A 56065-nucleotide genomic window follows, 5' to 3' on the forward strand; every position below is an offset into this window, starting at 1 on the left:
GGGTTAAGGTGTTCGCGCAATGCCTTGATAGTCCCACCTTTACCCGCTGCATCGCGTCCTTCTAGGATAACAATGATTTTTTTATTGTATTTTTTTACCCAATTTTGCAATTTGATAAGCTCAATTTGCAATTTTACGATTTCTTTTTCGTAAAATTTTTTATTTAATTTGCCTTTCCCGTTATAGACTTCTCCGGGTTTTTCGTCCTCTGGACGCACAACTAAAACTTTACTCATATTTACCTCCAAAATAAGCTTTAAAATAGCTAAAATATTTTACCATTAAAGCATTAAAAATTACAAGTAAGAAAAGGCAAGATTTTGAATATTTTATTTTGTATAGGTAGAAATTACCGCGATTTTAGTCCTTTAAATCACAGCGCACAAAGGTTCGCAAAAGAGCATTTTGGGGCGATTCATCAAATGAGTTTTTGGGATTCTCTCTCATCATCAAACCGCAATTACGAAATGTTGTTAGAATCTTTAAAATTTAGTATTCAACAAGCTTCAAATTTGCTAATTCTTGCCTCTTATCAAGATTTTGATGATTTGCTAGAGGTGATGAAAAACAATATGGGCGTGGAATCTCGCGCGAAGAATCTTGTGAGCCAAAGCAGGATTGAATTGACACACCAAACACAAAATAAAATTTGCAAGATTGCGCTAGTAGATTTGCAGAGAGTTTTTGCCGATAAAATGGAATCGCAAATGCACCTAAAGCCTTGCGCGGATTCCAAAATAAGCGTGGAATCGCCAATGAGAGCGGAATCTTATGTGACACCATTGCAAGGCGTGGCGCAAAATCAAATGTTTTTGTATCTTTTGGGGCTAGATGGTTCAAGCGCACAGGCATTGCTTGGCGGAATCGCAAGAGATTTTGAAGTGGATTTGGAGGTTTTAAATGCGGATTCTAATTTGGAGATTCTAACGGCTTCAAGTGAGGATTATTCGGCATTATGTGAGTTTGCAAAAGTCGTTCAAGCCACCTTTGTAGATAAAGTTTTTGCGAGTTTTAATCTCGCCCAAAGTGTGATTGAAATGCTTACACAAAAAGGGCTAAAAATCACGACTGCGGAGAGTTGCACAGGTGGGCTAATCGCGTATTATTTGACGAAAGAGAGTGGAGCAAGTGCGGTGTTTGATGGTGGTGTGATTAGTTATGCTAATGCTATTAAGGAGGCTTGGCTTGAAGTCGGGAGTGAGGATTTGGAAGATTTTGGGGCAGTGAGTGAAGTCGTGGTGCGCGGTATGTTGGAAGGAGCATTGAAACTCTCTGGGGCAGATTTTGCCCTTGCGACAAGTGGAATCGCAGGACCAAGCGGAGGAAGTGCAACAAAGCCTGTGGGAATGGTTTTTGTTGGTGCAAAGAGCAGAAAAGGCGCGGAGATTATTGAATGTTTGCATTTTAAGGGCGATAGAAATTTTATCCAAGAACAAGCAACGCTTTATGCCTATTTGCTTTTTTTGCGAATTTTTTTGATAGACTATTGACTTTATAAAAAAATCTCTATATAATTCCATTTCCTTATTTTTTGACCCGCTAGCTCAGTTGGTAGAGCAATTCCCTTTTAAGGAATGGGCCGTTGGTTCGAATCCAACGCGGGTCACCACGATAAATAAAAGTGGCTCCTTCATCTAACGGTTAGGATACCACCCTTTCACGGTGGCTACAGGGGTTCGAATCCCCTAGGAGTCACCACTTTTATTTAGTCTTTCCCTAAATGGTCGCTTAGCTCAGTTGGTAGAGCGCCACCCTTACAAGGTGGATGTCATAAGTTCGAGTCTTATAGCGACCACCACTTATTATGTTGGAGCGGTAGTTCAGTTGGTTAGAATACCTGCCTGTCACGCAGGGGGTCGCGGGTTCGAGCCCCGTCCGCTCCGCCACTTCCTTTTAAAAGTCCATTTTTATATTTCATTAGGCTTTGAAACATTGATGCGCATCAATAAACTTCATCGCGCATTAACATTTAGGATTCCGCCCATTTCCTCACTCCTGCACAATCTATGATTCTATAGCAATGTATAACCAAACCAGCTTAAAGTTTGACAAATATCTTACCTCAAAAGTAAGAAGTCAAAGCTTAGAATCGCGCTTTGGATTCTGTTGCAAATATTTCTAAAGCTAAAGAAAATCGCAACGCGCTTTTTAGGATTCCTAGCAACAGCTAAAGAGACAAAGTCTAAAATTTGCATTGCACTTGTGATGAATCCCGCGCATTCCCACAAAAACAAGGAGCGGAATCTTGAGCGGATTTGCGTTTATTTAATCTTTTTATACTTTCACCATACTTCCGCGCACTGCTTTAAAGCATATTTTCAAGAAAAAATCTAAGCTTTGCTAGAAATCATCAAGCCTCTTATAAAGGACTTTGGCGTTGTTTGTAAAAGTGCTTTTAGAGAAATTGTGGCAGAGGGTTGGCAAATGCACATTTAAGAATTGGCACAAGATTTGCTTATAAATTTGCATTACAGGGAGTAGAAATTTGTTAGGAAACAAGCAAAAGGCAAATAATGCTTATTTTGGATTCTTTCCCAAACCTCCAATCTTACAAATCCCAACTTTACGCGAATCCAACCCATAATCTCTCGCAAAAATCACCAAACTTTTATCCCTCTAAAGATTCCTTTGAATCCCTTGCAATGACACAAAATCCGAGCAAAATAACAGAAAATAATCCTCTTATGGATTGGTTTTTACAAACGCTATTTATCCCGCATTCTTCTTTGAATCCAACAATCACCAACCAAACAAAGGCTTTAAAGGATTCAGAAATTAGCGCAAACCTGCTCACTAGCGCACTCTCAAATAAAAGGAATCCCCTTAGCTCAAATCTCCAAATTACGCATTTTGACGATGAAAAAATATTGCAAGAAATTGCCAAATTGGCTTTGGGTTATTATCGGGATTGGCGCGAGGATTTGGCAGATAGGGAATCGCAAATTTATCAAGGATTTGCAAACACGATTGAAGCGCGATTCAAATCAAAAGTGCATTGTAAAATCACCCAACAAGAAGCAGAGGAATCCCAAAAATTTATTTTTGAACAAATGGACGCAATGGTGCAGAATCTCTATCAAGAAAATCCCGAAATATTCTTAACATTTGGCAATCCCCAAACCAACAACCCAAAGAATCCAAACAACGAAAAACTTTCAATCCTTTTGTGCGAATATGGTGCGAGAGTGGAATCCCAACTCCTAGAAAATCAGTTTGCGACTTATCTTGCAGGGATTCCGATGAAGATAAAGGATTCCGCGCAAAATGGGCAAATAGAGACAGAAATTTTAAGACAAATAGAAGAAAGAATTAATCTTTATAGAATCCACAAAATGAAAACTTGCGGATATGGGTTTTTTGCGTATACTTTAGAGAACCTCCCGCAAGAAACGCAAGAAAGAATCACAGAGGCAATCACACAAGTGTTATTGTTTTATGCCCAACCCAATATAATGGAGGTTAGCAATTACAAAATTTCGTGGAATCCCTATGAGAGTATTTGCGATTCTTATCTGACAATAGACACTCTTTTCTCCCCTGCAAACCGCGCGGAGATTGGGATTACATTTCAGATTTTAATTGTATTTCCAACCAAATTTTAAAACGAGCCAAATTTAAAAACAAGTTGGAATCCAAAATCCCTTAGGAGATTTTTTCAATACGGCTAGTTTCTCCGACAAGCTTTAGATTCTGCCCATGAAAGTCAAGGGATTTTTGCATTTGGTAGCTACAAGTTGTTGCAATGCTACTTTGCATACCCTCATCATTACCTGCCGCCCTTTCATAAACCTGCAAGACAACTTGCATAGTATTATTATCCAAAACCTCTTCCCTATAAGCATACACGAAGTTTTGTGTGATGAGTGTAAAGCCACGAATATCAGGGGTTTCCTTATCAAAATATTCTTGATAAACCATTCCATTATCTAGCGTGATTTTTCCGCTCTCCTTGCCGATTTGGAGATTCCAATAGCTTTGAATTACATTGGCGTGCTTGAAGATTAGGTTCTGTTCTCTTTCGTTTAGTTCTGTTTCGAACTCCGAAAAAACGAGTTAATCCAAACGAGCGCGTCATTTGCTGCTGCTTTAAAGTTTGCTGCACTTTTGCCGACTGCTTGTGCGCGGTCTAAAAACAAATCACTTTTTGTTCTATGGTATGGGGTAGGAGACAAGCAAGTAATTCTGCCTTATTGGTCAAATCGCCTTTAAGCGTTTGCATTGTGGAATCAAAATGGACAAATTGCTCTTTGAGATTGAGCAAAAAATGCAATTTAGAATCACTAGGGTCTTGGATTGTCGCATAGAGCTCCTCTAGTTTTTCACTCATTGGCTCACTTAACGCGGAAATGCTATGCGGATAGCTAAGAGGATTTAGCTCATCTTGGGAGAGTGTGGCTTGTGAAATGGGCTTTAAAAACTCTGTTTTATGCGTCCATGCGAGGGATTTTAAATCTTCTGTTGGCGTTTGGGATTCCACACCTAAGACGAGCGATAAATCGGGTGTTATTTCGTTTAACGCAATCAGAGATTCTGCGTCTTTTTGCGTTGGGTTTTGGTTGAGTGCGAGAAGCATATCAAAATCGCTTTGAGGATTAGAATCTGATTGAAAAGCATTGCTAGAAGTGTAATTTTGGGTTGTAGAAGCTACGAAATTGGAGCTTCGGGACAAGAAATTTTGAGATAAAAACATAGGAATTCCTTTAGTTCTAGCTTTTAAGAATAAAGCAAAAAAGATTCCAAAATGCCATTATAGAATCCTAACCTACAATACTTACTCTTTGGGATTCTCTATTGCATTAAGAATCACGTAATGCGTAAGCTTTGAATTTCTCGCCCCTTTCTTTGTAAGAGCTAAATTGGTCTAAACTCGCTGCTGCTGGGGAGAGAAGTGCTATCGTGTTGGTGGAATCTTGAGAGGTTTGGGAGCTTTGCACTTTGGAATCTAAAAGATTCTTGTTTGCAAAAACTTCTTGAATCTTTTTCACAGCAACTTCTAGCGTATAACAAGCATTACAAGGAGTGTTGCTTGTTTTTGCGAGATTGCAGAGTTTATCGGTATTGCTTCCAATGGCAAAAATCTCTATTTTGCATTGCGCAATCAGTTTAAAAAGAGGCGTTAAATCTGCGCCTTTGTCGTCCCCTCCAAGAATCAACAAGATTTGCGAGTTTTGGTAACGCTTAATCGCTTCCATTGTCGCGTCAAGATTTGTTCCTTTGCTATCATCTACCCAAAGATTCCCGCATTTATCATAAAATTCTTCAATTTTGTGTGCGCCGATTTTAAAAGCGTTTAAGAGTGCGTAATCTTGGGTAGAAAATAGAATCTCACACGCACTCATTGCAAGGGCTGCGTCTAACAAAAAGGGTTCTTTGAAACGAATAGAATCCAAATCTAGGTGAAAAATCTCCGCTAAGTCTTTGGAATCTTGATAAAAGATGAGATTCGCCCTAGATTGTTGGACAAATTCGTGCGATTCTAAGTTTTTTGGGAGAATCGCAACTTCTTTCTCGCGCAAAGAAAGAATCGGCTTGAGTTTGTCAGAAATATAATTTGCATAGCTTTCATGCCAACTAATATGGTCTTGCGTGATAGGCAAAAGCAAATACAAAATAGGCTTGGCGATTTGCGTGTAATGCAGTGTAAAAGAGCTTGTTTCTAGTATCCAAAGGGGAGATTTTGGGTCAAGTTTCTCTAGAGGAGTGCCGATATTTCCTCCGCTTTGTGCGCCGCGGGATTGCAATAAATGCGTGAGGATTTGCGTGGTTGTGGTTTTGCCATTTGTGCCACTAATCCACACAGAGGGCGGCATTTTGGATTGGAATGCGAAAAAATCATATTCACTTAAGAATAGCGTTTGTTTATGCGTTTCCATAAAGCAATAAACGGCTTGAATCATTGCATTATGAGGCGGAATCCCTGGGCTTGTAACAATCAAGGATTCTGGATTGTTTGCCAAAACTTCATTAATATGCGCACTTGGAAGCAAGGAGTTACCCAAAGAATCCTTGCTTTCTTGTTCAAAACTATCATCTAATACAATGCAAGGCGCAAATTTCTCTGCGATTGCGCGATTCGTCCCACCAAATCCTAAAAGTATCAACATAAGAATCCTTTATCGTATTTTCAAGCTTAAAAGTGCGATGAGGTTGCTCATTAGCGCGACAATCCAGAATCGGACGATGATTTTACTCTCGTTTAAGCCTTTTTCTTCAAAATGATGATGCAAAGGAGCCATTAAAAAAATCTTTTTGCCGCGTGTTTTGTAGCTTCCGATTTGCAAAATAACCGAAAGTGCCTCTACAACGAAAATAAAGCCAATTAAAAAAAGCAAAATTTCGTTTTTGGATACAATCGCCATATAGGCAATGAATCCGCCCAAACTTAAACTCCCGCTATCTCCCATAAAGACTTGCGCGGGGTGGCAATTATACCAAAGGAATCCAATGAGTGCGCCAATGAGTGCGGAGGAGAGAATCACGAGTTCTCCGCTATCTAAGACTTTAGGATACAAGAGGTATGCGCTCAATCCCGAATGTCCTGCGACATAAACAAAAGCTGTCAAGGAAGTAAGTGCATAGATAGAGGGAATCGCAACTAGTCCATCTAAGCCATCTGTGAGATTAACCGCGTTGCTTGTAGCGACAAAGACAAGCGTCCAAAATGCGATAGAAACGAAGCTCCAATCAAAAAGCGGATTCTTAAAAAAAGGTAAATAAAATTCTGAATTTAGCCCGATGAAATAAAGTCCAATGGACAAAATCAAGCTAATAAGAATCTGCAATAAAAATTTGGTTTTTGCACCCATTCCAGCATTTTTGCGTTGCATTACCTTAGAATAATCATCGCTGATTCCAAGCATTGCAAAGCCTAGCAGAGTAAGAATCCCAAGCAAAATATAGATGTGATTGAGCTTCGCACAAAGCAAAGTAGCCAACAAAGTTGTGCTAACAAAGACGATACCACCCATTGTGGGGGTATTTACCTTTTGTTGATGATTTTTAGGAGCAAACTTAGAGATAGGTTGGTTTGCGTGTTTGTTTCTCGCCCATAAAATATAATAAGGCATTATAAAAATGGTCAGAAAAAACGCGACAAAAAACGCGACAGCAGAACGCACGGTGATGTATTGGAACAAATTAATATCCCAAAAAGAATAGAGATAATACAACATAAGCCAAACTTACTAAATGAAATTTTAGGAAAAAATTGGGTAGGATTCTACCCAAAATAACTTTAAAAATGGGAAAATCTAAATGAAAGCTGTTTTGGTCATCACAGATGGAATCGGATATAGTCAAAAGCAAGAATACAACGCGTTTTTTGCCGCAAATAAGCCAACTTATGATAGGCTGTTTCAAGAAGTGCCTTTTGGAATGATTCATACCTATGGCTTGTCTGTTGGTTTGCCAGAGGGGCAAATGGGAAATTCTGAAGTGGGGCATATGAGCCTAGGAAGCGGAAGAATCCTCTATCAAGACCTTGTGAAAATCAACAAGGCAATAGAAGAAGGAACTTTGATGTCTAATCCCGCCTTGGATTCTCTTGTGGGAGTCAAGCGTGTGCATTTGGTTGGGTTGCTAAGTGATGGAGGGGTGCATTCACATATTGACCATATCTTGGCACTTGCTTTAGGATTGGAATCCCAATATGAAGTTTTATTGCATTTAATTACCGATGGACGCGATGTGCCGCCTAAGAGCGCACCGAAGTTTGTCGCAGAGGTAGAATCGCAAATAAAGGGCAAAAGGATTCGTATTGTAAGTCTTAGCGGACGCTATTACGCAATGGATAGGGACAATCGTTGGGAGCGCGTGGAGAGAGCTTATAATGTGATTGCCTTAGGAGAAAATGCCCAAAGCATTAGCCCACAAGAATATTTACAAAATCAATTTGCCAAAGAAATTTTTGATGAATTTATAGAACCTGCGAGTTTTGGGGATTCTGCAAATAATGGAATCCAACGCCAAGACGGCTTGATTTTTGTAAATTTTAGAAGCGATAGAGCAAGAGAAATCGTCCGTGCTTTGGGTGAGGCAGAATTTAGCGGTTTTGCGCGCAAACAATTTACTAAGATTCCGCTTGTTACGATGACGCCTTATGATAAAACCTTTTCTTTTCCGATTCTTTTCCCAAAAGAAAGTGTGCAAAACACTTTAGCCGAAGTGATTTCAAGGCATAATCTGCGACAATTTCACACTGCAGAGACTGAAAAATACGCGCATGTAACTTTCTTTTTTAATGGCGGGATTGAAGAGCCTTATCCTAACGAAACGCGACTTTTGGTGCCTTCACCAAAAGTTGCCACCTATGATTTGCAGCCTCAAATGAGTGCCAAAGAAGTAGGGGACGCGGTTTTAATGGCAATGGAGGAGGGCTATGATTTTGTCGTGGTGAATTTCGCTAATGGCGATATGGTGGGACATACTGGTAACTTTGAAGCAGCAATCAAAGCAGTAGAAGCAGTAGATAGTGAGCTTGGAAGGATCTATACAAAGGCAAAAGAAAAGAACTATGGGCTAATCATTACAAGCGATCATGGGAATTGCGAAGAAATGAAAAACGAGAAAGGCGAACCGCTTACGAACCACACTATCGGTGATGTATGGTGCTTTGTCGCGGCAAATGGGGTAGAAAAAGTGCAAAATGGCGGGTTAAACAATATCGCGCCGAGCATTTTAAAACTTATGGGAATTGCGATTCCAGATGAAATGGATAAACCACTTTTTTAGAGGAATTATTGCGCATTTAAACAAAAATATAAAAAATAATCGTATAATTGTAAGCAATTTTCAACTTATTTCAAGGGTTAAGAATGACACAAGAGGAATTGGATTCACTGCTAGGTAGCGATATGGACGATGTTGCGCAAGGACAAGAACAAGAAAACACAGAGGAAAGCGCAAGTGAGGATTTGGGTGAGGATTCCATAGCTCAAGCAGACCCAACTATCAAAAGTGAAGCAAAAGCACATGATTTTTCTATCGAACAAGATGTAAGTTGGCCCCCACCTCCGCCAACAGCAGAGCATAAAGTGGTGCATCAACTAGATGATGTTACGCGGGATTCTGAAATCAAAGCAACAGAAATGTTTGATAAGCTAGAGAAAATCAACAACCTAGACGCAGACATTGAAGATGCTTTTGGAGAGATTCAGCAGTTTATTGATTCCCAAGAGGAATTACTCCAAAAGCTTCACGCTAAATTTCCGGATTTTCATACTTTCAACGAGCAGTTAGAAGCTGCAGCGAAAGTGAAATCCAATGTGCAAAAAGTTTCGGATTCCTTGCAAGAGATTGCAAACATTTCACTAGACGCAATGGAAGCCATGCAATATCAAGACATTCATCGTCAAAAAATTGAACGCGTTATCAACATTATGCGCGCCCTTGCAAGATATATGAGTTCTCTCTTTGAAGGCAAGATTGACGATAATAAACGCGTAAGCTCCGCGGTGCATATCCAAGGAGACAAAACCGAAAATGTTGTAAATGAAAGCGATATTGAAGCTTTGATTGCGAATTTTGGCAAGTAGTTTATGCAAGAGCATAATCCAACCCCCTCCAAGATTCCAGAGCTTCTTTGTCCTGCGGGTAACCTCAAAAAGCTAAAAATCGCCCTAGAATATGGGGCGGACGCGGTTTATGGCGGAGTGAGTCATTTTTCACTGCGGAATCGCTCGGGCAAGGAATTTGATTTTGAATCCTTTAAAGAGGGCGTGGAAATCACGCACGAGCGCGGTAAAAAGATTTATGTAACTATTAATGGATTCCCCTTTAATTCACAATTAAAATTGCTAGAATCGCATATTGAAAAAATGGCAAGTCTAAATCCTGACGCTTTTATTGTCTCAACGCCGGGAGTGATTAGGCTCTCAAGTCAGATTGCGCCACAGATTCCGATTCATCTCTCCACACAAGCAAATGTATTGAATATCTTGGACGCGCAAGTGTTTTATGAGCTTGGAGTGAAGCGCATTATCGCCGCTAGAGAGTTGAGCTTAAAAGATGCGGTGGAGATTAAAAAAGCCTTGCCAGATTTAGAGTTGGAAATCTTTGTGCATGGTTCTATGTGCTTTGCATTTTCGGGACGATGTTTAATTTCCGCGTTGCAAAATGGACGCGTGCCAAATCGTGGAAGTTGCGCGAATGATTGTCGGTTTGATTATGAATACTATGTGCGCAATCCCGATAATGGTGTGATGATGCGTTTAGTGGAAGAAGAGGGGATTGGCACACATATTTTTAATGCTAAGGATTTGAATCTGATAGAACATTTGCCTTTGATTTTGGAGAGTGGAGCGATAGATTCTTTGAAAATTGAAGGGCGCACGAAATCTAGCTATTATGCGGGTATTACTGCATTTGCTTATAAAACCGCTTTGCAAGATTATGCGCGAGGTGAATTTAAAGGCGAGAAATATATGCAGGAGCTAGAAACGCTCAAGAATCGCGGGTTTAGCGATGGTTATTTGGTGCATCGTCCTTTTGAGAAAAACAACACGCAAAACCACCTAACCGCCATTAGCGAGGGGAGTTATCAAGTCAATGCGGAAGTGGGCGAAGAGGGCAAAACTGCGCTTTGCAGGCACACGATTCGCCCCGGAGAACCAAAAGAAATCGTGAGTGCGCATTGGGATAGCATTCGGGTTGGGAAAAACGAAATTGGCGAGATTTTTGAAGAAAAGGGCAAAAAATACCTGCGACTTTTTAAGATTCTGCTAGAGAATGGCAAGGAGCTAGAATCTATCCATAGCGGCAATGAAAACGCGTTTGTCTTGCCCTTTGCCTTGCCGCCTTTTAGCTTTTTGCGCCAAAGGATTTAGGGAATCCTTTGTGCGTTTTGGCAATTATATTTTAAGCTTTAATATCCTGCAAAATTGCACTTAAAATATCAATCGTTTTTGATTTTCGCACTTCAAATTGTGCTTGACTTTCATATTCTCCATTGCTTAAATTTCCGCTTTTTACTCTGTTATTTTGCAGTGCAAAGATGGTTTCATTAAGCAACTCTTGAACTTTTTGTGCGTCTGATTCTAGGCTAGTTTCCTTGCGCACTTGGTTAAAGATTGCCTTGTCTAGCTTAGAGACATCACGGATTCCTTGCAGATTCATCGCTTTTTCTATGTCATTGCCAAACTTCGCTGCAAGAGCAAGGATTCGTGTCTCTCTGTCTAGTGTAGGGGTAGAATCCTCTTTGTTTTGCTTTTCTTTTTCCCATTGTTCTAATTTCTCTGCTGTTGGTGCTACCATACCTAGAAATTCACCAAAAGTTTTAGAATCCTCTCGGGGTTGTGTTGCTTTGGCTTGATTGGATTGATTTTTATACAATGATAAATCTTGATAATTTTGTGTATTGATTTGCATGGGAATCCTTACTTAATATAAATACTTGTGCTCATTGTGGGACCTACATTGAGGGAGCGGACAGTATAAGTGAATGTGCCATTAGAATTGCTTGGTTTTGAGATGTCCCAGACTTCTAACCAGCCATAAACGACATTGCTATTATTAACTGCACCCTCGCATTCTATCATTGTTACTTGATTCCCTGCGAAAGTCGCACTATCTGTGCTTCTACCCCCATAGCCCACTACGCCTGTGATAACTTCAAATGGATTGCCTCCGTGATTAATAATTGTTTCTGTTTGGGCATCACTAGAAATCGTTTCACAATCATAGCCTGTTTGTTCTTTCATAGAAGCTGAACATACTGCTATAACATAAACTTCGCTTACGGGTGGAGCTGCTGCTTTTGAGGCTTCATTGTTTTTGTTTGCCTCATAAGCTTTTTTCATTCTCTCTAATGCTTTGTCAAGTTCTCCACTTTGGATTCTTTCTTTTAATAGCGAATTAGATTCTACATAGAAATTCATTCCATTTCTTGTAATCTTTTCTTTACCCTCTGTGGTGTAGTTTTCCGCACCAAATGCGATTCCATAGCTTAAAACACTTGCTAGAGCAAGACTAAAGATTCTTTTTGTCATTTTAGCTCCTTAAAATTAAGATATATAAATCTTCAAGCAAAAAGTATTCCTTGTATATGGTTTGGATTTTGGTTTTGATTAGATGATAGATTGCTTCGCAAGTTAAAAATGCTTAAACTTGCACAAAGGCGCATAATTTTGCTTTTGAAATCCCATTTGAGAGCTTTTATTTAGCTAAATTTAAATAATTTTTTAGTATTATATGTGCCTTTTATTTTATCAAAACTCACACACGCTAATCCTAGTTTAGGTTGCGCATTTGCGTTTAAGGAGCGTGGAGGGAAAACCAAAACTACAAATAGGAGAACACTATGGTAACAATGAAAGACCTTTTGGAATGTGGTGTGCATTTTGGACACCAAACAAGACGCTGGAATCCGAAAATGAAAAAATACATTTTTGGTGTGCGCAAGAATATTCATATCATTGATTTGCAAAAAACTTTGCGCTATTTCCGCTACACTTACAATATCGTGCGTGATGCAGCAGCAGAGGGCAAAGTGGTGATGTTTGTTGGCACGAAAAAACAAGCAAGCGAGACGCTTAAGCAATACGCAGATAGCATTAATGCACCTTATGTAAATTATCGTTGGTTGGGTGGAATGTTAACAAACTTCGCAACGATTAAAAAATCCATTCGCAAACTTGAAATTATTGAGGAAATGGAATCTAGCGGACAAATTGACTTGCTAACCAAAAAAGAAAAGCTAATGATTTCTCGCAAAAAAGAGAAATTAACGCGTTATTTAGGTGGTGTGCGCCATCTCAAAAAAGCTCCTGATATGATTTTTGTGATTGACGCGGCGAAAGAAAAAATCGCTGTGGCAGAAGCTAGAAGACTTGGAATCCCGGTTGTCGCGCCATTGGATACAAACTGCGACCCAGATATGGTGGATTATCCGATTCCGGGAAATGATGATGCAATTCGCTCTATTCAATTATTCTGCAAAGAAATTGCGGAGGCTATCACTGAAGGACGCGCGATTGCAGGGGGTGAAGCACCAGAGGCACAGGCGATAGAACCTGCGAGTGAAGAAGAAAAGCAAGAGGTGATTGATGAAGCGATGAGCGAAGAAGATTTCGCAAAAAGCGCAGAGTAAGGAGAAATTATGGCAGAAATTAGTGCGCAACTCGTAAAACAACTTCGCGAAATGACTGACGCGGGAATGATGGACTGCAAAAAAGCTCTTGTAGAAGTGGGAGGCGATTTAGACAAAGCCGTAGAATATTTGAGAGAAAAAGGACTTAGCAAAGCGGCTAAAAAAGCAGACAGAGTTGCTGCGGAGGGAAGTATCGCGATTAAAGTATCTCCTGATTTCAAAAAAGTAAGTATGGCAGAAATTAACTCCGAAACAGACTTTGTTGCTAAAAATGATGGATTCAAAGAACTAAGCGCAAAAACCATTGCGATGGTGCAAGATTCTAATGTTTCAAGCGTGGAGGAGCTAAATACTCTAAACTTTGAAGGTTCAAGCTTTGAAGAATATCTAAAGTCTCAAATCGCAAAAATCGGCGAAAATATCGTTGTGAGAAGAATCGCAAAAGTCGAAGCCAAAGGTAGTGGAATCGTCAATGCTTATGTGCATTCCAATGGGCGCGTAGGTGTAATTATCGCGCTTAAATGCCAAAATGAAGCAAATGCAAGTAAATTGGCAGATTTTACCAAAAACCTTTGTATGCACGCTGCAGCAATGAAACCCCAAGTGATTAGCTACCATTCGTTTGATTTGGATTTCATCAAAAGTGAAAAAACCGCTATCATCGCCGAGCTTGAAAAAGAAAACGAAGAATTAAAGCGACTTGGTAAGCCTCTGCACAAGATTCCTCAATACATTAGCCAACTAGAACTAACTGATGAGATTCTTAAAAAACAAGAAGAATCCCTCAAAGAAGAGCTAAAAGCACAAGGCAAACCCGAAGCGATTTGGGATAAAATTTTGCCCGGTCAATTAGAGCGATTCAAAGCGGATTCTACGATTTTAGATCAACGCTTGACTTTGCTTGGACAATTTTTTGTAATGGACGACAAGAAGACGATTGCGCAAGTTTTGGCAGATAAATCCAAAGAACTCAATGATGTGATTGAAGTAGTGGAATATGTGCGTTTTGAACTCGGCGAGGGAATCACAAAACAGGCAGCTAGTTTTGCCGATGAAGTTGCAGCGCAACTAGGATAATAAAGGTCTGTCCTTGCCCTCTTTGGTGGCTGAAAATCTTAGCTTTAGTTATGATTCGCCCATTTTAGAAGATGTAACACTCCAGCTAAATGCGGGTGAAACGCTTTCTATTATGGGGGTTAGCGGAAGCGGCAAAAGCACACTTCTGCACATTTTATCTAGTTTTTTAAAACCGCAGAAAGGTTCAGTAAAGCTTCTAGGCAAAGATATTTATCAACTCCCCCAAGCAGAACTTCTTGCGCTTCGGCGTGATCAAATCGGAATTATTTTCCAATCCCATTATTTGTTTTTAGGATTCAGTGCAGAAGAAAATTTAGAAGTTGCTTCATTGTTAAGCGGTCAAGAAATTGATCACGAGCTATTAAGCTTGTTTGGCATTTTGGAAGTTTTGCCGCTTAACATTGGTTCATTAAGTGGCGGACAACAGCAGCGTTTATCTATCGCAAGGATTCTTACAAAAAAACCCAAAATCATTTTTGCCGATGAACCAACAGGTAACTTAGATAGAGAAACAGCCTTTAGCGTAATGGAACTTTTGTTTGATTATGTGAATCTCACGCAATCTTCGCTCGTTTTTGTTACACACGACCCGATTCTCGCCCATAAGGCGTTGTATGCTTATCGTTTGGAACACACCTCTCTCAAGCCACTTTGATAAGTCTCATGGATTGGTGGCTTTTTTGCTTTCAACTCTTCACAAGTGTTAATCTATGGAAATTTTGGCTTACTTAACTGAAGGTAATGTTGCGAATTTTTTGCTTTTGCTTTTGCGTTTTGCGGGGATTATCGCGTTTTTTCCATTCTTTGAAAATCAGATGATTAACGCCTCTCTTAAAGGCGCGTTGATTTTTTGGTTAACGATTGTGTTTATTCCGCTTTTAGATGTTGTGCCTCCTGCAAATTGGACGATTTTGCGTTTTATTGTCGCAGGACTTTCGGAGATTATGCTTGGATTCCTCGCTTCTATGGCACTTCAAATTGTGTTTGGTATGATTTCTTTTGGCGGGGAAATGATGTCTTTTGCTATGGGATTAACTATTGCCAATGCTTACGATCCTATCACGGGTGCGCAAAAGCCAATCGTAGGGCAGTTGCTCACGCTTCTTGCTTTGCTGATTGTTTTAGGATTGGATTACCATCATTTGTTTTTTTATTTTGTGAGTGATAGCATTGAGAAGATTCCGCTTGGAGGCTTTATGTTTAGCCAAAATTACATTGAATACATTGTGAAATCTTTTGCAAATCTCTTTGTGATTGGGCTTACGATGTCTTTTCCAATCATCGCGCTGATTCTGCTTTCTGATATTATTTTTGGTATGATTATGAAAGCCCACCCGCAGTTTAACTTACTTGCGATTGGATTCCCTGTTAAGATTTCTGTTGCTTTTGCGGTATTGATTGTGATTGTCCCTGCGATTATGATTCATTTCAAGCGCGAGTTTTTAAGTGCGTTTGATGCACTCACGATTCTTTTTCAGCTTAAATAAATCTCACTAATTGTGCTAATAAATAAAACCAAAACGCGCTTTTTAACCAATCAAAGAATTGCGTGATAGTGCGCATTGCCGCAGGATTCTTAGGAATCCAAAAGTCAATATTTTTTTATCTTTTTTTAAAATTTTAAGTAATAAAATCCGCAATCAAAATTCTGTAAGGAATCTGTATGCAAAAACAAAGGATTTCCCCTTATCAAGGCTTCGCAAAAACAAGATTGATTGTTATTTTGGCTTTTATGTCTAGCCTTGCACCCCTTTCTACGGATATGTATTTACCAGCACTTGGAGAAGTGCAAGTGAGCTTTTCCACCACTCCTTTTTATACACAACTCTCACTTGCCGCATTTTTCGTAGCTTTTGCTTTTGGACAACTACTCTATGGACCGCTTAGTGATATTTATGGCAGGAAAAAGCCTCTTTATGTCGGAATCATACTTTTTATCGTGGCAAGTATTGCGTGTGTGAGTTTTGATTCGGTGCATAGTTTTATTTTTTGGCGTTTCTTGCAAGCACTTGGTGGGTGTGCTGGTGTGGTGATTGCTCGGGCGATTATTAATGACAACTTTGAGCTTAAAGAAGCTGCGAGTGCGTTTGCTTTGATGATGATTGTTTCATCACTTGCGCCGATGTTAGCTCCGGTGCTCGGCAGTTTTTTGCTTGATTTTTTCTCGTGGAAAAGTATTTTTACTACGCTTTTTGCGCTTGGGATTCTGCTTTTGGTGATGATTGTTTTTGGAGTTAAAGAGCAAAAGCCACAATTTGTGCAGAAACCAAATCTCACAACAATGCTTTGCAATTATGTAGAGATTTCAAAAGACCGCAGATTCCGCATTTATGTGTTATCTACAAGTTGTGTTATGGCGACGATTTTTGCTTATATTACAGGTTCGTCATTTCTCTTTCGCGAATATTTTGATTTGAGCGAGAAAGCCTATGGAATCCTCTTTGGCATCAATGCTCTAAGTTCTATGATTTTTGCAAACATTAATGCAAGGATTGTGCGCAAAGTCTCGCCTTATGCGATATTGCCTTATGCGTTTGTAACAATGTTTGGAATCGCAATAGCATTGATTGTGGTGGGGTGGTTTGATTGGGGGTTCTTGCCTTTTGAGATTCTTTTGTTTTTGATGTTTGGGGCAAATGGATTTATCATTCCCAACACCACAACTCTTGCAATGGCGCGTTTCAAACAAGCTTCCGGAAGTGCTTCTGCGATTTTAGGTATGGTGCAGTTTGCGATTGCTGGGGCGATTTCCTTTTTTGTTGGCGCAGTAGAAGCCAACACGCCCTTTCCTTTGGCGTTAATCATCGCTTGTTGTTTGCTTTTTGCGTGCGGAATCTATTTTAGTTTAAATGCGCGAGAAGTGCGTAGATATAAGCAAAAGTTCTTTGATATTGGGAAGAAATAATGGCTTTGTGTTTTGGCAAAAGCACAAGGAGATTTCTGCTATGGAATCTAAAGCGTGCAAATCACGCGTTTAGGATTCCTTAGCGATATATTCTGCAATCGTTTGTTTAATGGCTGGATTGATTTGCATTTCTAAATGCAAGAGGGACAAAGGCAAACCAAACTCTTCGAGCTTTGTCGCGTCCTTTTGTGTAACAAGCAAGGAAGTCGCTTCAAGGCGCGTGTATTCTTCTAGGATTTTGGATTTGTCAAAAAAGCAATGGTCATTTAAGATGATTTTGCCTACAACATCAGGCAAATAGTCGTTTAATCGTGAGGGATTCGCGATTGCGGTGAGAAGCAGCATTCTTTTAGTTGGCGAGAGGAGTTGCACTTTGCGTTCATAATCCACGCCCTCACGCGCTAGAATATCTGCATTTTTATAGGCGCGTTTATGTTCGCGATACCCACCACTTGGGATACAAAAGCTAAAATAGGGTTCAAGTTTGGGGCGAAGTAGAATGTTTAGCTTTTTGAAGTTAAAGCGAAATCCATCATCAAGAAAAATAACTTTAGCCCCTAATTCTTTGGCTTTGATAATAGCTTTTTGGCGATTTTCGCTGACGATTACACTAGCATTTGGGAGATTTTTTGCCAACATTATCGCTTCATCACCCGCATTTTGCACATTGGTTTGAATCTCTCCGCGAATGCTTACGATTTGCAAACCTTTACTTTTTCTCCCGTATCCGCGCAAAATCACGCAAGAATCTTGATAGTCTTTAGCAATCTCTAAAATAAAAGGCGATTTGCCACTGCCGCCTAATACAAGATTGCCCACGCTAATAATAGGAATCCCAAAGTCCAAAAACCGCGCAAATTTTCGTTTGTAAGTTGCAACGATGCAATAAACAAAACTAAAAGGCAAAAGGCAAAAGGCAAGAATCTTTTGTGGCGCACTAGGGGCGAAAAAATATTGTTCAATCTTACGCATTAAACACGCTCACTTGCAAGGCGTAAGACTTGTTTGCAAACATAATCTATATCTTCTTTTTGCATCGCACTATAAATGGGCAAACTTAGAATTTGTTGATAGTTTTTAAGTGAGATAGGGAAGTCGCTGATTTTGTATTTATATTTGTTTTTGTAGTAGCTTAGCAAATGCAAAGGCACGAAATGCAGTGCGCTTTCAATCCCGCAAACTTTAAGCTCACGCGCGAAATGGTCGCGATTCTTATCTACTTTGATAATAAAATGAAAAAAGATATGCTCACGCAGAATCTTTGGCATAAAAAGATGTGGAGCGTCTTGTAGGGCGTTGATATAATGCTTGGCAATCTCTTGACGCCTTTTGATAATATAATCAATGCGTTTGAGTTGGCTTAGACAAAGCGCAGTATCTAAAAAGCTAATATTGTATTTGTTGCCAATACCTACAACATCATAGAGATATTGAGGGCGTGTGCTAGTAACGCGCTCACTTACGATTCCATGATAGCGCAACAACATTGCAGCAGAAGCAAGTTCGTCATCTTGCGTGGTGAGCATTCCTGCTTGTGCCACAGGATTTGAAGAATCCAGCACAATGCTAAAAATACTTGCAAAGCAACGATGAGAGCCTATTTTCAAGCCATTTTGCGTTAATCCTAATGCCATTGTAGCGTCTTCAATAAGTTTGATATTGTAGCTTTTAGCGAGTTCATAAAAGGAATCTATTTCACAAGCTTGTCCTGCGGTATGGCTGATGATGATTGCGCGTAGCTTTTTGTTGCCGATTCTTTCAAGAGTTTCTTTGCACTTTTGCAAGGAAATCAAAAAGGTATCTTCTTCAATATCTACAAAAATCGGTTCAGCGTCAAAATGGCGAATCATCTCCGGAAAGCTAGGGTGGCAATTCACGGGACATAGGATTTTATCCCCTCGCTTTAAATCCATTGCAAATAGGCATAAATGAAAGGCAGCAGTGCCACTAACTGCAGAAACTGCGTGTTTAACGCCAATGTAGTTTTTAAATTCTTCTTCAAGCTCCAAAACGATATTGTGGCTTGGATTCTCTAATACATTGAGGATTGCGTCTTTTTCGGCTTCGGTAATATCGGGGATAAAATAGGGGATATTTCGCATAAGATTCCTTTAAATTTGTGCAATTTGTGGCATTTTGCGTTTAAATTCAAAACGAGCAATTCGGCTTTGGACAAGCTTTAACGCCTCTTTTGATAGGTTTTGTTGTAGGATTTCATTCTCGTTTGCGCCTTTTTCTAGAAGTTGCATAATCTTGTCTAAGACCGCATAAGAGAATCCCAACTCTTTTTCATCGCTTTGCCCCTCGTATAAATCCGCGCTCGGTGCTTTTTCTATGATGCTTTTTGGAATCCCTAGAAGATGTGCGAGTTCGTAAATTTCGGTTTTGTAGAGATTTCCAATCGGGTTAATAGCACTTGCTAAATCGCCAAAAATCGTGCCATAACCAAGCATGATTTCGCTTTTGTTGCTCGTGCCAATAACTAGCGCATGGTTGGCAAACGCATAGTCATAGAGGCAAACCATTCGCAATCTCGCACAGAGATTCCCCAAGCGCAAAGGATTAGAATCCAATCCTTGCAAAGTCGCTTCAAAAGCACTTTGTAGTTGGTTAAGCGGGAGGATTTGATAGGAGATTCCAAAAGATTTGCATAATTCTAGCGCGTGTGTTAAACTCGTTTGGGAGGATTGTTTGGAGGGCATCAAAAGTGCCTGATGGCTTTTGGGAAAGGCAAGCTGACAAAGACGCGCAACCACTGCAGAATCAATGCCGCCACTTAATCCAAGCACGACGGATTCAAACCCTCTTGCTTGAACTTCTGTCGTAATAAATCGGACAAGGTTTTGCTTGATAGCTTCAAAATCTTTCATTGAAGAATCGCCTTTATTATGGATAAAATTACATTGAAATAAAAAATTAAATAAAAAATTTCAATAAAACTTATATTATAACCAAATTTTTAGCTATAATATAAGTTCTAATATTGTTTAAGGAGAAAATATGAAAAAAGTTCTTGCGCTTTCACTCGTTTTGAGCGGCTCACTTTTCGCGGCAAATAATTTGTTCGAAATTACTCCACAAGTTGGAGGCACTTTCCATATTGATAATGACCGCTATAAAGATAGTGCGGATTTGAGTTATGGTTTGAAATTCGCTAGTCGTGTAGCTCCAAGTGTGCTTGTAGAGCTTGGTTATGACAGAGCAGATACTGCAAAAGGCAGTGAGCCTAGGCAATCTACCGATATTAATCGCTACTATGTGAATCTCGTTAAAGAATTTGAAGTATGGGATAAAACCGATATTTATATCTTGGGAGGTTTTGGATATGAGGATTTGCGTCATAATTTCCAAAATATGGACGATGACTTCTTCGGACAATATGGTGTAGGATTGCGTCACGAACTCGCAGAATACCTCCATCTTAAGACAGAAGTAAGACATTTGGCTAGTTTTGATGGACGCAGTGATGTGATTGCAATGGTTGGATTTAGTATCCCATTTGGCACTTATACACAGCCTGAGCCAGAGCCAACACCTGCATCTGCACCGGCACTTTCTCACATTCACCAATTCTCTGTGCAATTCCCATTTGATTCTACTAACATTGCGCCAGAATACAACGCAGAGATTGCAGATTTTGCAGAATATATGAAACAAAATCCAAATCAAACTGCAATTATCAATGGACATACAGATTCAACAGGAAGCGCAGTTTATAATCAAAAATTATCTGAACGCAGAGCTACTGCTGTGAAAGAAAAAATCATTGAAGAGGGCGTTGCTCCAGAAAGATTAGAATCTAAGGGTTATGGCGCAACACAACCTGTTGCAACAAATGCAACATCAGAGGGCAGAAAGCAAAACCGAAGAGTTGAGGCAGAAGTTTATACAAAATAAAACTTAAAGGTTTAGGGATTTGAGACCAATCATAAAGCATGATGTTGCCATTTACGCGCCTGATGTATGTTTGGAAATGAAAGAAGCCAAAGAAATTTGTGGCGTCCTCATTTCCAATAGTGCGACGATTCGTTCTCTCGCGCTGAAGGCGGTTTATTTTTCATTCGAGCATATTACTCGTTTTGATGAGGGAGCTACGATTCTTATCGCTAAAGCTCTACTTGCAATGCAAAACAAAGTAAGTATTGCAGTGGCATTTGTTGGCTATAATGACGCTCAATTTCCCAAGCTAAAGTCTCTTTTCCCTAACAAAAGTTTGCCGCTTTTCCGCACAGAATATATGGCGAATCTTTTGCTTGGGCTTAAAACTCCCCCTTTGAACCAGCGTATCATTTACTATGATAGTGATGGTATGATGCAGACATTGATTTCCCAAGAACTTGCCGCTAAGGGCTATGAGATTATTTGTGTGAATAGCGGCGAAGAGTTTATGGATAAGCGGCGTCAATACCTTGATAAAGCAATCTATCTCTACGATATTTACTTTGATGTAACCAACAACTTTATACCTATTACAATTAACAATGGAATTGTAATCTACACTCTTTATAAAAAAGTGGATAAAAATATTTCACTTTTCTTTAATATTCAAGCGCACAATTCACGCTTAAGAGAGGGTTATAAGGTTTTCATTTTTGATGCAAGCGATACAAAAGACTTCAATCTCGCAGTGATTGATTTTATTATGTCTTTGGCATTGAATAATACGAAATTTGGAGCTTGTATCGCAATTTGTGGATTGAAAACCCCTTTGGATTCTAGTAGGCAAGAGTTATGCGCTCGTAGTAATATTTTGTTTTTTGATAGTGTGGATAAGTGCAAGAATGACGCAAAAATTAAAGAACTTGCAAAAGCACATCAAGCTTCCCAGCAAAAGAGTGGGGGGCTTACTAAGCATTTAGTCGCGCAATTACCGGTGTTTATTAATGCTGCAATCGAAACGCTCTCTTCTCTTACAGGCGGAGAGGCAAAACGCACAGATTATAAAGTAACCAAATACAACAAAAGTAACGAAGCGGATATTATGGCGGCGATGATTACCTTTGAAGGCGATGTGAATGGGCTTGTAGCTTTGTGCTTTAGCAAAGGGCTCGTCAAAGAAGCTTCTATGATGTTGTTGGGAGAAGAATCTCAAAGCGATGAAGAATTGCTAGATGTGATTTCGGAATTTACCAACATTATCGCAGGTCGCTCCAAAGCTGTTTTGGCTGAAAATAGCGTCTCTATTGGTATTTCATTGCCAAAAGCCTTTAAAAACGAAGATGAAATCTATAAGGTGCTTACAGGCAAACAAGGTGTGCAAATCAACCTACTTTTGAATAATAAATCTTTGATTCTATTTTTGGCGCATTAGTGATTGCTTTTTGTGGTTTTAAATTCTGCGCTAAGCTAACTTTCCCGATTTGCCTTACAGGAATCTCATGGGGTATTTTGTGTTGTTTCTTGCTGTTGTAAATGTGGGTTTTTGTGGCAATCCATAATGTTGGGTTTTAAAAATTCACCCACTGCGTCATTACGAGAATTCGCTAGGCTTTGTCGCAATCCGTAATCCAAGATTGTGCTTCTTTAAGTTGGCGGATAGCTTTAGGGTTGCTTGTCATTGTGTGACTCCTTTTTGGGCGGAATTTTAGCATAATCCATTCCCAAATACCGCTCCAATATCACAAGTGCAGCCAAAGAATCCAAAGTCCCATCTCTGCTGTGCGCTCTTTTGCGCATTTTTTTGTCCTCTAGTTGTTGCAATGCTTCAAAGGAGCTAAAACTTTCGTCTAGAAAAAGAATCGGAAGATCTTTTGGAATCTCTAGCAAATTCACAAAATGCCTAATTCTGCGCTGCATTTCCAGAATCGGATTGTCTGCTGCCTGTGCTATGTTGGGATTGTCTGCTAATGGGATGTGCGTGTTAGAATCCAAATTCAAACTAGAATCTGTAATCGGAATTCCAACAAGCAACAAATCCGCTTTGGATTCTATGATGAGTTGGCTGACTTCTTTTGCTGCTTGATTGCGGCTTTTGCGTAAAATTGGGGATATTGGCAGCGCGATATTTTGGATTGCCTTTGCGATTCCGATTCTCTTTAGTCCAATGTCCAAAGCTAAGATGATTTGCGGTGTTTTCAAGCTTTCTCCTATCCTACAAACAGCGCAATCTCATCGCCTAGAAAATAGTCTTGTGCATAAATTTTCTCCCCTTTTTTAAGGACTTTTTTGGAATCTAGCAAAAGCGCGAGATTTTTTTTGTTTGGAATTTTGCTTTCTTGCACTCCCACACAAGAGCGAAATCCCAAAAATAAATGCTCCAAAAGCTCATCTTCTAGGCTTAAAATCTCTGTTTGTTCTTCAAATTTTTCTAGGAATCTTTCAAGGCTTTTAGGCATTGTCGTGCGTATCTTATCAATGCACCCCACAGCACCCGCCCCAATGCCCAAATACGCTTTGCCGCTCCAATAGTTGAGATTATGTAAAGAGGGTTTGAAAGACGGCTTGGATTTGGCATAATTGCTCACTTCATATTGGCGGAATCCTGTGTCGTTTAAATACGCACAGACAAAATGCCCAATGCTTAAAAATCCCCCAAATTCTTCATTGGATTCCATGCTGTATTCCTTGTTGGAATCTTTGGGGAAAATGCTTCCAAATTTTTCTTTTTGTTTGTCAAAGAATCGGCTTTCTTCTTCAATGCTTAAGTGGTAAGCTGAAATGTGTTGAATAGGCAAGGAGGTGGCGCGTTGAAGTTCGGATTCTATGAGCTTTGGGCTACATAAAGGAGTGCCATAGATTAAGTCCACATTAAGATTCTCTAGCCCGACTTTAAACGCTAAATCAAGGGCATTATAGATAGAATCTTCTTTGTGGTCGCGCTCTAAAAATGCGAGTTTTTCGCTATCAAAGCTCTGCACTCCCAAACTCAAACGATTGACGCCAAAACTTTTAAGCGAGGAAAGCCATTCTAGGTTTAGCGTGTTTGGGTTTGCCTCTATGGTGATTTCAGCGTCAGATTGCAGATAGGGATAAATCTCTGCAAATACCGCCTCGTAGGCTTTTGCTTCAACAATGCTTGGCGTTCCGCCTCCAATATAAACAGAAGTGATTGTGAGATTCTTATATTGTTGGAGAAGAAGTTTGAATTTATAGGTGATATAGTGGGCTAAAGTCTCCATATAAATGGCTTGTAAATGGTTTTGGTTGGTTTTGGAATTAAATGCGCAATATCCGCATTTGCTATGGCAAAATGGAATATGCAGATAAAGAGAGGTGGCAAGGGATTTGTTTTGGGATTCCACAATCTAATCTTGTTATAAAAGTTGTTCAATCCTATCTTTTTTGGGAGCGATTTCGGTGATTTGGATTCCGAAGTTTCCATCTACGATGACGACTTCGCCTTTGGCGATTACTTTATCATCTACAAGCACTTCTAGCGGGTCGTTGGCGAGTTGGTTAAGCTCCACAACGCTTCCAATATCCATAGCAATCACATCTTTAAGAAGCATTTTTTTCTGCCCGATTCTAACTTTAACCTGCAAACGCACATCTAAAAGCATCGCCATATTTTTCATTTCTGAATTGTTCAACTCTACTTTTTGTGCGTTTCCGCCGCCATTTGTAGCTTCTCCGCTTGGAGCGGATTCTTCTTGTGCGGCAGCGGGATTGAAATGCTTTTCAAACGCGTCAGAAAAGGCAAAGTATAAATAATCTTGGATAGAATTGATATGAAACGAAAAAGTATAGAATCCGCTGTAATTGCCAAGCCCTAAATCCCCATCGGCTAGAAAGTTGATATTGCTAAGAGTGAAGCTAAGCTTGGGGAGCTCTTTTTGTCCGCCAAGAGAAGTGGAGATTGCCCCGAAAATATTGGAAGCAATTTCTTTGGTTGCGTCCAAATCGTCCGCCGTCATTGTATCTTGACTTTCTCCCTCGCCTCCTAGCATCATATCTGCAAGTGCGGTGGCGACTTTAGGGGAAATAAAAAGCGCAAGTGTTGCCCCATCATCAGTGTTAATATCAATCTTTGCCATTGGAGGCTTGATAGAATCGCTTTTGCCATCTTGTGCTTCTATATGGCTGACTTCTGGCGCACTTCCGAGCAAACCTTCAATCGTCGCACCTGTTTCTTGAATAATGAGTTTTAAAAAGTCATTTAACATATTTACTCCTAATCTTCTTCAATTTCGTTTGCTCTGGATTTGCGTTGCGCTTCAAGCATTTCAAGAATTTCTTTGACTTGGTCTTTTTCGGTTTTTATCATTTCTTTGACTTCAATCGTTTTGCGATAGCGGTGCAAACCAATCCCTGCGAGGAATTTCTCACGCCCATCTACATTGATAATCACGGTATCATCAGCAGGTCTATCTAAGCGCACAATATCGCCCACTTCCAAATCCAAGATTTCGTGCATATTGAGCTTTGTTTCGCCAAGCATTGCCGCGACATTGACTTTTGCACCTCCTAAAAGTGCTTGAAGTTCTTTGTTTCTTGATTTTTTTGAGCTTGTTTCGCTTAGCATAATATCCCGACTTGCCAATCTTGAAAGCACGGATTCTAACGAAATAACAGGATAGCAAAGGTTCATCATACCGCTACTATGCCCGATGATAATCTCCATAACCACCATAATAACAATTTCGTTTTGTGCAACGATTTGCACGACATTAGGGCTAGATTCCTTGACATCTACCGTCGGGAAAATCTCTGTAACAGGTCCCCACGCGTCTTTTAGATTCTGCATCATTTGTCGCAGAATCGTATCTAGTAAGTTCAGTTCAATATCACTAAATTCACGCGTGGATTCGTAAGGGTCGCCTTTGCCACCAAGCAATCTATCAATCATCGGGAAAGCAATGCTTGGGTTAATCTCCAAAACGCCCGTGCCATCAAGCGGTTTCATAGAGAAAACATTGAAGCTTGTAGGGCTTGGCAAACTCATCAAAAATTCACCATAAGTCATTTGATCCACGCTGTGGAGCTGAATCTCTACAATGGAGCGCATAATTGCAGAGATTTGCGAAGATAATGCACGCGCCATTTTGTCGTGGATTCCACGAAATGCACGCAACTGCTCCTTGCTGACGCGGTTAGGACGCTTGAAATCATAAAGCGTGATTTGGTGTTGTTGGACAACCGCGGGTTTTTCCGCTACTTCGGTGCTTTCTGCGCCATCGTCATCTACGACTTCTAAGAGCGCATCAATTTCTTCTTGACTTAATATATCAGCCATCTAGTCCCCTTTGCTCAAGGTATTGTCGGATTTTACGAATCACTGCTTTGTGGAGTTGGGAAACTCTTGATTCTGTAATCTCCATCACCTCACTAATTTCCTTAAAGCTCAATTCTTCAAAATAATAAAGCTGAATCACAAGCTGTTCGTTTTGGGTTGCTTGTCCCAAAATCTGTTCTATGATTCCAACTAACTCTTCTTTTTCTATAATCTCTAAAGTTGCCTCGTTTTCTGTCCCTAATTGGTCTTCTAAGGGCATCACGCCATAAATCTCACCCGCAATTCTTGCCTCTTTGATTTTCTCTTCGCTCTCATTTAAGATTTTGCTTAAGTAAGCATTATCGGGTTCTTCTTGGTGTTCGTTATAATAAGCCGCAATCTCCTTGTCAATGCGTTTGATGAGTGTGCGGGTTTGACGCGAAATGCTATCAAGACTGCGCAAATAATCTATCATCGCTCCATGCACACGAGGTTTAGCATATCCCCAAAAGGAATCATTCATCTTGCTATCGTATCTACGCGCTAGTTTGATGAGTTCCTCTGTGCCAATGGATACCAAATCCGCAAAATCCACAGAAGAAGGCAATCGTTCTTTAAGGCGAAATGCCATTGCTTTCAGTGCTGGGAGATAATCTAAAGCAAGAGAATCTTGAGATTGCTTTAATGCGGCTTGGTATCCATTAGAAGTCGTCAGCATAGCTATTCTTTTCCACCTCTATTTTTTTATTTTTACTCGTTCTTGCTTCCTCCTCTTCGTCTTCACGCATTGTTTTTTCCATCGTGCGTAAGAATCCACGAATCTTATTAGTGATTTTTTCGCGTTTATCAAATTCTTCAATGTATTCTTCTAACAAATCATTATAAGCAGGTCGCTTGATTGTATGTTCTTGATTGCCCAAAAATCGCACAAATAGTGAAATACTCACTAAGGTAATCAGATAGAATCCTATCGTAGAGATAAGCGTCCCTGCCACAATCATTTCAGGGTCGTCAAATTTCAAAAAGGATAATAAGAGTCCGATAAAAAATCCATTTACAATCGCAAAACTTAGAAAATTATCCATTTTTAAAGACATTTTGTTTCCTTACATTTCTCAAAAATGACCCAAAATCTTTTTTAAGAATTTACCAAATCTTTTATCTTCTTGCACTAGCACATTCCGTTCCATTTTTTTAGCAAGTTTCCGCGCAATCTCTTCAATCTCCATAGAGGGCGCAGAATTTGGCTCTTCCTTGACAAAGATTCCGCGATTCTTGCTGTAATGATTAATCAGAGTGGTTTTCGTGAGTTCCCCAATACATTCAAGCTGAATGTTGTGGATATTAGCTTGTGCGATTTTTTGCACTTTTTGGAAAATCATTTGCGCTTCTGAATGGTTTTTTGTCATATTAATTAGCATAAAGATTCGTTCTTTGAAATTTGCCGCGAGTTTGATTGTTGCATACGCATCTGTGATTGCCGCAGGGTCTGGAATCGTAATCACAATGGCTTCATCGCTATTTTTTAAGAAAGTTTGCGTGTATTCGCCAATCCCTGCGCCCGTATCTATAATGACAAAATCCAAACTATCCAAAAATGCAGAATCTTCAATCAAAGATTCAAACATAAATTCGCTTTTGTAGCGAAAAATATCTGTCCCCGAATCGCCGGGTATCAAATAGAGATTCCGCTCTATGGGCATAATAATATCTCTAAGTTTAGCTTGGTTTTTTAAGACATGCAAAAGATTCTTCTCGCAACGCACACCAAACATAATATCTAGGTTTGCAAGTCCAATATCGGCATCAAAGATTCCGACTTTGAATCCTAGCTGCCAAAGTTTATAGGCAAGATTCGCGCTAAAGGTGGATTTCCCAACGCCTCCTTTGCCGCTTGTAATAGTGATAAATTTGGTATTAGAAGTTTTTGGGGTTTCTAAAAGCAATTCCAAATTTGCCGCTTGATTCTTCATTTTAGCCCTTAATCAATCCATCAAGTAGGCAATCAATTAGAAAATCACTCGTTGCGACATTTAAATCATTAGGCACTTCTTGTCCAACAGAGAAGTAGCTGACAGGCTTTTTGGTATCGTAAATGAGTGAGAAAATGTTGCCATAACTATGCGTTTCATCAAGTTTAGTAAAAAGCAAAGTATCAATGCCTAGCGTGGAGAAAGTATGATAAATGTCTTTTAAATCCTCGTATTTTGTGGTGGCACTCATTACCAAACTCACATCAATTTTTGTATTTGGGTCTGCATTAACAAAGCTTTTAAGGGATTCTAACTTTGCTCTATCGTGTTGTGAGCTACCCACCGTGTCAATCAAAATATAATCACAATATTTCAAAGAATCCAAAGCATTGACAAACTCTTCTGTATCCACCACGGTATCAATGCTTAGTTTCATCTTTTTGGCATAAAACATTAGTTGATCTACTGCGCCGATTCTATAAGTATCCAAAGTGATGATTCCAACTTTGTAGTTTTTGTTCAAAAGCCTTGAATAACGCGCGGCGAGTTTGGCTAAAGTCGTGGTTTTCCCTACGCCTGTGGGACCCACTAACATCATAATGTTCTTAGAATTACTGCTTAGATTCTCTGCTCTTGCGTAAACCATTTTGCGCAACACTTCCCTAAAATATCGCTTGATAAGCACCGAATTTTCACGCATTTTAATTGGCATTAACTCCAAAGTGAGCTGCATAATTTTCTCTAAATGCTCTTTTGCCATACCACTTGCTTTGGTGATTCTGTAAATCTCTGCAAATTCGTGCGGGATAATCAAGCCATCGCGTTTAGGTCCGCGCTCTTCCCAAAACATATTTTGAATCAATTTGAGCTTATCATTTAGCCTATCAATTTCCCCGCGAATCAGTCGCAAATCATTGTTTTCGGAGCTTGGAGAATCTTTCTTTTTGGTTTCGCTTTGGGATTCTTTATCCTTTGCCTTTGTTTGCGACTCTTCTTTGAGTTTTGTGGAATCTTGGGGCTTTATAGAATCTTGGATAGGATTGGATTCCTTTGTTATTTGTGGTATAGGATAGGACGATTTGGGCGGTATCTTTGTAGAAACTCCGGCAATTTGTGAGATTTGGCGCACGGCATCAGAGAGTTGCAACGAAACATCTTCAGGAAGCGTGTTTTGTAAATTTTGTGCCATACGCTTTTTTTCTAATTCTTTTTGCGCAATCAATTCCAAGCGGTCTGCGATATTGTTGCTTTTTGCAGTTAGTGTTTCGTTTTTTTGTTTTTCTTGCTCGGCTTTTGCCTTTGCTTCTTTTAAATCTTCCTCACTAATGGCAACAGAGATTTCATACATTCCATCACTTAGTTTTTTTTGTGAGATGATTGAAAACTCATCGCCAAGCTCTTGCTTCGCTTCTGCTAAGGCTAAAGCCGAGCTTTCTCCTGTGTAAGTAAATAGCTTCATATTTTCCTCTCTAATAATGGAATCTTAACACTTTCTCTAAAGCTCCAACTAATGTGTGGAATCTGCAAATGCTCCAATCGCAAAGTTTTGTTTTTGAATCCAATAATATCAATATCCAACGAGCGCGGTGCATTTTTAAAAGGGCGTTTGCGATTCCTCCCAAAAATGCGTTCCAAATAGGCGCATAAACTCCAAAACTCCACATAGCCAAGCTTTGTTTCTACCCATAAAATCGCGTTATAAAAATCCGCTTGTGCGGTGTAGCCAAAAGCAGGATTTTTGAAAATAGACGAAAAAGAAATTATAGCATTTTTAGTTTTCAACCTAAAGACAAGTTTCCAAAATGTTACCAAACATTCACCACAATTCGCCCCGATTCCTAAAATCACATAGTTTTTAAGCTTTTGATAGGCTTTAAATTCTCTGTAAGGATTAGGACTGCGCACAGCGCAAAAGCGCTGAATCCTAGAAGAGGGCGCGAAATGTTTAGGCTTACAAAGTTGCGTTGCCAAAGGAGGAACTGCATGGGTAAAAAGCGTAGAATCCGCATTGATTTTTGTTTTTTTGTAAGTTTTGATTCCAAAATAATGCGAAGAGGCTTTTAAGCCTTTGCTTTCTTGGTTTGGCGATTCTCGTTTGGGGTGCAGATTAAGAGGTTGCATATTTTAGATTCCAAGCACACGCGCACCGCTTTTTTCTAGCACTACCAAATCTTCAATGCGCACACCATAATGGTTAGGGATATAGATTCCCGGTTCGATAGAAAATACCATACCTTCTTCCAAGATTGTTTTTGAACGCGGTGAAATAACAGGCAATTCGTGAATATCTAATCCGATTCCATGTCCCAAAGAATGCACGAAATACTCGCCAAATCCAGCCTTTTCAATCACATTCCGCGCCAAAGCGTCCGCTTCAGAAGCAAGCATTCCGGGTTTGACTTTGGCAATCGCATATTCTTGCGCCTTTCGCACGACATCATAGATTTTTTGCAATTTCGCGTCTTTAAATTTCTGTTGTTTTTTGAAATTCAAGCCATTTTTACCAAAGCTCCCCGTGCGTGTCATATCAGAGCAATAGCGTTGGTATTTTAGCCCTGCGTCAAAAAGCAGTAAATCTCCCTTTTGGAGCTTAAGAGATGAGGGGAGGGCGTGGGGTTTGGCTGCGTTTTGGTTGATTCCAACGATTGGATTGAAGCTTAAATCAAAGCTTCCTTTGTGGGTTAGGAATCCTTGTGCTTTGAAATGCAAATACAATTCTTCGCGTTCTTCGCCCTTTTTGCTAAGGAAATCTGCAAACTTCGCAAAGGCTTGAAAATTAAGCTTTTGGGAATGGTGGAGGAGTTCAATTTCTTGCGGAGTTTTGAGGATTCGCTTTTGCTGATGGAAGTTTGGTTTTGGTAAGAAGTTGATTTTGAGATTGTTTTTGAGCTTTTCAAAGGCAAAAACCGAAAATTCTTGCGGATTATATACAAGAGTAGAATTTTCGTGTTTTTTAAGAATCGTGCGTGCGGTGCGGATAAGGTCGCGCGAGATAAGAATCTCTACTTTGTATTTGTCGTGCTTGATAGATTCTTCCGCTTCGGTTTTATAACGCCCATCAGTGATAAAGAATCCATATTTATCAAACGCGATAAATAGGGCATTATCACAACTATAACCCACTTCAAAATAAAGGGCATTTTCATCTTTGATGATAAAGTTTTCCAATTTGCCCTCCTTGCCAATAGCGGTTAAGCTTGTTGAGGCTGTGCGCCTTGCTGTGCAGCAGCTTGTTGTTTGCGTGCTTCTTTGATGGCATTAAGTTCGGTTAGAATCTGAACTAAGCCTTGCAATGCCAAATGATAGCCCATAGGACCAAACCCTGCGACAACACCCGCGCAAACTGCGGCAGTTAGGCTTTTATGTCGGAAATCTTCTCTTGCGTGAATGTTGCTAATATGCACTTCAATAGTTGGGAGATTCACCGCAGAAATCGCATCACGAATCGCGACAGAAGTATGTGAATAAGCGGCAGGATTGATGATGATTCCGTCATATTGTCCTAAGCATTCTTGGATTTTATCCACAATCTCGCCTTCAAAATTGCTTTGGAAAAAATCCACTTCCAAGCCGATTTGTTCTGCGTGTTGTTTGATGTTTTGGTGGATTGTTTCAAGCTTCGCCGGACCATAAATGCGCGGGTCTCGGATTCCTAACATATTAAGGTTTGGACCTTGAATAATCATTGCTTTCATTGTTGCTCCTTTTAAAATTTTTAAATTATAGCAAAAAAGATTCTAAATGCAAGAATTTTGCACTCTTTAAATGTAAAAAAATCATAAATTTAAGTGCAGATTCCGCTATAATTAATAAAACTTTTTGATTTTAAGGATTCTTAAATGAAAATTGCGCTGATTTGCGATTCTTTGTTGTTGGATAGAAGTTTGGAAATGTATCTTAAAGAGCATTTGACAAGCTATAAACTTTGTGATTTTGTCGTGGCAACACAAAAGGTAGAATCCCAAAAACCCGTGTTTTTGATTGGTGATTTTGAAGGTGCGAATCTCAAGATTCCTTTTACAAGGGAAATCTTGTTGCAAGAGTTAGAGGCTTTTGATGGGCAAGTGAGAGGAAAGGCGATTCAAGAATCCCAAAACGAAGAATCAAGGATTCCGCTTGGAATGCAAGAACAAGGCAGAAACGAGGGGTTTATCAAAGAAACCAATCTTGCAAGTGCGAGTTTTGATACTTTTGAGATTTCAAAAAATCAAGAAATCTTTGCTCCTAAAGAATCGCTAGAATCGTCTTTTGTAAAGGATTTGCCAGAGAGTGCATTCTCTACAAATTCTCTTACAAATCCTGCAAATAATTTTGAATCCTCTAAGTGCGAAGATTCGGCGTTGAATGCGAAGATTGAAGCAATTTTGCGCCGCTTTGCAAAGGAGATTGAAGCCGAAGTTCTCGCGCACTATAAGGATAAAAATGCCTAAACACCATAAAGAGAATCCAAAACGAGATTCTACAGCTAAGCCTCTCCAATCCACGCTTAAAGTTTTAGGTGGAATCTACAAAGGGCGCAAATTGCAAATGGCTTCGTTGCAAACTACGCGTTCTTCTAAGGCGATTTTAAAAGAATCTTTTTTTAACACGCTAGGATTCCAACTTTTTGGGGCGAATTTTGTGGAATTTTTTGCCGGAAGTGGGAGTATTGGGATTGAAGCATTAAGTCGTGGGGCAAAAAGCGCGTTGTTTTTTGAGCGAAGTAGCGCAGCTTGTGAAATCTTGCAGATGAATTTGCAAACCATTTGCCAAAATGACGAAAGTTATCGGGTGGTCTTGGGTGATACTTTTGAGTGTTATCGCACCGCCTTAAAAGACTTGCAAGTCCGAAGTATTGCCTATCTTGACCCTCCGTTTCCGCGTGAGGATTCGCAGATTTATCCCAAATGCTTTCAGATGGTAGAGGATTTGGATAGGGATTGCTTCGCTCTTGTAGTGATAGAACACATTTCTTCTTTGGAGATTCCGCAAAATATTGGTGATTTTGTCTTGGTGAAAACGCGAAAATTTGGCAGAAGTTCGTTGAGTTATTTTGAATAAAGGGGCAAGAATGAGAATCAAAGATTTAGAGATTTTTTTGGATTTATTAAAAACCAAAAGTCCCACGCAGAGTGCCGAGCGATTCTCCATTAGTCAGCCCAATGTTTCTATGGTGATTAAGCGATTGGAAAAACTCGCTGGATTTACGCTATTTGAGCGCATTGGGAAGAAGCTAATACCTACATCTAGGGCATTGTTTTTAGGTGGAATGTGGCTTGAGGTTGTGCAAAGCTATTATGCAAGTCTTAAAAGCTTGGAGAGCGCGAGTTTGCAGGAGTTTGTGGGAGAGTTGAATTGTGTCGCTACGCCTACGATTAGTGAGCATTTTTTGCCAAAAATTCTTTTTGGATTCGCGAAAACCTATGAGGGAGTGAAGCTGAATCTAAAAACGCTTAGTGTGCAAGAATGTTTTGAATCTATTAAAAATGGCAAGGCGGATTTGGCTTTGTTAGAGGGAGAAATCTCGCCCCAATATGCGAAATCCCAAAAACTCTCCATAGAAATGTTTTATACAGATTCTTTGGTTGTGGCGAGTAATGATTTTATCCTTGCTTCAAGGGCTAGGAATCTTGAAAGTTTGCTAGATAAGGATTGGGTTTTAAGAGAATGTGATTTGCCGCAATGTCAGCAATTTTTAAACGCGGTGGCAGAAAGAGGCGTTGAGATTCCAATTTTGCTTGAATTAAGCTCGATGGAGGCGATTAAGGAGTTGGTGCTACATCAAGGTGCGCTTTCTGTGTTTCCACAAATCGCTATCAAAGAGGAATTAGAAAACAAGTCTTTGTTTGCGATTCCAATTAAAAATCTCGCATTAGAACAGCATTTTTATGCGCTAAAGCGCGAAAATCAGCCACATAATGAAATCTTAGTTAAGCTTGAGGAATCTATTTTGGATTGGAGCAAACTATGAGGATTTTATCTAATAATTGCATTGGAGCATTTTTGTATAAAGATTATGGAATGCCCTATAAGACGCCCTTAGCAATGTTACAGGTTGCCCCTAGTGATTTTGTGAAACTTTGTTTGGATTTTGATAATTATCTTGATAGTGGGTTAGAGAGCGCAGAATCTAGCGATGAAGAGGTGATAGTCAAATGGGTGCAAGTTGGAGGAAGTGCTGCAAATATTAAATTTCCAGTAGGAAAGATTGGTGGTGAGATTGTCTTATTTTTCCAACATTCTAAAACTTTTGAACATGCAAAAGAGGCATGGAATCGCAGAAAAGAGAGATACCAAAAAGACAAAAGTCAAATTTATGTGATTTTAAATCTAATGGGATATGCTCGGTTTATGTCAAATAAAGAAGCAAGAGAAAGAGTGATTGGGGAGTTTTTAAAACTTCCTTTTGGGCAAAAGATTCTCTTGCACACAAATGCGGAAGTGGCTATGACATATAACAAGCAAAAAGAAATTATATATGTTGGTGAAATACAAAATTCTTGGTTTAAGTTTATGGGTGAAAATCCTCGTAATCGTAAAAATTATCATAGGTTTGATTTTGATAAATGGCTAAAATTTCCAAAGGCTAAAGAGCAAAAAGCAGAGTTGAATCCTAAAAACAAGATTACCTCAAAAGACAATACTCTTAATGCACTCGACCAACAAGCCATTGCTTTAGAATCTCTCACACCTGAAAAGCAAAAGCATATCAATGAGCTAGATAATGCCAAAATAAGAATCCATAATCATTTAGCTTACAAACTAGGAGTTGCTATGATTCTAAATTCCAAAAGTCTATGGGGATATATCAGAATGCCCTATGTGTTGAGTTACATAAAAGAATCTCATAAAATAGAACAACAAAAATATCAAGAAAAAATAGCAAAGAATCCTAGCTTAAAACTTCCAAAGTTAGAATTTTATCCAGACTATCAAGAAGCTTTGAAAATAAAAAATCACCTCTCTTATAAATTAGGAGAAGCTTTGATTGAAGCTAGTAATGTGCGGGGGGGGGGGGCGAATATTTGCTTATTTGCGATTCTTCCAAGAAGTGCGTGAGTTAAATAAAAAGTTGAAAAAGAATCGGCGAGATTCCAAGTCATAAACTTCAAGTGTAGGTTTGTTGCTATGCAACGCACACTCTATCTTCCATTTTATTTATCTCTTGCAATAATATCATAATGGATTTGGAATGATGGGTTGTCATTGCGAGCGCAGAGAAGAAATCCATAATCTAATATCTCGCCGATAGTTTTTAAATTCCATTGCAATGTTTTGATTATTTGGCATTTAGATTGCTCCACACATTTTAGTTATTTGCAATGGAAAAGTGGATTTTACGCAATAAAGTTTAATTGTCAAGGAATAAAAATGTCAAATGGAATCCATACAACAGCAAACAGGATTCTTAATGTAATGCAGAATCTAAATTTAGCGTTTTGGGATTAGCCAAAGAAACAAATCCTCCCCAAATTGCATACTATGAAGGAAATGGAAAGATTCTTGAAGTCGCATAGTTAGCGTATTATCGGCATTGAAGCTTGGATTTAAGATAATGAGAAGCATATCAATGTAAGGCTGCATATTTTTAAAAAGCCCCGCTCCGCCCTCGCAAAGAACAAAGCCCAAATTGGAAGATTCTAAGGATTCTGCGAATTTCAAGGTTTTCAAAGGCTTTTGGGATTCTAAAGATTCTAGCGAGTTTAATGCTTTTTGGGATTTCGCGTTGGGCGCACTAGAGAGCAAAAAATCCAAAGTGTGCAAAATCCGCACTTCTCTATTTGGTATCCCAAATAATGGCGCGTCTTTGGGGAAGTTTTGATTGCGTGTCAAAATCAACACATGAGGTGCGCGTTTGGAATCTAAAGTCGCAAAGCGCGAATCAAGTGTAGGTTTATCTAGTCGCACACTTTTGCCTGAAATGAGCAAATAATTTGCTTTGGTGCGGTAATTGTGCATTTGGCTTTGCGCAGGTTTGGAGCTGATTTGTCCGCCATTGATACTGCCATCAAGCCGACAAGCGTATTTATAAAGCACGAATTTCCCGCGCTTTTGCAAGGATTCAAAAGGAATCAGCAAATCTTTAGCGTGTTGCGCAATAGGTTGTAGGCTTGTGATTTCCCAAGCTTTAGTGGTTTGGATTCCATGGGATTCAAGCTCTTGCACTCCGCCTTTGGCGGTGGGATTGAAATCCTTTGCTCCAATCACAATGCGTTTGGGCTTAAGTAGATTCAAAAGCGCGGCACATGAGGGAGTTTTACCGCATTTTTGGCTACTGCAAGGTTCTAAGGAAACATAGATTGTAGAATCGTAAAAGAGATTTTTGGCGTTTTTTGCAAGGTATTGGTGGATTTGCGCGGAATCCTCCAAAGCAAGGATTGCATCGTCTTTGCTTAAAATAGCATAGGCTTTTTGGAGGGCAAGGACTTCCGCGTGGGGCTTCCCGCACTCTTTGTGGGATTCTAGGCTTAAAATCGCACCATTGCCATCAAGCACGAGCGCACTAACTGCCGGATTGGGAAGTGTTAGAAGTTGATTTTGCCAAGCGTTTTGGAGGCAAAGATTGAGATAAAATTCATCAAGAGGGTTTAGGTGCAAGTTTTACCATTCAAAATAAGTTTGGGCTTTTTTGATAGAATCAAGCGGAATGCTTTGCTTTGTGTTTTTATCTTCTAGCACGATAGAATCCGCGCCGACTTCTAAAAGTTTGCCTTTCCACTCTTTTTTATCGGTTGTTTTGATTTTCACGCATTCGCCAATTGCGCCTTGATAGTGCGTTGGCTTCTTAAGTGTGCGTTCAATGCCCGGTGAGCTAACTTCCAAAAAATACTTTTCAGAGTTTGGCATTTCAACATCTAGCAAGGGAGAAAGCGCAAGGCTGACTTCTTGGCAATCTTCAAGCGTAACACTAAGGGGAGTTTGAGAATCTTTAGAACCCTGCGATTTGGGCTTTGTGATACAAATCCTCAAGATTTGATTGTCATTTTCTTTGACGCTTACAATATCATAGAGTTCTAGCCCGAAGCTTTCTATTAAGCGTTGGATTTGATTTTCTAAAGTTGGCGTCAGGGTCATTTAGGATTCCTTTTGTTTGGTTTCACGCTCTTTTTGAAGTGTATCAAAGATTCTATCTAGGCGGTTTTCTTGCTCCAAAGTTTCATCAAAGCTGAACTTAAAATCCGGACAACGAAACCAACCTGTTTCTTCTAAGCAATATTCTTTTAGGATTCCGTGCGCTTTTTTAAGTTGGGAGAGGATTTCGGTTTTTTCTTTTTTGGTTGCAAAAGGAGCGTTTAAGGAAACTTCTGCAGAATACTTGCCACGCGAACACTTTACATCTACGACATTTAGAGAGTTTAAGCGCGTATCGCTAAGGTTGGCTAATGCGCTAGGGAGAATCTCTTTTAGCAAAGATTGTGTGCGGGCAAGTTTAATGTCTTGCATTAAAGCGTCCTTTGCTTTTCTACTTCTTTGTAGGTTTCAAAGACATCGCCGACTTGAATTTCGTTGTAATCCTCTAGCATAATTCCACATTCAAAGCCTTTTGCAACTTCGCGCACATCGTCTTTGAATCGCTTAAGTGAGCTGATATTGCCCTGATGAATCACTACGCCGTTGCGAATCAAGCGCACTTTGATGCCTCTTTGAATCACGCCATCAGTTACGAAGCAACCCGCGATTGTCCCGACTTTGGCAATGCTGAAAGTCTCGCGCACTTCTGCTTGTCCCGTGTTTTCTTCTTCCATAATGGGCGAAAGTAATCCACCAAGCAAGGCTTTAATATCATCAAGAAGCGCGTAAATAATGGAATAAGTCTTGATTTGGATTCCAAGCTCTTTTGCCTTGTTTTTTACGCTTCCTGTGGGGCGCACATTGAATCCCAAAATCACGCAATTCGCACTCGCACCTGCAAGGGCTAAATCACTCTCTGTAATGCCCCCTACGCCTTTGTGTAGGATATTGACTTTGACTTCTTCGTTTTGGAGTTTTTCTAAACTTCCGCGAATCGCCTCTAGGCTACCTTGTGTGTCGGCTTTGATAATAACGGGCAAACTTTTAAGCTGTCCAAGTGCAACCATAGAACTTAGCTCATCAAAAGAAACTTTAGTAGAGTGTGAAAGCTCTTTTTGGCGTAAATGCGCCGCGCGTTTTTGCGCGTAATCTCTCGCGATATTGTCGTTTTCTACTGCGAGTAAAACAGAACCAGCTGGAGGCACTTCGTTTAGCCCGGTAATTACTCCCACGCCTGAAGGTGTGATTTGGGTAATGGATTTGCCCAAATCATCGCTAATAGCGCGGACACGCCCAAATGCAGTATCTGCGATAATGCTATCCCCGACATGCAAAGTTCCGTTTTGGACAATCAAGGTCGCCACAGGTCCTTTGCCCTTTTCAAGACTGCTTTCAATCACCACAGCACGGGCGGATTTGTTAGGATTTGCTTTGAGTTCCAAAATCTCTGCTTGTAGCAAAATCGTTTCAAGCAAAGTATCAATCCCTTCGCCACTTTTGGCAGAAATATGCACAAACTCATATTCTCCGCCCCATTCTAATGGGGTGAATCCAAGCTCCGCCGCTTCGGCTTTAAGCTTGTCGGGATTCGCTTCGGGCTTGTCAATTTTATTAACTGCGATGATAATAGGCGCATTAGCGGCTTTGGCGTGGTTTAATGCTTCAATTGTTTGAGGTTTGACGCCATCATCTGCGGCAATTACGATGATTGCAATATCTGTTACCTGCGCTCCTCGCGCACGCATTTCGCTAAACGCCTCGTGTCCGGGAGTGTCAATAAAGGTAATTTGCTTGCCATTTTTGTTAATCGTGTAAGCCCCGATATGTTGGGTGATTCCTCCGGCTTCTCCATGCGCAATTTTGGTGTTTCTAATGTAATCTAGCAAGGAGGTTTTACCATGATCTACATGCCCCATAATCGTTACCACAGGCGCACGCACAATCAAGTCTTTTTCATTATCACTTTGTTCTTCTAGTTGTGTATAGTCTAGCTCTTCTGCGTTATTAATCAGCTCTATTTGGATTCCAAATTCTTCGGCTAGAATTTCAATCGCATCTTTTTCCAAAAAGTCATTTTTGGTTACCATCATACCAAGGCTAAAAAGCACTTTTATGACCTCGCTTGTGTTCCTTCCGACTTTTTCGGCAAACTCATAGGCGCGAATTTCCTCTGGAATCTTCACAATGCCACTAATGGTTTCTTGCACTTTTTGCACTTTGGGAGCTTTTTTGCGACTGAATCTGCGCGTGCTTCCTTGCTCCATAAAAGGATTGTGCCTTTGAATCTTAATGCGCTCTGTCGTGGCTTTGCGCTCGTTGTCTTCTTCTTCCATATTGCGCTCATCTTGCACACTAAGGTCAAAGAGGATAATGTCTTCTTCCTCGTCATCATCGTGTGAGCTATAAAACTCTCTATTGTCTAGCAAGTCTATTTTTTGTTGCCCTAGATTCTTACTTGTGTGGGTATTGGGTTTTTCTTTTTTCTTTTTTCTGTCTTTGTTGCGCCCGAGATTGTCGTCTAAATTGCCGAGCAAATCTTGCAAAGTGCGCGGGGATTCCTTATGGGTTTCTGTTTTGCTTATCTCACTTGGAGATTCTTTCACATCGCGTTTTTTGACGATTCTTAAGCCTGTGCGTCTAAGGGCTGGGTTTTCTTGTAGTGTTGGAGATTGTGGTTTGCTTTCAATCTTGTCGGATTTTGTTTTTGGAGATTCTGCGTTGGCTGGTGTTTGGGTCTCTGCAATCGCTTCTTGAAATGACTCCTCTGTGCTAATGGGTTCTTCAAGCAGGTCTTGAAACTCTTGAATGACTTTTTGGACATCTTGTTGGATTTCTTCTTGAGTTTCTTGGCCAGATTCTAAAGCGTTTTTAGCGGAATCTTTTTTGACTTTTGCAGTCGTTTTGGGGGCTTCTTTTGGAGCAGATTTAGAAGATTTACTTGTAGTCTTTGTAGCGGAAGATTTTGGTTTTTTTTGTGTTTCTTCTTGAGCTTTTTTTTGTGTTTTGCTCTTGGAATCTTGCACGGGTTTGTCAGAAGACTTTTTGGCTTTTGCGCTTTCTTTGGCTGTTTTTGGCTTAGATTCTGCGATAGGTTTTATGCCAGATAAGATATAGTTGTAAAGCATTTCGGCTTGTTCTGCGCTAACGCTACTTGAAGCGGCTTTGGATTCAAAACCTAATTCTTGGGCTTTTTGTAAAACTTCTTTGCTAGTTTTGCCTAGTTCTTTAGCAATCTCGCTAATACGGATTTTATCCATATAGAAAAATCTCCTTTAATGCAAATTTAATCATTTCTTTGTGTTTTTTATCTAATTTACAAATTCTTGCAATGCAATCACTCGCTTTAGGCTTTTCTTTGCAGTTAGGGCAAAGATAAAAACTCCTCCCTACGCCACAGAAGCGAACCAACACAGAATCCTTATATTGCAAACGGATTAATTGTGCTTGTGGAAAGCGGTCCCGACAAACGATACACATTCTCATTGGATTAGACATAAAAACTCTGATTATAGCAATCTAAAGCTTAAATTCATCATCAAAAACAACGCCAAAATTATCAAAATTCAATGTTAGAATCTTGAGTTTTGGAAATTTTTGACTTAGGGTTTTGTGCAATCGCGCACTATCGTCTTGATAGCATAGATTAAAAAAAGTCGAGCCACTACCCGATAGAGTGCTCATTAGCGCACCACAATTTAGGGCGCATTTTTGCACTTCAAAGAGTAGAGGGATTTGCTTCATACGATAATATTGGTGGAATCTATCCATACTTGCTTCGCGAAAAAGTTCAAAACGCCCCGTGATAAACGCACTTGCAAGGACGCTTGCGTGGGAGAGATTAAACACAGCGTCTTTTTGGTTGTATTTTTTAGGTAAAGTTTGGCGCGATAAATGGGTGGAAATGGATTGATTTGGAATCACAACAACAGCTTGAATAGAATCGGGCAGGGGCGTATGGATAAAGCGCACTTCTTTGTTGTGGTTTGTGAGCATACAAACATCAAATCCTCCCATACAAGCTGGAGTGATATTATCCGGGTGGGATTCGTAATGTAACGCGAGATTAAGAATCTTTTGCCGTTCCAAAGGCAACCCTGCGACTTTAAAAGCAGCACTGATTGCCCCAATAATCACAGCGGAGCTACTTCCAAGTCCGCGTGAAATCGGGATAGAGTTGCTAAAAGTAAATTTAAAAGGCAGAGTTTTGCCTGTGAGTTTTTTAAGCTGTTCGTTAAAGATTCTCACAAACACATTATCTACGCGCAATTTAGGATTTTTCGCCCCTTCTCCATGGATTTGGATTGAGGTGAATTTGGAGGGCTTAAGGCTGAAGTGATTATACAATCCTAAAGCAAGTCCCAAACTATCAAAGCCGGGTCCTAAGTTCGCACTTGTAGCAGGAACGCGCAATTCCATTTTCGCCGCCTTAGTTGAGGTTGGCAAATTTGAGAGTAAATTCTACTTCTCCTTTGCCAATACGCAGTTCTTTAGCGATGGAATCCACACTCCAGCCGTCTTTAAACATTGAAATAATCCGTCCCTCATCAATATTTGTCGGATTGCTTGGAGTATAAACAAACTCTTTTAGTCTCTCTTCAAGGCGGAAAATCTTGTCTTCTAAATCATTGAAATCCCCGAGATTATTTTTGCAATCATTCCATTGTGTTTTGAGGGATTCTATCTCCACTTTGATAGGCATTACTTGCGTGTGCAAGTTGGAATCCAATAAGTTTTTCATCTCCAAACGCGTATCTTGATAGATTTGTGCCTTGATGTTTGTTTTGAAATGGTCTAGCTCGTTTTCTTGTTCCTTGATTCTTTTTTGTAAGCGATAGACTTCTTTATTAAGTTCTTCAATAGACTTTTCATAGCGGCGTGCGCGTTTGGCGTTTTCTCCCTCCTTGAGATATAAATACACAATTAACAGAATAAAGACTATGGCAACCCCGATTCCACCCCAAAGTAGTAGATTTGCGTCATTGATCATTACTTGCCTTTTTGTTGAGTTTAAGAGAGCGAATCAACGCCCTTTCTTTTCCTGCGACATAGCTATCCCACTCTATCTCATCTCTTGCGTGGATTTGTTCAATCCAAGCCAAACCCGAATGATAAACAAAATAAACAGGCACAATGCGTGTAGGAAAAGTTGGAAGTTCAATTCTACCATAATAAAGTATGTTTTCTGAAAGCTTTGTATCCAAAAGCGCAAAACAACCATGCCCGATTGTATTAATGATGGCTTTTTCGCCCAATGGCACATAATCTTTGGTGCTTCCCTCTATTTTGGATTCTAGCGATTCTATTTTGCGATAGATTTCTACTAAAAGTTCCAAAATCACGACATTATCGCCCTCCAAATTTCCCTTTTTTGCGCGCATAAGGCGTAGCCATTCGCCAATGGGGTCTTCATCGTTTTGTGTGAGCTTGTTAAACTCTAATGCGTAAGATTCTGCGTTGGTGTGTGTTTTGTCAAATTCAATCTTTAAGGCAGTATCAATCAAGCGACTTTTGATGAAGTGTTCCATATTCTAAAACTCCAAACCCGATAAATCCAAAATACAAAATCCCAAAAACGCGATTCCAAGATAAGCATTAATCGTGAAAAAAGCGCGTGGAATGTTGTGAAAATTCTTAGAAACAAGATATTGTTCAAAAAACAATGCAACCGCGCAGAGTGTAAGCCCAATCCACATAAAGATTCCGCGATGAGATTCTATAATAAAGAATCCCCAAAAAACAATTGTAAGCAAATGAAAGAATCGTGAAATCCATAGCGTTTTAGAGATTCCAAACACGCTAGGAATAGAGTGTAAGCCCTCTTTTTTGTCGTGTTCAATATCTTGCAAGGCATATAATAAATCAAATCCTGCCACCCAAAACAACACACCAACGCACAAATAAACACTCCATAGCGGAATCTCTCCGCTTGTCGCAGCAACTCCTGCAATGGGTGCTAATCCCAAAGAAAGCCCAAGCACTAAATGTGCGGCACTTGAGAAGCGTTTAAAGAGTGAATAACTCGCTAAAATAAAAAGAATCGGAAAGGAGAGATAAAAGCATAAAGGGTTGATAAGATAGCCCATACAAACAAAAATAGCCGCATTTATGGCGATGAAAAGCAGAATCATTTGCGGTGGGATTCTGCCATCAACACTTGGGCGATTCTTAGTGCGTGGATTGGTGCTATCAAACTTGCGGTCTGCATAGCGGTTGAAAGCCATTGCAAAGTTTCTTGCGCTAATTGTAGCAATCACGCCAAAAGCAAAAAGCCTCCAACCAAACCAACCATTAGCGGCGACGAGCATTGCGATAAAAATAAAAGGCATAGAAAAAACGCTATGCGCAAACATTACAAGTTCGTTGAAGTCTTTGAGTTTTTGTCGCAATTGCATAGGCTATTTTACACCTAGAGAAATGATTTTTTTAAACCCATCGCTTACGGACAAATCCGAAAGTCGCACTTGAGTTTTGGGAAGTTTGAGTAAGAATCCTGAAGTCGGGTTTGGAGTGGTTGGCACAAATACCCAATAGCTTCCCCCTTTGTCGTCGTTTTCTCCTCCTGATTCTTCTTTTGTGATGAATCCGATGAGTTCCATATTGCCGACATTAATATAAGCCACACCTAAATACCCCTCTTTGTTTTTGCCAGAAAAAATGCTTAGAACCTCTTTGATTCCGGAATAAACGCTTTTGACAAAGGGAATCTTAGCAATCGCCATTTCGGTGAATTTAATCAGCAAAACTTCTTTGTTTTTTTCTACCAAAACGCCGATATAATAAAGCAAAGCAAGGCTTAAGATGAAAATCAAAAGAGTAACAAAAAGATTCGCATTTGTAATGCCAAAAATAGAATAAAAGATTTTGGCGCAGAAATCATAAACAAAAGAAAAAATCCAAAAAAGCAACAAAAAGGGTAGAATCGCAAAAAGACCTTTGCTGATTTTGGAAACAATAGGATTCACGCACTTGCCTTAAAAATGAAATAATCCGCGCATTTTAGCCTAAAATCCATAAAAATACAAATAGATTCCATAGCCGAAATAGGCGCAGTTGATTGCCAAGAGTGCAAGAAAAGCGCGTGAGGAAAAAACCGCCCATAAAGTCAGCGCATTACACAGAAGAAATAAAGCAAAACTAGGCTGAAGCAGAATCGTGTGCGTGGGCAAATGTAACCAAGCAAGAAGCAAGGAATCCAAGATTCCGCCAAGTTTTAGCAGATGAAGCAACAAAACAAAAGGATAATACAGCGCAAAAAGAGGCGTGATGAGAAGCGAAAAAAGCGACAAGGGCGAAAAATAAGGAAAAAAATAATAAACCACGATTCCCATAGAGAAAAACACATAGGCGTTTAATGCTGCGCCATAGAGGACTTTGCCAACGAAGCTTTGCGGGGTTTTGAAGTATTTAAAAAACAAAAAAATATACAAAACGCCTAAACTAGAAAAATAGAATCCCACAGAAAAAACCAAAGAGGGAAAAAACGCAAGTAAGCAAAGAACGCACCACAGCAAGGATTCTAAACGCAACACATCTAGCCCACGATAAGCCAAGAAAAACGCAACACAACTCATCGCGAGTGCGCGTAAATACGATGGGGATTGCGTGAGGAAGAAATAATAAACAAAAAGCCCTAAAATAACTAAGAATCCCAAGTCAAAAAAGGCGTTGCGATAAGGGAAAAACCGCCTATGTAGAGGCTTGTAAATCAATCCTAAAATGAAGAATCCCACAGCACTTAGGATTCCTGTGTGGAATCCAGAAATAGCAAAAATATGCGAGATTCCATAGCTTTGGGCGAGTTTGCGCCAATCTTTGGGCAGACTATCAGAGAGAAAAAGCGTCCCATAGTATTCGCCCATAAGTTGGGTTTCGTGTTGGTTTGCAATCGCTTCTCTTAAGGGTGTTTTGAAGTCTTTGTCGGGAAGTAGAATCAGGCTAAAACTCGGTGCATAGAATCCGCGCAAAAAGTCCATAAAAGAAACTTTATCTAGTATCAAGCGCAAAGCAAGGAATCGGTGTTGCAAGGGGCGCAAATCCTCGCGTGAAGTGGTATAAAAGATTCCAAAATCGCTTTTTAACTTTAGCACAAAGTAAGTTTTGTTGTTTTTGATTTTGGGATATTGTAGTAAGATTTGCGCGGTGATTTGGGGGTTGTTTTGGGATTTTAGAATGTGGAATTGATAGAATTTAAATCCAAGCGAAGCGCATAAGATGAGAATCAAGAATCCCAAAAATACCAAACGCTCCTTGAGGGTAAAAAACAAAGGCGGCGATAGAGTTGACATAAGCTATCCTTTGTGTTTAATGCTAAACTCCTCTGTCGTTGCGAGGATTGCAAGGACGAAGCAATCTGCAATCCAAAATCTTGCAATGACGCAATATTGCCCCCTGCTATTGCAAACGCAGCGAAATAATCTATAATCTAAAGGAGTGTAGCAATCACAACTTGCTAACCCATTATGCCTTTGTTTGCGAGATTTGGGTTAGAATTTCCAAATCAACACATCAACATTTGCGTGTTGCAAAACATCTAGTGCAAAAAAGCTTACTTTTCCGCTTGTCGGTAATGCGATGAGCGAAACATTTTTGGATTCCGCGACGCTTAAGAGGCGTGTGTAGGATAGAATCCCGCTATCAAGCACCATTTCGCCTTTGCTTGAGAAGCTTTCTAAAAATTCTTTGGAGCATTCTCGCGCTTCTTCTTCTGCGCCTTTGTTGAATTTTGAGATTTGCTCCTCATCTGCTCCATAGCGACCCAAACGCAATTCAAAAGGGCGTGAAATCATATGATAAAAGATAAAATTGGCTTCGGGAAAAAATCTGTTGGTTGTTTTGGCAAGTTTTAAAGAATCGTCTGAAAAGTCTGTTGGCGAGAAGATATTAACATAATCTGGCAACGCTTCGTTTTTGGTAACAAGCACGGGAATATCGGATTTGCGAATGATTTTTTTGGTTACAGAACCAAGCAAAACCTCGGTTAAATACTGCGTCTCACCTGTCGCACCGACAAGCAATAAGCGACATTCGCGCTCTTTGGCGTGTTTATTGATTTCTTTGTGGATTGTGCCGACATAACAGAATTGCGAGATTTCTACTTCTGGTTTTGGGAAATTATCCGCGATAAACTTCGCTAACGCTTCTTTGCCGACTTTCTTGTCCTTTTTGGGGTCGTGAAAAATGGAATATTCTACGACATGCACAACATCAAGCGTGTATTTTTGTTTCTTAGCCAAAAACATAGCTTTAGTAAGTGCCGTCAAACTGCTTTGGGAAAAGTCTGTTGCTACAACGATTCTGTTTTTCATAATTTGAGCCTTTGTTTAAAAATTCTTGTATTATACTGCAAATAGAATAAAATGATAATTTTTTTGTGTGTTTGTTTGGCAAAAATCGTGTGTCAATGTGTAGAATCTGCGTGTTTTTGCGTTAATATTTGGGGTTCTGCTACTTTTGCCATTGCCAAGATTCATAGATTGCCACGATTCTACTATCGCAGAATCTCACAATGACGCAGTAGTGTAAAAAAGCTTACAACAAAACATAGCACAAAATAGGCACAGAAACAAACGAAAACAGAATCCCAAAGGCAATGGAACTCACTGCGAGATTGGAATCTAGTTTCGCCTTGATAATCATCGCCCCCGCAAGTGCCATTGTGGGCATTCCGCATTCCAAAATCGCAAGGACTTGATTGGGGCTAATCTCTATTTCAAGGAGCTTTAGGATTCCGATAAACAAAAAAGGTGCAATGAGTGTTTTGCACAAAATCACAATGGTTGCGCTTTTGTAAGCACTTTTAATCGCGCCAAATCCAAGCGATAGCCCAATGGCGAAGAGCGCGACTGCCGTAGTCGCACCGCCTAATGCGCGAATAGGACCAAAGATGAAATCTGGTAGCGTAACGACTTTAGCGCAAAATCCAAGAAGCAACGCAATAAAAGGCGGGAAAATCACAATGCGTTTGACACTTGCAAAAAGGCTTATGGGTTCTTTCGCTCCAAGTGAGAGGACAAAAGGCGCGATGAGTGAGAAAGGCAAAGCAGTGGCCAAAGCGTCATAAAACACGACTTTGCCAATAAAGCTTGAATCGTAGATTCCAATCACGATAGGAATCCCGATAAATAGCGTGTTGCCAAAAGAAGCGAGTAGAAACATACTCACGATAGTCGCGCGCGAAAAGCGAAAAAAATATCCAACAATCACAGCGAAGAATCCCCCAAGCAAACTGCATAGAAACCCTGTAAGAATCGTCAAAGTCAAGCTTAAATCAAGGCTAAGGTGATAAATGCCATCAAAGATTAAACAAGGAATCGTAAAGGTAATGGCGAAGTCTAAAAGGGTTCGTGATTGTTTTTGTTTCAAAACACCAATGATTTTGGCGATATAACCGCCCATAAGCAAAACAAAAATCGTCCAAAGCGGATTGAAAATAAACATTTTAGAATCCTTAAAAGTGGCATTTGAAAACTTAAGAAGAATCAAATTTTACAAATATTAAGCTTAAGTTGCGCCCTTTTGTTGTTTGGAATGTTTTGATTTTATCGCAAGGGTAGTTAGAATCTTGTATTGGGTAAATTTACAAGGAATCTAGTGGTTTAGATTTGCTTTTTAGTTTGCATTAAAGTGAAATGCGCCAAGATTCCAAATAAAATTTTATGGAGTTTGTATGCGAACGATTTATTTAGCGGGTGGCTGTTTTTGGGGAGTGCAAGGGTATTTTGATAGGCTTAATGGCGCAGTAGAATCGCAAGTGGGTTATGCAAATTCCAAGATAGAATCTCCAAGCTATGAGGAAGTATGCAGTGGAGCAACAGGCGCGGTGGAGGCGTTGGAGTTTGTGTTTGATGAGGAAAAGTTGGGCTTAGATGAGGTATTGGTGCGATTCTTTAGCATCATTGACCCTTACGCACTCAACTATCAAGGCAATGATGTCGGCACACAATATCGGAGTGGGATTTATGCTACGGATTCTGTGATGTTAGGGGAGATTCAAGGATTCGTGGAATCCTATCAGCAGGGGAAGTCTAAGCGAATCGTTACAGAGGTGGGAATGCTCCAAAACTTCTATCCTGCAGAATCTTATCACCAAAAATACCTCGCTAAGAATCCGCAAGGTTATTGCCATATTGATTTAAATGCGGCTTTGCGTCCATTACTTTAGTTGCAAACTTTTGGATTTTATTTGCAAATCTATAATATGGGCTAATTTTTCGTCATTGCGAGAGATTCGCTAGAATCTCGTGGTGTGCAATTTGTGGAGCAAATTTCACCCATACTTGCAAATCCACAATATCGCACATCAAAAGGTATTACAATAGAATCTTTAAGGCGAGATTTTAGATTATAGATTGCCACAGCCCTTTATAAGGGCTTCGCAATGACGAAGCAGTGAATTTCTTAACAGGTTGGTGGATTTTGTTTATCGCCACGCATTTCTGATAATGGCAGCAAAGAGGTGCTACCACCCTAGATTTATGCCACCACCTTCTTCAAGCTGATAGTTGGCGTCTTTGCCGATTGTATAGCCATTACCGCTTCCGCCTCCTAGCGGACGACAAATATCTCCTTTTTTCACACTGCCCTCTGTAATTCTTGCATAAGAAAGCTTCGGAGTAGAACGCACGATTTCAATGCTTCCGCTTTTGGTTTCTACTCTGCCTGTTGGTTCTTTGGTGTAAGGGTCTCTAATCACATCTCCTAGCGCGAAACATTCAAAAGTATCGCCTTGTGCAATGGTTTGTGTGAAAATCACTTCATCATTTTGAATATCTGAAATTTTTAGTGGGTAGATTGCGTTTAAAATATCGCTACTAATCCGCGCTGAAATTTGCTCAAATCCTGCATTTGTCGCGCTTAAGCCGCCGTCTTTGAAATTCACTTTCATACTTAAAGTGTTTTGAAATTTGATTTGCCTTGTTGCAAAAAGCATTACGCGATAATCCACAACCACTTCGGCTTTGATTGTCTCTTTGCCTGTGAGGTTGCTTTTTTTGGAATCCGCATCAATCCCGCGCATAGAGACTAACAAAATATAATCTGTGGCTAAAACATTTTTAAGCTTATAGACTTCATCACTTGCCACATCGCCACTTTGAATGATTGCCTTTTCTGCTTCATAATATCCCTTTGTGTCTCTATCTAAGACATTGAATTTGCGCGAATGGAGCAAATCTTTAATAACGCTTTGTTGTAGAATCGGGCTGATTTTTCGCACATTGGAATCCGCTGTGGCATCAAAAACAATAATACTGCGCCTAGAATCTGCACTCAGCCCCGGAGCTTTGTATTTTTTGGTTGTGGTGGTTTTATTGATAACCACTTTCACTTCATATCCATCAGAAGTTTTATTTGACGAGATAACATCATAGGAGCTAAAAGAGCCTTTTGTAGCCTTTTGGATAGCATCTATATAGCTTTTTTCTAGGCTTTGTTCTTTGCCGCTTTTGACGCTATTAGTTAAAAATGCAGTGTTTTGTTGCAAGGTCCCGCCATACATACGCGAAATAGCGTCTGCTAGAGCTTTGTTGAGAGCTTCTTCATAGGTCGCCCCATAACCTTGCCCTTGTGCTTTTCTGGTGGTTGTCGTGGTTTCAACTTTGGCATAAAGCGTTAAGTTGGTGGCAAATAATGCTAATAATATCCCTAAAATTATTTTTTTCATTCTGACCCCTTAAAAATCATCAACTTCTATATTGCTAGAGCGTTTTACGCTGTTGCCATAGGATTTTTGCGTTTCTTTTGCGCTATAATCTTTACCATAGTTTGGGTCAAACTCCCTATTTGCCGCTTCAATGCTATCCATAGAATAATACCGAATCGTGCCGACAAGCATATAATCGCCCTTGTCAATACTCCAAATTCGTGCATCTTCTAGCCCTCTTAAACTCATAGAAGAAGAGCTTGTAAATTCTTGTGAGATTTCTTTAATCATACTTGTGCGATTAGTTTTGTTGTTTTTATATGTGGTCTTTTTGGCGTCTTTTACGGCATTAATAGACGCGGTGCGCACTTTTTCTGATAGTTTAGAAGTTATGGATTCTACATTGACATTAGAAGAGAGGAAGTTAGAAATGATTTTATCCGCCATACTTCTAGCGTGTTCTATGCTAATGCGGCGATTATCGGCATTCATACCTTCTTCTTTCATAAAGCTATCTAAGCCATAAGCAAGGAGTGCAGGGCGGCAATTTTCATTGTAATAATATTGCAAACCTAGTTTGGAGTTTAGCGCGTTATCATCTAGGGTATCAACTATGGATTCTGCACTTTTGCATTGTGCGGTGTTGGTTGTTTTTTTGGATTGGTGTCCTTGTCTTAAATCTCTAGCTAATGCCACTGAACGCTCGGTAACATACGCTAATACGCCCAACTCCACCTCTCCATCGTTTTTGGTAACGATGAAATTCTCATAAGGCACAAGTCCGCTAATCTCATCAAAGCCACTTTTGATAGCTTTTTCCATCATCGCCTTATTAAAGAGTGTTTGCTCCACTTCGGCTTCTATTTTCTTCTTCTCCTCCTCATTTTTGCCATTGCTGACAGCTTTATCTATAATCTTGCCTACAAGCGCAAACAAATCATTCTCTTGGGATTCTGCTTCTTTGATTTTCTCATCAACTTCTTTTCTAAGTTCGGCTTTTAGCAAATCATCGGGAATTTGCTTTTGGTAGAGTTTGTAGGATTCCTCTACTTGTATTTCACCGGTTTTTCGCAACACCATTTGAGCTTTAATATCTAGCACTGCTTGATTGTAGGCAGAAGCTAAATATTCGTAGTATTGGACATCATCAGGTCCGACATCTACGCTAACGACTGCTTGATAGACTTTGGCATTAGGTTGTCTTTTGCGCAGTTCTTTTTGTGCTTTGGATATTAGTTCGTATATATCTGCCTTTTTGGGTTTATCTACATTTTGGTCTATTATGGGTTTGCTTAGGTCTTCTAGTTCTTGTTTTGTGTTTTGTGCAAATAGCATTGTGCTAAGCACGATAGAGCCAATGATAGCGGTTAGTTTTTTCATTTTTTTCCTTTAAAACAAAAAAGGCGCAAAGTCTGCGCCTAAATGGAATCTTAACGAATCCCTATTTAAGGATTCTAGGCGCGGAATCTCAAATCACGCTAGAGATTCCAAACCATAGAATCCCAAACAACTCTAAGCTTACCAACTAACGGATTTGCTAGAGCCGGTTTTGTCAATCGTTTCTTCCTCTTCCCAATATACTAGCCCTGAAGTAAGGTCTGTGAGACGAAGCAAGAAGAAGTATTCCACTTGTGTTTTGCCATTTTTAAGTTTGACATTGTCTTGACGAATCTTCCCTGCGAGTGAAAAGTCAGGTGAAACCAAAGTGCCTTTTTTAGCGATTGTTTTTTGGTTAAACTCATCATTATCTCTAAGTTCCCTCACATCTTCACTCATAGAATCCAACGCACCACCCGCAGCTACCGCGCTAGTTAGCACGAATTTACCGGATTTTCTTAGCGCACTTGTGATTTTGGCAGTTAGCTTTTCGGTATCAAGGCGCAATGCAGTATCATTTACGACATTTCCGATTGCAATGACTTTTCGTGTGCCGGGCTTAATATTTACAAACGCTGGGTCGCTAAGCAAACTTTGAATCATTTTTTCTGCTGTGTTTTCAAAATCTTCTCTATCAAGCCCCATAGTGAGTGCGTCGCCCTTTTTGACTTGTCCTGCTTGTCCGTCTGTATAAACGCTTGGCGCGCACCCTGCTAGTAACAATCCTGCCAATGCGATACTCGCAAAACTTTTTATTTTCATTTTTTCTCCTTTAATTTGGTTGAATTTCTATGGCAAAGTCTTTTGCCCTTTTGTCTATTGCTATTTTTTTGAGCGTGATTTCGCGATTCTTGATGAGCCTAAGTGTTTTGTATTCTTTGTTGATAGGGTCTTGCAAGACGAATCCATCGGAATCTAGCCAATCAATCTTGTAAATCACATCTCTATTGCTTGTGCTATTTAAAATAACTTCAATCTCTAGTAAGCCATTGTCATTAACGCGTTTGTTGTAGCTTTGGACTAACTCTTTGGATAATCCAATCAGCGTGAAACCTATATCGTCTCTGCTTTTTTCTGCGATATGCGTGGTTTGCCTAGCGCAACCGCTAAACAAAAGCGCAATGACGCCTAAAACAAATAAGAATCTCATACTATCCCTTTAGTTTTCTATGATTTCTATATGAGTAGGCAACAAGGGCGAGAATGAGCGGACAAATACAAGGACATTTTTGTTTTTATCTAAGTCTGCTTTGTGGATTTCTGCGCCCTCTGGATTCTTAATAGAGATTGCGCCTTTGTTTTCTATCATCGCGACAGAGACGCTTTTGGGTAATCCACGCCAAGAGCGCACATCGGCTTGTGTGGTTAATGCGGTGAGTGTAGAAGTGCCAAGACTTAAGAATCCACCGGTTTTGTCGTTATTGGCTACTGCGGCATTTAGGGTTGTTTTTAATGCAGTTTGCACGAGTGCTTTTGTAATCATACTTGGCATATTGATTTTAAACTCTGTGGCAATAATATTATCCAAATCCACGACTTGTGCAGTTTTAGTGCCGTTTGCTTCAAGGTAAGGATAAGAGGCATCGCGTCTTTTAAGGGTTTGTAGTGCGATACTTGTCGCAACAACATTGCTTCCCTCAACAAGCCAGACAGGAAGAGTTAGCGAAAACTCCTCTTTGACTGCGCCAAAACCATTTTCATAGACGACAAAAATATATTTGCCTTTCGCCTTTGTGCTTTTGGCGAAATTATTGAAGATTTTGGATTCTTTTTGAATCTCTTTGTCTTTAGGGTTGATGATAGCAACTTCGCGGAATAAGTCTCGTGCGCGTTTGTAGTCTTGGTCCATAAAGAAAAATACAGAAGCAAGATAAGTTGCATAAGGATTCGTAAATCTCTTAGCGGTATCAAATTCTGCAAACAAATGCGAATATTCCGCTTCTATAACTTTCTTGCCCTCTTTGAAGTTTTTGTCAAAGTTTTCGTCTTTTTTCGCCTCTTTGCTTTGTTCTTCTAGTTCTTTTTTATCGCGTTCAATTTGTTTAGCGAAATAATCCTTAGCTTTCTCTTGTCTCAAAAGTGCGCGGTTAAACTCCACTCTTGCATCTTTAAAATTACCTAAATTCATAAAGTTTAGTGCTTTATAACTATTTACCATAATGCGCTCATACAAAGAGCCTTCATAATCTACAATTGTATCGTTGATTAAGGTTGTCGCTACGAGTTTTGCTCCCTTTTTACCGACATTTTCCAAATCTACATCGTATTTATAGGATTCCTCTGCCGCGTCAAATAGCGTATTGCTTGTTTCAAATTTGCCACAATTTTTAGCTAATAATCCCGTGTTTAGTCCAGTGTAAATTACATCGTTATTGTTTTTGATTTTGTTTAGATTGTCCTCAAAGAATTTTTCGCCACAATGTTTTTCTATCAACGCCTTTTCATATGTTTGATTAACTTGCGCATGGTTTGCACAACCGCTCAAGATTAAAAAACTACTACAAATCGCCAAATAAGCACTTAGGTGCATTGCTTTAACTTTCCTCAATACCTACTCCTAATCTTAAAATAATTAAAGCTAAAATAATACCCCCCCCCCCCCCTTAAAAGTCAATTAATTTATAAATTTTGAAATTTAAACCAAAAATAAATACTAATAAATTCCATTGATTGCTTTTTTAAAATTCCATTATGGAATCCTCTTTAGGTTTGAAGTTATGGATTGCCACAGCCCTTTACAAGGGCTTCGCAATGACGGCGTGTAAATCTTCAATGGTTTTTTGTAATGACGCAGTGGCTGACATTATTGATTTGCATAGTGCGGGTGAAATTTATTTCACAAATTGCACGCCACGAGATTCTAGCGAATCTCTCGTAACGACTAATGGATATTCTTATTGTTATTGTGAGAAATGAGCGTAGCGTTCGCGACAATCCACAATCTTATATAGAGTAGGTTTTACTACGGAATCTTTAAAGGTTTTTAGTAGGCTTTATTTAGGGATTCCATTGCATTATTCTTTGGTTGCTTAAAGCATAGATTGCCACGAAGTTGCATTGAGCAACTTCTCGCAATGACAAGGTAGTGTATTTTCTTTATGATATTAAGGACGACTTGCTAACTCACGATTCTATTACCGCAGAATCTCGCAATGACAGCGGGTAGAGCCTTTACGACTTCTTGCAATAGCGACTAATTTTGTCTCAAGGAAAACAAGAGTGATGTAAGGATAAGGGAATGGTAGTCAATGTGCAATAGCGCGATAAATTATGCGCACAAACTCATACATACGCATAAATTGCGGGTTTATTGTCGGAATTGGAACTATCACAAAGGCATTATATAGAAGCGCAACATATTCTTAGAGAAACAAAGCAGAACCCCAAAAGGTGAGATTCTTGCTTTGGAATTATTTTGAAACTTTCTTCAGTGCTTTGCGAAGCTCTTTGATTTGTTTTCTAGGGACAAAGACTTTCCATTCCGCAGATGTGGAATCTTTGCTGTCGTTATCTTCTAGTTTAACTGCGATAGAAACGACTTGGTATTTTTTGTCTTTTTTGTTGGGAATATCAAAAGAAGAAACGATGATATTGCCATTTTTGACCAAATCCCCGCGTAGTGGAATCGTATAAGCTACCTTTTTGATTTTTTGTTTCATTGTGCTTACTTCTTAGGTGTCTTGACTTCTTTTGTAGTGTTTTGTTTGTCTGCCTTTACTTTTTTGGCTTCTTTGACTTTGACTTTTGTTTTGTCTTTTTTAGAATCCTTGCATTTCTTGGAGTCTTTGCATTTCTTATAAGCTTTTTTGCTTTCTTTTAATGCTTGACGCACTTCTTTGATTTGGCTTAAAGGAATATGGACTTTCCAGCTTTCTTTGCCTTCTCCTAATGCAGCACAAATGCTAACAACCGCTTTACTTCCCTCTCCATAAGGCTCTTCAATGATTGCAAACTCTAATTTTCCGCCCTCGCAATCTTTGAGTGGCATTGTTTTATAAATCGCCGTTTCTTTCATAAGATTTTCCTCCTAATCTAAATGGTATTGCAACTCAAGCAATCATAATATAAAAATGTAACTGAAAATATCATTAAATTAAATAATACTCCTGTTATTTTTTCTTCAGCATTTTTTTAAGCAAAGCTTGGAGCTTTAGCCAATCTTGAATCGGTAAAATAGGGTGTCCTGAAAATTTCCCAAACGCAGGTAGGCTTTTGCTGATTGCCGCTTTTGCTCCTACTTGCGTGAAGTCGCCAATATGCAAATGCCCCGCACTACCGCTTTGTCCGCCCAAAACAACATTACGCCCTGTGGTGGTGGAACCAGAGATTCCCGCTTGTGATACAATGATAGAATATTCTCCGATGTTACAATTATGCCCAATTTGCACGAGATTATCTATTTTTGTGCCTTGTTGGATTCTTGTTTGCCCAAAAACTGCGCGGTCAATCGTCGTATTTGCGCCTATTTCTACATCATTTTCTAGGATAACTTTGCCATTATGATAGATTTTGATATGCTTTCCATCAGCAGTGTGTGCATAGCCAAACCCATCGCTTCCAATCACGCTATTTGCGTGGATTCTGACATTATCTCCAATTTCAGAATCATTATAAACACACACACCCGGAAACAGCACGCAATTCGCGCCAATTTTGACATTTTCACCGATATTTACACCTGACATAATCACACAACTTTCTCCAATCTCGCTTCCATTACCGATATTTGCACTAGGCGCAATTTGCGCTGATGGGCTGATTTTTGGGGAAGATTTTGCGCTAAAAAGCGGTTTGGCAAAATATTCTGTCAAATATGCCATTGCAAGGTAAGGATTCTCACACAAAATCGCAAATGCAGAATGTGGAA

Annotated in this window: 64 protein-coding genes and 4 tRNA genes (2 of these 68 running past the window's edge); 23 read left to right on the top strand and 45 right to left on the bottom strand. The window is 39.7% G+C overall.

The window, feature by feature from the left end; translation table 11 throughout:
• Window positions 1-236, bottom strand: partial view of a polyphosphate kinase 2 gene (gene ppk2, locus LS69_RS00285; RefSeq protein ID WP_138121399.1) — the 5' portion only. 664 nt of this gene lie to the left of the window's left edge; 236 of the gene's 900 nt are visible here — the first part of the coding sequence; it begins with the start codon at window positions 234-236; its stop codon lies beyond the left edge, outside the window.
• Window positions 237-320: 84 nt separating this feature from the next.
• On the opposite strand from ppk2, the gene LS69_RS00290 reads away from it, so the two are divergent.
• From LS69_RS00290 to LS69_RS00310, 5 genes are all read left to right on the top strand, one after another.
• Window positions 321-1490 (top strand): CinA family protein, encoded by a 1170-nt coding sequence (locus LS69_RS00290; RefSeq protein ID WP_138121400.1) that lies wholly within the window; start codon window positions 321-323, stop codon window positions 1488-1490.
• Between the two features lie 43 nt (window positions 1491-1533).
• Window positions 1534-1609: transfer RNA gene (locus LS69_RS00295), tRNA-Lys, on the top strand.
• A 14-nt stretch (window positions 1610-1623) separates the two neighbouring features.
• Window positions 1624-1698 (top strand) — tRNA-Glu (locus tag LS69_RS00300).
• Window positions 1699-1722: 24 nt separating this feature from the next.
• Window positions 1723-1798 (top strand) — tRNA-Val (locus LS69_RS00305).
• 11 nt (window positions 1799-1809) lie between these two features.
• Window positions 1810-1886: transfer RNA gene (locus LS69_RS00310), tRNA-Asp, on the top strand.
• 171 nt (window positions 1887-2057) lie between these two features.
• Here the strand turns inward: LS69_RS00310 and LS69_RS10220 are convergent.
• Window positions 2058-2195: a hypothetical protein gene (locus LS69_RS10220; protein ID WP_194145349.1), complete on the bottom strand. Its 138-nt coding sequence runs from the start codon at window positions 2193-2195 to the stop codon at window positions 2058-2060.
• Window positions 2196-2513: 318 nt separating this feature from the next.
• Between LS69_RS10220 and LS69_RS00315 the strand changes: the two genes are divergently transcribed.
• Window positions 2514-3602 carry a hypothetical protein gene (locus LS69_RS00315; protein WP_138121401.1) on the top strand — a complete coding sequence of 363 codons (1089 nt, stop codon included), beginning with the start codon at window positions 2514-2516 and terminating at the stop codon, window positions 3600-3602.
• A gap of 40 nt (window positions 3603-3642) precedes the next feature.
• Here LS69_RS00315 and LS69_RS00320 read toward each other — a convergent pair whose 3' ends face one another.
• From LS69_RS00320 to mraY, 4 genes are all read right to left on the bottom strand, one after another.
• On the bottom strand, window positions 3643-3918 hold the full coding sequence (locus tag LS69_RS00320) for a hypothetical protein (RefSeq protein WP_138121402.1): 276 nt from the start codon (window positions 3916-3918) through the stop codon (window positions 3643-3645).
• A 208-nt stretch (window positions 3919-4126) separates the two neighbouring features.
• Window positions 4127-4690 carry a hypothetical protein gene (locus LS69_RS00325; RefSeq protein ID WP_138121403.1) on the bottom strand — a complete coding sequence of 188 codons (564 nt, stop codon included), beginning with the start codon at window positions 4688-4690 and terminating at the stop codon, window positions 4127-4129.
• Between the two features lie 106 nt (window positions 4691-4796).
• The gene (gene murD, locus LS69_RS00330) at window positions 4797-6104 is read right to left on the bottom strand and encodes a UDP-N-acetylmuramoyl-L-alanine--D-glutamate ligase (RefSeq protein ID WP_138121404.1); all 1308 of its coding nucleotides are present in this window, start codon (window positions 6102-6104) and stop codon (window positions 4797-4799) included.
• Between the two features lie 9 nt (window positions 6105-6113).
• The gene (gene mraY / locus LS69_RS00335) at window positions 6114-7172 is read right to left on the bottom strand and encodes a phospho-N-acetylmuramoyl-pentapeptide-transferase (protein WP_138121405.1); all 1059 of its coding nucleotides are present in this window, start codon (window positions 7170-7172) and stop codon (window positions 6114-6116) included.
• Between the two features lie 82 nt (window positions 7173-7254).
• Here mraY and gpmI point away from each other — a divergent pair, with 82 nt between their 5' ends.
• From gpmI to LS69_RS00350, 3 genes are all read left to right on the top strand, one after another.
• Window positions 7255-8730 (top strand): 2,3-bisphosphoglycerate-independent phosphoglycerate mutase, encoded by a 1476-nt coding sequence (gene gpmI, locus LS69_RS00340; protein WP_138121406.1) that lies wholly within the window; start codon window positions 7255-7257, stop codon window positions 8728-8730.
• 83 nt (window positions 8731-8813) lie between these two features.
• Window positions 8814-9533 (top strand): chemotaxis protein, encoded by a 720-nt coding sequence (locus LS69_RS00345; protein WP_138121407.1) that lies wholly within the window; start codon window positions 8814-8816, stop codon window positions 9531-9533.
• A 3-nt stretch (window positions 9534-9536) separates the two neighbouring features.
• A complete protein-coding gene (locus tag LS69_RS00350) occupies window positions 9537-10823 on the top strand; it encodes a peptidase U32 family protein (protein WP_138121408.1) in 1287 nt (428 codons plus the stop codon).
• Window positions 10824-10854: 31 nt separating this feature from the next.
• Here the strand turns inward: LS69_RS00350 and LS69_RS00355 are convergent, their stop codons facing one another.
• Both LS69_RS00355 and LS69_RS00360 read right to left on the bottom strand, forming a co-directional pair.
• Window positions 10855-11364 carry a hypothetical protein gene (locus LS69_RS00355; RefSeq protein WP_138121409.1) on the bottom strand — a complete coding sequence of 170 codons (510 nt, stop codon included), beginning with the start codon at window positions 11362-11364 and terminating at the stop codon, window positions 10855-10857.
• Window positions 11365-11372: 8 nt separating this feature from the next.
• Window positions 11373-11984, bottom strand: a complete 612-nt coding sequence (locus LS69_RS00360) for a DUF4879 domain-containing protein (RefSeq protein ID WP_138121410.1) — start codon at window positions 11982-11984, stop codon at window positions 11373-11375.
• Between the two features lie 311 nt (window positions 11985-12295).
• Between LS69_RS00360 and rpsB the strand changes: the two genes are divergently transcribed.
• The 5 genes from rpsB to LS69_RS00385 all read left to right on the top strand — a co-directional run bounded on the left by rpsB (window position 12296) and on the right by LS69_RS00385 (window position 17066).
• On the top strand, window positions 12296-13084 hold the full coding sequence (rpsB, locus tag LS69_RS00365; RefSeq protein WP_138121411.1) for a 30S ribosomal protein S2: 789 nt from the start codon (window positions 12296-12298) through the stop codon (window positions 13082-13084).
• A 9-nt stretch (window positions 13085-13093) separates the two neighbouring features.
• A complete protein-coding gene (gene tsf / locus LS69_RS00370; RefSeq protein WP_138121412.1) occupies window positions 13094-14161 on the top strand; it encodes a translation elongation factor Ts in 1068 nt (355 codons plus the stop codon).
• Between the two features lie 13 nt (window positions 14162-14174).
• On the top strand, window positions 14175-14816 hold the full coding sequence (locus LS69_RS00375; RefSeq protein WP_138121413.1) for an ATP-binding cassette domain-containing protein: 642 nt from the start codon (window positions 14175-14177) through the stop codon (window positions 14814-14816).
• 55 nt (window positions 14817-14871) lie between these two features.
• Window positions 14872-15648, top strand: a complete 777-nt coding sequence (gene fliR, locus LS69_RS00380) for a flagellar biosynthetic protein FliR (RefSeq protein WP_138121414.1) — start codon at window positions 14872-14874, stop codon at window positions 15646-15648.
• 176 nt (window positions 15649-15824) lie between these two features.
• Window positions 15825-17066, top strand: a complete 1242-nt coding sequence (locus LS69_RS00385) for a multidrug effflux MFS transporter (RefSeq protein WP_138121415.1) — start codon at window positions 15825-15827, stop codon at window positions 17064-17066.
• A gap of 69 nt (window positions 17067-17135) precedes the next feature.
• Here the strand turns inward: LS69_RS00385 and LS69_RS00390 are convergent, their stop codons facing one another.
• From LS69_RS00390 to LS69_RS00400, 3 genes are read right to left on the bottom strand one after another with little or no spacing between them, the layout of a single operon-like run.
• A complete protein-coding gene (locus tag LS69_RS00390; RefSeq protein ID WP_138121416.1) occupies window positions 17136-18038 on the bottom strand; it encodes a tetraacyldisaccharide 4'-kinase in 903 nt (300 codons plus the stop codon).
• A complete protein-coding gene (locus LS69_RS00395) occupies window positions 18038-19168 on the bottom strand; it encodes an aminotransferase class I/II-fold pyridoxal phosphate-dependent enzyme (RefSeq protein WP_138121417.1) in 1131 nt (376 codons plus the stop codon). The genes LS69_RS00390 and LS69_RS00395 overlap by 1 nt, the downstream gene beginning before the upstream one ends.
• A gap of 9 nt (window positions 19169-19177) precedes the next feature.
• Window positions 19178-19936, bottom strand: coding sequence for an NAD+ synthase (locus tag LS69_RS00400; protein WP_138121418.1), 759 nt, complete (start codon window positions 19934-19936; stop codon window positions 19178-19180).
• A gap of 130 nt (window positions 19937-20066) precedes the next feature.
• Between LS69_RS00400 and LS69_RS00405 the strand changes: the two genes are divergently transcribed.
• Both LS69_RS00405 and LS69_RS00410 read left to right on the top strand, forming a co-directional pair.
• A complete protein-coding gene (locus LS69_RS00405; RefSeq protein ID WP_138121419.1) occupies window positions 20067-20963 on the top strand; it encodes an OmpA family protein in 897 nt (298 codons plus the stop codon).
• Between the two features lie 19 nt (window positions 20964-20982).
• On the top strand, window positions 20983-22377 hold the full coding sequence (locus LS69_RS00410; RefSeq protein ID WP_138121420.1) for a chemotaxis protein CheX: 1395 nt from the start codon (window positions 20983-20985) through the stop codon (window positions 22375-22377).
• Between the two features lie 65 nt (window positions 22378-22442).
• Here LS69_RS00410 and LS69_RS11015 read toward each other — a convergent pair whose 3' ends face one another.
• Genes LS69_RS11015 through aroQ form a run of 12 tightly spaced genes read right to left on the bottom strand, consistent with a single transcriptional unit; the run spans window position 22443 to window position 31885 of the window.
• A complete protein-coding gene (locus tag LS69_RS11015; RefSeq protein ID WP_275050946.1) occupies window positions 22443-22565 on the bottom strand; it encodes a hypothetical protein in 123 nt (40 codons plus the stop codon).
• Window positions 22566-22607: 42 nt separating this feature from the next.
• Window positions 22608-23144, bottom strand: a complete 537-nt coding sequence (locus LS69_RS00415) for a RuvX/YqgF family protein (RefSeq protein WP_238699037.1) — start codon at window positions 23142-23144, stop codon at window positions 22608-22610.
• An 8-nt stretch (window positions 23145-23152) separates the two neighbouring features.
• Window positions 23153-24307 carry a radical SAM family heme chaperone HemW gene (hemW, locus tag LS69_RS00420; protein ID WP_138121421.1) on the bottom strand — a complete coding sequence of 385 codons (1155 nt, stop codon included), beginning with the start codon at window positions 24305-24307 and terminating at the stop codon, window positions 23153-23155.
• A 12-nt stretch (window positions 24308-24319) separates the two neighbouring features.
• Complete coding sequence (gene fliY, locus LS69_RS00425) at window positions 24320-25168, bottom strand: flagellar motor switch protein FliY (RefSeq protein ID WP_138121422.1); 849 nt, start codon at window positions 25166-25168, stop codon at window positions 24320-24322.
• Window positions 25169-25176: 8 nt separating this feature from the next.
• Window positions 25177-26238, bottom strand: coding sequence for a flagellar motor switch protein FliM (fliM, locus tag LS69_RS00430; protein ID WP_138121423.1), 1062 nt, complete (start codon window positions 26236-26238; stop codon window positions 25177-25179).
• Complete coding sequence (locus LS69_RS00435) at window positions 26231-26935, bottom strand: RNA polymerase sigma factor FliA (RefSeq protein WP_138121424.1); 705 nt, start codon at window positions 26933-26935, stop codon at window positions 26231-26233. Before LS69_RS00435 ends, fliM begins: the two co-directional genes overlap by 8 nt.
• Window positions 26919-27314: a hypothetical protein gene (locus LS69_RS00440; RefSeq protein ID WP_138121425.1), complete on the bottom strand. Its 396-nt coding sequence runs from the start codon at window positions 27312-27314 to the stop codon at window positions 26919-26921. Before LS69_RS00440 ends, LS69_RS00435 begins: the two co-directional genes overlap by 17 nt.
• 18 nt (window positions 27315-27332) lie before the next feature.
• Window positions 27333-28190 carry a P-loop NTPase gene (locus LS69_RS00445; RefSeq protein WP_138121426.1) on the bottom strand — a complete coding sequence of 286 codons (858 nt, stop codon included), beginning with the start codon at window positions 28188-28190 and terminating at the stop codon, window positions 27333-27335.
• A 1-nt stretch (window position 28191) separates the two neighbouring features.
• A complete protein-coding gene (flhF, locus tag LS69_RS00450; protein WP_138121427.1) occupies window positions 28192-29649 on the bottom strand; it encodes a flagellar biosynthesis protein FlhF in 1458 nt (485 codons plus the stop codon).
• Window positions 29646-30311, bottom strand: coding sequence for a 2-amino-4-hydroxy-6-hydroxymethyldihydropteridine diphosphokinase (gene folK / locus LS69_RS00455; RefSeq protein WP_138121428.1), 666 nt, complete (start codon window positions 30309-30311; stop codon window positions 29646-29648). Before folK ends, flhF begins: the two co-directional genes overlap by 4 nt.
• 3 nt (window positions 30312-30314) lie before the next feature.
• On the bottom strand, window positions 30315-31358 hold the full coding sequence (locus LS69_RS00460) for a M24 family metallopeptidase (protein ID WP_138121429.1): 1044 nt from the start codon (window positions 31356-31358) through the stop codon (window positions 30315-30317).
• Between the two features lie 23 nt (window positions 31359-31381).
• Complete coding sequence (aroQ, locus tag LS69_RS00465; RefSeq protein ID WP_138121430.1) at window positions 31382-31885, bottom strand: type II 3-dehydroquinate dehydratase; 504 nt, start codon at window positions 31883-31885, stop codon at window positions 31382-31384.
• A 144-nt stretch (window positions 31886-32029) separates the two neighbouring features.
• Here aroQ and LS69_RS10740 point away from each other — a divergent pair, with 144 nt between their 5' ends.
• The 4 genes from LS69_RS10740 to LS69_RS00485 are packed head-to-tail and all read left to right on the top strand — an operon-like array spanning window position 32030 to window position 35228.
• Window positions 32030-32620 carry a hypothetical protein gene (locus LS69_RS10740; protein WP_238699038.1) on the top strand — a complete coding sequence of 197 codons (591 nt, stop codon included), beginning with the start codon at window positions 32030-32032 and terminating at the stop codon, window positions 32618-32620.
• Complete coding sequence (rsmD, locus tag LS69_RS00475) at window positions 32613-33230, top strand: 16S rRNA (guanine(966)-N(2))-methyltransferase RsmD (RefSeq protein ID WP_138121431.1); 618 nt, start codon at window positions 32613-32615, stop codon at window positions 33228-33230. The genes LS69_RS10740 and rsmD overlap by 8 nt, the downstream gene beginning before the upstream one ends.
• Before the next feature lie 10 nt (window positions 33231-33240).
• On the top strand, window positions 33241-34140 hold the full coding sequence (locus LS69_RS00480; protein ID WP_138121432.1) for a LysR family transcriptional regulator: 900 nt from the start codon (window positions 33241-33243) through the stop codon (window positions 34138-34140).
• Complete coding sequence (locus LS69_RS00485) at window positions 34137-35228, top strand: DUF1919 domain-containing protein (RefSeq protein ID WP_138121433.1); 1092 nt, start codon at window positions 34137-34139, stop codon at window positions 35226-35228. The genes LS69_RS00480 and LS69_RS00485 overlap by 4 nt, the downstream gene beginning before the upstream one ends.
• Before the next feature lie 372 nt (window positions 35229-35600).
• Here the strand turns inward: LS69_RS00485 and ribD are convergent, their stop codons facing one another.
• The 12 genes from ribD to LS69_RS00545 form a co-directional block, all read right to left on the bottom strand.
• Window positions 35601-36767: a bifunctional diaminohydroxyphosphoribosylaminopyrimidine deaminase/5-amino-6-(5-phosphoribosylamino)uracil reductase RibD gene (gene ribD, locus LS69_RS00490; RefSeq protein ID WP_138121434.1), complete on the bottom strand. Its 1167-nt coding sequence runs from the start codon at window positions 36765-36767 to the stop codon at window positions 35601-35603.
• Between the two features lie 3 nt (window positions 36768-36770).
• Window positions 36771-37244 carry a ribosome maturation factor RimP gene (gene rimP, locus LS69_RS00495; RefSeq protein WP_138121435.1) on the bottom strand — a complete coding sequence of 158 codons (474 nt, stop codon included), beginning with the start codon at window positions 37242-37244 and terminating at the stop codon, window positions 36771-36773.
• Entirely contained in the window at window positions 37245-37613 is a 369-nt protein-coding gene (rbfA, locus tag LS69_RS00500) for a 30S ribosome-binding factor RbfA (protein ID WP_138121436.1), read from the bottom strand.
• Entirely contained in the window at window positions 37613-40438 is a 2826-nt protein-coding gene (gene infB / locus LS69_RS00505; protein WP_138121437.1) for a translation initiation factor IF-2, read from the bottom strand. The genes rbfA and infB overlap by 1 nt, the downstream gene beginning before the upstream one ends.
• Window positions 40431-40676, bottom strand: coding sequence for a DUF448 domain-containing protein (locus LS69_RS00510; protein ID WP_138121438.1), 246 nt, complete (start codon window positions 40674-40676; stop codon window positions 40431-40433). Before LS69_RS00510 ends, infB begins: the two co-directional genes overlap by 8 nt.
• Before the next feature lie 21 nt (window positions 40677-40697).
• The gene (gene thrB, locus LS69_RS00515) at window positions 40698-41597 is read right to left on the bottom strand and encodes a homoserine kinase (RefSeq protein ID WP_138121439.1); all 900 of its coding nucleotides are present in this window, start codon (window positions 41595-41597) and stop codon (window positions 40698-40700) included.
• A gap of 10 nt (window positions 41598-41607) precedes the next feature.
• Window positions 41608-42168, bottom strand: coding sequence for a hypothetical protein (locus tag LS69_RS00520; RefSeq protein ID WP_138121440.1), 561 nt, complete (start codon window positions 42166-42168; stop codon window positions 41608-41610).
• The gene (locus LS69_RS00525; protein ID WP_138121441.1) at window positions 42158-42706 is read right to left on the bottom strand and encodes a hypothetical protein; all 549 of its coding nucleotides are present in this window, start codon (window positions 42704-42706) and stop codon (window positions 42158-42160) included. The genes LS69_RS00520 and LS69_RS00525 overlap by 11 nt, the downstream gene beginning before the upstream one ends.
• Before the next feature lie 3 nt (window positions 42707-42709).
• Entirely contained in the window at window positions 42710-43573 is an 864-nt protein-coding gene (mqnP, locus tag LS69_RS00530; protein WP_194145350.1) for a menaquinone biosynthesis prenyltransferase MqnP, read from the bottom strand.
• 3 nt (window positions 43574-43576) lie between these two features.
• A complete protein-coding gene (locus tag LS69_RS00535) occupies window positions 43577-44143 on the bottom strand; it encodes a DUF502 domain-containing protein (RefSeq protein WP_138121442.1) in 567 nt (188 codons plus the stop codon).
• Between the two features lie 39 nt (window positions 44144-44182).
• A complete protein-coding gene (locus tag LS69_RS00540) occupies window positions 44183-45466 on the bottom strand; it encodes a ComEC/Rec2 family competence protein (protein WP_138121443.1) in 1284 nt (427 codons plus the stop codon).
• 198 nt (window positions 45467-45664) lie between these two features.
• The gene (locus LS69_RS00545) at window positions 45665-46486 is read right to left on the bottom strand and encodes a universal stress protein (protein WP_138121444.1); all 822 of its coding nucleotides are present in this window, start codon (window positions 46484-46486) and stop codon (window positions 45665-45667) included.
• A 51-nt stretch (window positions 46487-46537) separates the two neighbouring features.
• Here LS69_RS00545 and LS69_RS10225 point away from each other — a divergent pair, with 51 nt between their 5' ends.
• Window positions 46538-46690 (top strand): hypothetical protein, encoded by a 153-nt coding sequence (locus LS69_RS10225; RefSeq protein WP_194145351.1) that lies wholly within the window; start codon window positions 46538-46540, stop codon window positions 46688-46690.
• A 19-nt stretch (window positions 46691-46709) separates the two neighbouring features.
• Here the strand turns inward: LS69_RS10225 and LS69_RS00550 are convergent, their stop codons facing one another.
• Complete coding sequence (locus LS69_RS00550; RefSeq protein WP_138121445.1) at window positions 46710-47618, bottom strand: AEC family transporter; 909 nt, start codon at window positions 47616-47618, stop codon at window positions 46710-46712.
• A 229-nt stretch (window positions 47619-47847) separates the two neighbouring features.
• On the opposite strand from LS69_RS00550, the gene msrA reads away from it, so the two are divergent.
• Window positions 47848-48342, top strand: a complete 495-nt coding sequence (msrA, locus tag LS69_RS00555; protein WP_138121446.1) for a peptide-methionine (S)-S-oxide reductase MsrA — start codon at window positions 47848-47850, stop codon at window positions 48340-48342.
• Between the two features lie 41 nt (window positions 48343-48383).
• Here msrA and LS69_RS10230 read toward each other — a convergent pair whose 3' ends face one another.
• The 6 genes from LS69_RS10230 to LS69_RS00580 form a co-directional block, all read right to left on the bottom strand.
• Window positions 48384-48536: a hypothetical protein gene (locus LS69_RS10230; RefSeq protein WP_194145352.1), complete on the bottom strand. Its 153-nt coding sequence runs from the start codon at window positions 48534-48536 to the stop codon at window positions 48384-48386.
• A 103-nt stretch (window positions 48537-48639) separates the two neighbouring features.
• Window positions 48640-49842 (bottom strand): hypothetical protein, encoded by a 1203-nt coding sequence (locus LS69_RS00560; protein ID WP_138121447.1) that lies wholly within the window; start codon window positions 49840-49842, stop codon window positions 48640-48642.
• 9 nt (window positions 49843-49851) lie between these two features.
• Window positions 49852-51201, bottom strand: coding sequence for a DUF6844 domain-containing protein (locus tag LS69_RS00565; protein WP_138121448.1), 1350 nt, complete (start codon window positions 51199-51201; stop codon window positions 49852-49854).
• Window positions 51202-51339: 138 nt separating this feature from the next.
• On the bottom strand, window positions 51340-51960 hold the full coding sequence (gene lpoB, locus LS69_RS00570; RefSeq protein ID WP_138121449.1) for a penicillin-binding protein activator LpoB: 621 nt from the start codon (window positions 51958-51960) through the stop codon (window positions 51340-51342).
• Between the two features lie 10 nt (window positions 51961-51970).
• The gene (locus LS69_RS00575; protein ID WP_138121450.1) at window positions 51971-52348 is read right to left on the bottom strand and encodes a YcfL family protein; all 378 of its coding nucleotides are present in this window, start codon (window positions 52346-52348) and stop codon (window positions 51971-51973) included.
• Window positions 52349-52357: 9 nt separating this feature from the next.
• Window positions 52358-53728, bottom strand: a complete 1371-nt coding sequence (locus tag LS69_RS00580) for a hypothetical protein (protein ID WP_138121578.1) — start codon at window positions 53726-53728, stop codon at window positions 52358-52360.
• A gap of 221 nt (window positions 53729-53949) precedes the next feature.
• Here LS69_RS00580 and LS69_RS00585 point away from each other — a divergent pair, with 221 nt between their 5' ends.
• Window positions 53950-54114: a hypothetical protein gene (locus LS69_RS00585; protein WP_238699039.1), complete on the top strand. Its 165-nt coding sequence runs from the start codon at window positions 53950-53952 to the stop codon at window positions 54112-54114.
• Between the two features lie 494 nt (window positions 54115-54608).
• Here LS69_RS00585 and LS69_RS00590 read toward each other — a convergent pair whose 3' ends face one another.
• The 3 genes from LS69_RS00590 to lpxD form a co-directional block, all read right to left on the bottom strand.
• Window positions 54609-54857 (bottom strand): hypothetical protein, encoded by a 249-nt coding sequence (locus LS69_RS00590; protein ID WP_138121452.1) that lies wholly within the window; start codon window positions 54855-54857, stop codon window positions 54609-54611.
• A 5-nt stretch (window positions 54858-54862) separates the two neighbouring features.
• Window positions 54863-55213, bottom strand: a complete 351-nt coding sequence (locus LS69_RS00595) for a hypothetical protein (protein ID WP_138121453.1) — start codon at window positions 55211-55213, stop codon at window positions 54863-54865.
• A gap of 94 nt (window positions 55214-55307) precedes the next feature.
• Window positions 55308-56065, bottom strand: partial view of a UDP-3-O-(3-hydroxymyristoyl)glucosamine N-acyltransferase gene (gene lpxD, locus LS69_RS00600; RefSeq protein ID WP_138121454.1) — the 3' portion only. Its footprint extends 247 nt past the window's final position; only the last 758 of its 1005 coding nucleotides appear in the window; its start codon lies off the right edge, out of view; the stop codon is at window positions 55308-55310.

This window comes from Helicobacter sp. MIT 05-5294 (assembly GCF_000765675.1).
In the GTDB taxonomy this organism is placed as follows: domain Bacteria; phylum Campylobacterota; class Campylobacteria; order Campylobacterales; family Helicobacteraceae; genus Helicobacter_D.

Coding starts and splice junctions, on each gene's coding strand:
- LS69_RS10220 (WP_194145349.1), bottom strand. CDS start 2,195: ATGCAAATTTTAGACTTTGTCTCTTTAGCTGTTGCTAGGAATCCTAAA.
- LS69_RS00315 (WP_138121401.1), top strand. CDS start 2,514: ATGCTTATTTTGGATTCTTTCCCAAACCTCCAATCTTACAAATCCCAA.
- LS69_RS00320 (WP_138121402.1), bottom strand. CDS start 3,918: ATGGTTTATCAAGAATATTTTGATAAGGAAACCCCTGATATTCGTGGC.
- LS69_RS00325 (WP_138121403.1), bottom strand. CDS start 4,690: ATGTTTTTATCTCAAAATTTCTTGTCCCGAAGCTCCAATTTCGTAGCT.
- murD (WP_138121404.1), bottom strand. CDS start 6,104: ATGTTGATACTTTTAGGATTTGGTGGGACGAATCGCGCAATCGCAGAG.
- mraY (WP_138121405.1), bottom strand. CDS start 7,172: ATGTTGTATTATCTCTATTCTTTTTGGGATATTAATTTGTTCCAATAC.
- gpmI (WP_138121406.1), top strand. CDS start 7,255: ATGAAAGCTGTTTTGGTCATCACAGATGGAATCGGATATAGTCAAAAG.
- LS69_RS00345 (WP_138121407.1), top strand. CDS start 8,814: ATGACACAAGAGGAATTGGATTCACTGCTAGGTAGCGATATGGACGAT.
- LS69_RS00350 (WP_138121408.1), top strand. CDS start 9,537: ATGCAAGAGCATAATCCAACCCCCTCCAAGATTCCAGAGCTTCTTTGT.
- LS69_RS00355 (WP_138121409.1), bottom strand. CDS start 11,364: ATGCAAATCAATACACAAAATTATCAAGATTTATCATTGTATAAAAAT.
- LS69_RS00360 (WP_138121410.1), bottom strand. CDS start 11,984: ATGACAAAAAGAATCTTTAGTCTTGCTCTAGCAAGTGTTTTAAGCTAT.
- rpsB (WP_138121411.1), top strand. CDS start 12,296: ATGGTAACAATGAAAGACCTTTTGGAATGTGGTGTGCATTTTGGACAC.
- tsf (WP_138121412.1), top strand. CDS start 13,094: ATGGCAGAAATTAGTGCGCAACTCGTAAAACAACTTCGCGAAATGACT.
- fliR (WP_138121414.1), top strand. CDS start 14,872: ATGGAAATTTTGGCTTACTTAACTGAAGGTAATGTTGCGAATTTTTTG.
- LS69_RS00385 (WP_138121415.1), top strand. CDS start 15,825: ATGCAAAAACAAAGGATTTCCCCTTATCAAGGCTTCGCAAAAACAAGA.
- LS69_RS00390 (WP_138121416.1), bottom strand. CDS start 18,038: ATGCGTAAGATTGAACAATATTTTTTCGCCCCTAGTGCGCCACAAAAG.
- LS69_RS00395 (WP_138121417.1), bottom strand. CDS start 19,168: ATGCGAAATATCCCCTATTTTATCCCCGATATTACCGAAGCCGAAAAA.
- LS69_RS00400 (WP_138121418.1), bottom strand. CDS start 19,936: ATGAAAGATTTTGAAGCTATCAAGCAAAACCTTGTCCGATTTATTACG.
- LS69_RS00405 (WP_138121419.1), top strand. CDS start 20,067: ATGAAAAAAGTTCTTGCGCTTTCACTCGTTTTGAGCGGCTCACTTTTC.
- fliY (WP_138121422.1), bottom strand. CDS start 25,168: ATGTTAAATGACTTTTTAAAACTCATTATTCAAGAAACAGGTGCGACG.
- fliM (WP_138121423.1), bottom strand. CDS start 26,238: ATGGCTGATATATTAAGTCAAGAAGAAATTGATGCGCTCTTAGAAGTC.
- LS69_RS00435 (WP_138121424.1), bottom strand. CDS start 26,935: ATGCTGACGACTTCTAATGGATACCAAGCCGCATTAAAGCAATCTCAA.
- LS69_RS00440 (WP_138121425.1), bottom strand. CDS start 27,314: ATGTCTTTAAAAATGGATAATTTTCTAAGTTTTGCGATTGTAAATGGA.
- LS69_RS00445 (WP_138121426.1), bottom strand. CDS start 28,190: ATGAAGAATCAAGCGGCAAATTTGGAATTGCTTTTAGAAACCCCAAAA.
- flhF (WP_138121427.1), bottom strand. CDS start 29,649: ATGAAGCTATTTACTTACACAGGAGAAAGCTCGGCTTTAGCCTTAGCA.
- folK (WP_138121428.1), bottom strand. CDS start 30,311: ATGCAACCTCTTAATCTGCACCCCAAACGAGAATCGCCAAACCAAGAA.
- aroQ (WP_138121430.1), bottom strand. CDS start 31,885: ATGAAAGCAATGATTATTCAAGGTCCAAACCTTAATATGTTAGGAATC.
- LS69_RS10740 (WP_238699038.1), top strand. CDS start 32,030: ATGAAAATTGCGCTGATTTGCGATTCTTTGTTGTTGGATAGAAGTTTG.
- rsmD (WP_138121431.1), top strand. CDS start 32,613: ATGCCTAAACACCATAAAGAGAATCCAAAACGAGATTCTACAGCTAAG.
- LS69_RS00480 (WP_138121432.1), top strand. CDS start 33,241: ATGAGAATCAAAGATTTAGAGATTTTTTTGGATTTATTAAAAACCAAA.
- LS69_RS00485 (WP_138121433.1), top strand. CDS start 34,137: ATGAGGATTTTATCTAATAATTGCATTGGAGCATTTTTGTATAAAGAT.
- rimP (WP_138121435.1), bottom strand. CDS start 37,244: ATGACCCTGACGCCAACTTTAGAAAATCAAATCCAACGCTTAATAGAA.
- rbfA (WP_138121436.1), bottom strand. CDS start 37,613: ATGCAAGACATTAAACTTGCCCGCACACAATCTTTGCTAAAAGAGATT.
- infB (WP_138121437.1), bottom strand. CDS start 40,438: ATGGATAAAATCCGTATTAGCGAGATTGCTAAAGAACTAGGCAAAACT.
- LS69_RS00510 (WP_138121438.1), bottom strand. CDS start 40,676: ATGTCTAATCCAATGAGAATGTGTATCGTTTGTCGGGACCGCTTTCCA.
- thrB (WP_138121439.1), bottom strand. CDS start 41,597: ATGGAATTGCGCGTTCCTGCTACAAGTGCGAACTTAGGACCCGGCTTT.
- LS69_RS00520 (WP_138121440.1), bottom strand. CDS start 42,168: ATGATCAATGACGCAAATCTACTACTTTGGGGTGGAATCGGGGTTGCC.
- LS69_RS00525 (WP_138121441.1), bottom strand. CDS start 42,706: ATGGAACACTTCATCAAAAGTCGCTTGATTGATACTGCCTTAAAGATT.
- mqnP (WP_194145350.1), bottom strand. CDS start 43,573: ATGCAATTGCGACAAAAACTCAAAGACTTCAACGAACTTGTAATGTTT.
- LS69_RS00540 (WP_138121443.1), bottom strand. CDS start 45,466: ATGTCAACTCTATCGCCGCCTTTGTTTTTTACCCTCAAGGAGCGTTTG.
- LS69_RS00545 (WP_138121444.1), bottom strand. CDS start 46,486: ATGAAAAACAGAATCGTTGTAGCAACAGACTTTTCCCAAAGCAGTTTG.
- LS69_RS10225 (WP_194145351.1), top strand. CDS start 46,538: ATGATAATTTTTTTGTGTGTTTGTTTGGCAAAAATCGTGTGTCAATGT.
- LS69_RS00550 (WP_138121445.1), bottom strand. CDS start 47,618: ATGTTTATTTTCAATCCGCTTTGGACGATTTTTGTTTTGCTTATGGGC.
- msrA (WP_138121446.1), top strand. CDS start 47,848: ATGCGAACGATTTATTTAGCGGGTGGCTGTTTTTGGGGAGTGCAAGGG.
- LS69_RS00560 (WP_138121447.1), bottom strand. CDS start 49,842: ATGAAAAAAATAATTTTAGGGATATTATTAGCATTATTTGCCACCAAC.
- LS69_RS00565 (WP_138121448.1), bottom strand. CDS start 51,201: ATGAAAAAACTAACCGCTATCATTGGCTCTATCGTGCTTAGCACAATG.
- lpoB (WP_138121449.1), bottom strand. CDS start 51,960: ATGAAAATAAAAAGTTTTGCGAGTATCGCATTGGCAGGATTGTTACTA.
- LS69_RS00575 (WP_138121450.1), bottom strand. CDS start 52,348: ATGAGATTCTTATTTGTTTTAGGCGTCATTGCGCTTTTGTTTAGCGGT.
- LS69_RS00580 (WP_138121578.1), bottom strand. CDS start 53,728: ATGCACCTAAGTGCTTATTTGGCGATTTGTAGTAGTTTTTTAATCTTG.
- LS69_RS00585 (WP_238699039.1), top strand. CDS start 53,950: ATGACGGCGTGTAAATCTTCAATGGTTTTTTGTAATGACGCAGTGGCT.
- LS69_RS00590 (WP_138121452.1), bottom strand. CDS start 54,857: ATGAAACAAAAAATCAAAAAGGTAGCTTATACGATTCCACTACGCGGG.
- LS69_RS00595 (WP_138121453.1), bottom strand. CDS start 55,213: ATGAAAGAAACGGCGATTTATAAAACAATGCCACTCAAAGATTGCGAG.